Here is a 57,671-nt window from a genome sequence, read left to right on the forward strand (position 1 = left end):
CAGACTTCGTGAGCGAGATGGACGGCGGCCTCGACGCCCCCATCTCGCAGGGCGGCACCAATGTCTCAGGCGGTCAGCGACAGCGACTCGCGATCGCGAGGGCGCTCGTGAAGCGCGCCCCGATCTACATCTTCGACGACTCCTTCTCCGCGCTTGACCTGGCGACGGATGCGCGGCTGCGCTTGGCTCTCAAGACCAACGTCGCGGGAGCGACGATGATCATCGTCGCGCAGCGGGTGTCGAGCATCATCGATTCCGACCAGATTCTGGTTCTCGAAGACGGTCGGATCGTCGGACACGGCACGCACACCGAACTCCTCGAAACGTCGGAAACCTACCAAGAAATCGTGGCGTCACAGCTGACGGCGGAGGAAGCAGCATGAGCGAGTCAGCAGAAGAACGCACTCCGGCGCGCCCGCCGATTCGGCGGGGACCTGGCGGCGGTGGGCCATTCGGCGGTGCGATGATGCCGGCCGAAAAATCACTGAACTTCGGGCCAAGCGCGAAGAGGCTGCTCGGCACGCTCCGGCCGGAACAGATGTGGCTGTGGCTGGTGCTCGCCCTGGCGGTGGTCAGCGTCACGTTCTCGGTGCTCGGACCCAAACTTCTCGGCGAGGGAACCAACCTGATCTTCTCCGGCGTGATCTCGAAGTCGTTGCCTTCCGGTGCGACGCAGGCCGAGGTGATCGCCGGGCTGCAGGCAGAAGGCAAAACGACTGAAGCCGACATGCTGAGCGGCATGACGTTGACTCCCGGGCTGGGGATCGACTTCGCTGCGCTGTCGAATGTCTTGATGTGGGTTCTGATTCTCTACATCTTCGCCTCGGTCTTCAGCTGGCTCCAGGCGTATGTGCTCAACGGCGTTGTGCAGCGCACGATGTTTCGGTTGCGGGAAGACATTGAAGCGAAGCTCAATCGCCTCCCGCTGAGCTACTTCGACGGCAAGCAACGCGGTGAGCTGCTGAGCCGGGTCACCAACGACGTCGACAACATCTCACAGACCATGCAGCAGACGTTGAGTCAGGCCGTGACGTCACTTCTCACCGTCGTCGGGGTTCTGGTGATGATGCTGATCATCTCGCCGCTGCTCGCCACGATTGCGCTCGTGACGATTCCGCTCACCCTGATCGTGACGGCGCTGATCGCCAAACGCTCGCAGAAGCTGTTCGTCGCGCAGTGGAAGCACACCGGCACCTTGAATGGTCAGATCGAGGAGACATTCACCGGGCACGCGCTCGTGAAGGTGTTCGGGCGCCAGCACGAGGTGGAGGCGCGCTTCCACGAGAAGAACGATGAGCTCTTCAACGCAAGCTTCGGCGCCCAGTTCATCAGCGGCATGATCATGCCGGCGATGACCTTCATCGGAAACCTCGTCTACGTGGCGATTGCCGTGGTCGGCGGTCTGCAGGTTGCCTCCGGCGCGCTTCAGCTCGGAGACATTCAGGCCTTCATCCAGTACTCCCGCCAGTTCACGCAGCCGCTCGCGCAGCTCGGGTCGATGGCCAACCTGCTGCAGTCGGGTGTCGCATCCGCCGAGCGCGTGTTCGAGCTTCTCGACGCCGATGAGCAGAGCCCCGACCCCGAGGATCCAGAGACCCCCACGGAACTCGCGGGGCGCCTCGTCTTCGAAGACGTCTCGTTCAGCTATTCGGAGGACAAGCCGCTGATCGCAGACCTCAGCCTGGTCGCCGAGCCAGGGCAAACGGTGGCGATCGTCGGCCCGACCGGCGCGGGCAAGACCACGTTGGTCAACCTGATGATGCGGTTCTACGAGATCGATTCCGGACGGATCACCCTCGACGGGGTCGACGTCTCCCGGATGACACGTGACGATCTGCGCGGCCGCATGGGCATGGTCTTGCAAGACACCTGGCTCTTCGGCGGCACCATTCGCGACAACATCGCCTACGGTCGGCCCGATGCGACAGAAGAGCAGATTCTCGCGGCAGCCCGCGCCACCTACGTTGACCGGTTCGTGCACTCACTGCCGGACGGCTACGACACGGTGCTCGACGATGAAGGCGCAAACGTGAGCGCCGGCGAGAAGCAGCTGCTCACGATCGCCCGGGCATTTCTGGCCCGGCCGAGCGTGCTCATCCTCGATGAGGCAACGAGCTCGGTCGACACCCGCACCGAGGTGCTGGTGCAGAAGGCGATGAGTGCGCTGCGCGCCGACCGCACGAGCTTTGTGATCGCCCACCGTCTGTCGACGATTCGCGACGCCGACCTGATTCTGGTGATGGAGGCGGGCCGCATCGTTGAGCAGGGCAACCACGCGGCGCTGCTCGCGGCCGAAGGGGCATACTTCAACCTCTACAACGCGCAGTTCGCGGCGCCGGTCATCGATGAGGTGTGACGCAGAGGCATCGATGAGGTGTGGCTGAGGCTCACGTTATGCACAGCCGCTGAGAGTCGGAGTTCTCCACCGGCTGGGGCCTCTCCCGATCGGGGGCGGCCCCCGCTCGGCACAGTGGGGGCATGTCAGAAAACGCTGCTCACTCCACTGCCTCTTCCTCCTCCTCGACAACGATCGTGAAGGCGCACGAACCGCGTGATTTTCTCGCCATCGTGCCCCAGCTTCTCGGGTTCCTTCCCGAACGGAGCATGGTGCTCGTCGCCTTTCGCGGCACGCGCAGCTGCGGGGCGATGCGGTTCGACATGCCCAGGCCCGGCGAAACTCGGGCGGTGCAGAAACGCATCGCGACAACGGTCATCGGAATGCTCTGCAAGATCCCAGGCGCGGATGCCGTGGTGCTCGTCGTCTATACGGACCGAGGTATTGCGCGGCTCGATCGACTCCCCAACGATTCATTCGTCGGCGTCGTGCTCGAACGCGCGCGCACGTCAGGATTCGTGGTGCGCGACGCGCTCTGCGTCGGCGCCGACGCCTGGAGCTCGTATGTGGAACCCGCGGTCGGCGGACATCCGCTCGCGGAGATCGCCCAGTCTGGAGTTCACGCTGCGGTACCGGAGCGCGCGCGGCAGCTCGCCGTTCTCCAGAGCGGCGCCGAGTTGCCCATCGTCACCAAACCGGCGAAGGAGAAATGTGCCAGGCTGCTGCGGCGCTACCAACGAGCGCTCGACAGCGAGGAGGCCGCGCTTGAGCTGATGACGCTGTACGGCGACGTGCTCGACCCGGTCTCGCTCGTTGAAGAGGCACTGGGCTGGAACCCCGACGCGCTCGAGGCGCAGAACGCCGCGGCACTGCTGTTTCTCACACAGGGGCCGGCCCAGCGCGATCAGATGATGCTGCAGTGTGCCTTCGGGCGCGATGTCGGCGTCGTGCTTGGCGAGGCGAATCTGCGCTATCTGCTGCTGCAGCGAGCCACTGGGCTGAGCCTCGACGAGATTGTGCGTGCCGAAGAAGAGGCCAGGCGGGCCAGACGGGCGGCGACCCCGGCCGACGGCTCAGGTTCGGACTCGCTGGATGGATCGCCAGATGAGGCGTTGCTCGACAACGCGTACGCCGAATGTGGGAGCGACCTGATCCTCGGGTTGCGTTCCGAACGTCCGGATCCCGATCGGGTGCAACGCGCGATCGGGATTCTCAAGACGGCCGTCGCGCTGGCCCCGCGGGCGATGCGACCGGCCCCGCTCTGCATGCTCGCCTGGCTGTCGTGGTCGCTCGGGATGGGATCGGTCGCTGGAATGTTTCTCGACCAAGCGCTGACCATCGACAGAGAGTACGGCATGGCGCTGCTTCTCAACACACTCATCGGGTCGGGCCGGCTGCCTGAGTGGGCTTATGCCGTTCCGACCAGCTGACGGCAACAAAAACGCCGAGAATCGCCGTTGCTACCGAGAATCGCCGTTGGAACGGCGACGCTGGGAAGAAACGGCGATTCTCGGCGAGGAGGTGACGACTAGAGGTGGTTCGACGCCTCGGTGAGAACCTCGTTGAGGATCTGCCCGATCTCGCGAATCTCCGACGGACCGATGGTCAGCGGGGGAGCGAGCTGTACGACGGGGTCTCCCCGGTCGTCGGCACGGCAGTAGAGTCCCGCGTCGAAGAGCGCCTTCGACAAGAACCCGCGCAGCAGTCGTTCCGACTCTTCGTCGTTGAACGTCTCCTTGGTCGCCTTGTCCTTGACCAGCTCGATGCCGAAGAAGTAACCCTCACCACGCACGTCACCGACAATGGGCAGGTCGAGCAGCTTCTCGAGTTCGGCCCTGAAGATCGGCGAGTTCTCGCGCACGTTCTCGTTGAGCTTCTCTTCTTCGAAGATGTCGAGGTTGGCCAGTGCCACAGCCGACGACACCGGGTGACCGGCAAAGGTGTAGCCGTGGTAGAACGCCGTGTCGCCGTGCTTGAACGGTTCGTAGATCTTTTCACTGACGATGGTCGCGCCGATCGGCGAGTAGCCGCTCGTCATGCCCTTTGCGCAGGTGATCATGTCGGGCTCGATGCCGAATGTCGTCGACGCGAACATGTTTCCGATGCGGCCGAAGGCGGTGATGACCTCGTCGGCCACGAGCAGCACGTCGTACTTATCGCAAATCTCGCGCACGCGCTTGAAGTAACCGGGGGGAGGCGGGAAGCAGCCACCTGAGTTCTGCACCGGCTCAAGGAACACCGCCGCGACAGTCTCCGGGCCCTCGAACTGGATCATCTCTTCGATGCGGTTCGCTGCCCAGAGGCCGAACGTCTCGAGGTCGTCACCGAGGCCGAGGCCGGGGGCCATCTCGTCGGCGCGGTAGAAGTTCGTGTTCGGCACCCGGAAACCACCGGGGGTCACCGGCTCGAACATCTCCTTCATCGCGGGGATTCCCGTGATGGCCAGGGCGCCCTGCGGGGTGCCGTGGTAGGCGACGTTGCGAGAGATGACCTTGTGCTTGGTCGGGCGTCCCTGCAGCTTCCAGTAGTACTTCGCGAGCTTGAACGCGGTCTCGACAGCCTCGCCGCCACCGGTCGAGAAGAAGACACGGTTGAGGTCGCCGGGCGCGTAGTCGGCCAGACGGTCGGCCAGGTCGATCGCGTTCGGGTGTGCATATGACCAGATCGGGAAGAACGCGAGTTCTTCTGCCTGCTTCTTGGCTACCTCGGCGAGACGGGTGCGGCCGTGTCCGGCGTTGACGACGAAGAGGCCGCTGAGCCCGTCGATGTACTTCTTGCCGCGTGAGTCCCAGATGTGGTGACCCTCACCCTTGGTGATGATCGGAACGCCGCCACCGGTTTCCATCACCGACTGGCGTGCGAAATGCATCCAGAGGTGGTCTTTGGCCTTCTGCTGCATCGCTGCATTTTCGGCGTCGCTGTAGATTCTCGGTTCTGATTTAGTCATTTTTATCGTGTTCCCCAGTTGTAGAGCTGTTTGTGGAGTTTGAGATAGACAAAAGTTTCAGTGGAGGCAACTCCTTCAAGGTTGCGAATCTTCAAGTTGAGAAGCGTGAGCAGCTCGTCGTCGTCTTCGCAGACGACCTCGGCGAGGATGTCGAAGGACCCGGCCGTGAGAACCACGTAGTCGACGGCCGGAATCGCCGCCAGCTGGTCGGCGAGCACGCGGGTGTCGCCGGTGGCCCGGATGCCGATCATCGCCTGGCGGTAGAAACCCAGCTGCATCGGGTCGGTGACCGCGACGACCTGCATCACGCCGGCTTCCGTCAGCTTCTGCACCCGTTGCCGCACGGCGGCTTCGCTCAGCCCCACGGCCTTTCCAATTTCTGCGTAGGAACGACGACCGTCGGATTGCAGCTGCTCGATGATCTTCTTGGAGACATCGTCAAGCTGCACCGGCTTGCCTGCCGGAACACGGCCTTGTGAGTTCATGCATCGATTGTGTCAGCGAGAGTGCCCTTCGGCAAGTGATTCCGTGGTTCAAACGCAAAAATGCTGCGAATTCCACAGAAATTCACTCCTGTGAATCAGGATGCCCCCCTTAGAATGAACGGGACGGCGCGGTCAGTTCTGCGCCCATGTGGCCACCACGCAGCGGCCAAGACACAGGGAGCCTGGAATCATGAGCACGCGAGAACTGCGCAACTTCATCAACGGAGAGTACGTCGAGTCGAAATCTACGGCACGGCTTGACCTGATCGATCCGGCGACCGAAGCCGTGTACGCCACGAGTCCCGTATCCAGTGCCGCCGACGTCAACGACGCCTATGTCGCAGCGAGCAACGCCTTCGAAATCTGGGGTGAGTCGACCCCCAGTGAACGTCAGCTGGCACTGTTCCGCATTGCGGATGCCATGGAGGCACGTGCCGAGGAGTTCGCCGACGCTGAGTCGCAGGACACCGGCAAGCCACGTGGAACCCTTGTCGAAGATGAAATTCTGCTCTCGGTCGATCAGATCCGTTTCTTTGCGGGAGCCGCGCGCAACCTCGAGGGCAAGTCGGCCGGCGAGTACATGAAGGACCACACCTCGATCATCCGTCGCGAGCCGATCGGTGTCGTCGGCCAGGTTGCGCCGTGGAACTACCCGCTCAACATGGCGGTCTGGAAGTTCGCCCCGGCCATCGCCGCCGGAAACACGACGGTGTTGAAGCCCTCAGACACCACGCCGAGCGCCACCTTGCTGCTGGCGGAGGTCGCAGCGGAGTTCCTCCCCGCCGGCGTTCTCAACGTCGTCACCGGTGACCGCAACACCGGCGCTGCGATGATCGACCACAAGACGCCGCAGCTCGTCTCTATCACCGGATCGGTGCGTGCCGGCATGGAGGTCGCGAAGGCGGCATCCTTCGATCTCAAGCGGGTGCACCTTGAGCTCGGCGGCAAGGCCCCCGTCATCGTGTTCGATGACGCCGACATCCCCTCCGCCGTCGCCGGCATCGTCGCCGCCGGATTCTTCAATGCCGGCCAGGACTGCACCGCCGCGACGCGGGTTCTCGTGCAGAGCGGAATCCACGACGAATTCGTGGCGGCGCTCGCCGCCCATGCCAAGGAGAACGCGAAGACGGGAGCCCCGCATGAGTCAGGAAACCTCTTCGGCCCGGTGAACAACGTGAACCAGCTGGCCCAGGTCACCGGGTTCATCGATCGTCTTCCCGATCACGCTGTGGTCCAGCTCGGCGGGCACCGCCAGGGCAGCACCGGCTACTTTCACGAAGCCACGATCGTCAGCGGTCTCACCCAGGCCGATGAGGCCGTGCAGCAGGAGATCTTCGGACCGGTGATGACGGTGCAGCGGTTCACCGATGAGGCCGAAGCACTGCGCTGGGCCAACGATGTGCAGTACGGCCTGGCTTCCTCGGTCTGGACCGCCAACCACGGTCGCGCCATGCGCTTCGCCAAGCACCTCGACTTCGGTTGTGTCTGGATCAACACGCACATTCCGATCGTCGCCGAGATGCCTCACGGCGGATTCAAACACTCCGGCTACGGCAAAGACCTCTCGATGTATGGCTTCGAGGACTACACGCGGATCAAGCACGTCATGTCCTACATCGGTTCGTAAGGCGAGCCGCAGATTATGCAGGGAACCGTCAGGTGCATGCTCGCACCCGGTCATCGCGCACAGTGGACGTTCGTCGTTGGCCAGGGGTTTCTCGCGGCAGTCCCGGTTGATGCGCCGGCTGCTGTCATTGAGAAGCTGAGCGCTGAGGTGACCCTGCCGGTTGTGAAGCTGGAGTCGCTTGTCGCCCTGCTGCCGCTGGCCGGTGAGCACAAGATCGAGAGCTTCGTCGTCATCGTTGCGGGGGAACCGGTCGATGACGACGGAGTTCCCGTCTCGATCGTGGTCAGAGGCGATATCGCCGCCGAGGTCTATTCGGTGGGTGGTTCGCGCCGATTCAGCGACCGCGGCATCCGCCCCTGGCTTCTTGCAGAGTTTCAGGCTGTCGTCGGCATCGACATCGTTCCGGCAGACGCGGCAGAGAGCGCGGGCCCGACGGCCCGGCCGGCACGGGGCGTGCCCATCGGAATCGGAACCGTCTCTGGCTCCTCACTCGCCTGGTCTCTGAACGATGCCGCGGGCGAGGGAGCCGGTGTCGCCGCGCTCGATCACCGCACCGACACGTCCCGAGCGCAGCCGACAATGGACGGCGTCTGGTACGGCCTTCGTCTGCCTGCCGGCGATGAGCGTCGCATCGATTCGGTCTTTCTGCTCGGGCGGCGCCCGCGGCAACTGGATCAGAGCACCGGCGCGAAGACCGACAAGATCGCGCTCATCCCGCTCGCCTCAGCCACCTCCGCGGTCTCGGCGACGCACCTTGAAATCCGTCTCAACGGTGGCAGGGTTATGGTGACAGACCTCGATTCCACAAACGGTTCGACCCTCACCTACTCCGATGGTCGCAGCGAGCGGATGCGCCCCGGTGTGGCGACGGAAGCGGCGCCCGGTACGAGGGTAGACGTCGGGGACGGTAATATCGTCGAGATCCTCCCCGCGAGCGAACGGTAACCCGTTGATGTGGCGTATGAGGCGTAGTCGGAAGGCACCACCCGTGACCCAGATCGGTCAAGGCTCACTCAGCCACACGATTGTCTTGCCCTCGGTCGAGACAACACTCACCCTGGCCTGGGCATCGCGCACCGATACCGGGCACCGTCGCGAGGCCAACGAAGACAGCTTCGTCGCCCTCCCGCCCATCTTCTCGGTGGCCGACGGCATGGGTGGTCACTCGGCCGGCGACGTGGCCAGCGCGGCCGTCGTCACCCGGCTCGCCGAGCATGGTGGAGAGACCACCGTCACTGCCGAAGCCATCGCCGCCTCGCTGAGCCTGGCCGTCGAAGACATGGCCAAGGGCGTCGGTGTCACGGATCAGGGCACCGGCACCACTGCAACCGGTGTCGGACTCGGCATCGTGTCGGATGCCGCAGCCTGGATCGTTTTCAATATCGGCGATTCCCGTGTCTACCAGCTCGTCTCCGGAGTGCTCGAACAGGTCACCGTCGACCACTCGGTTGTGCAGGAGCTCGTCGATTCCGGACGCATCACCCGCGAAGAAGCGGATGTGCACCCACAAGGAAACGTCATCACCCGGGCTGTGGGGTTTCACGAGCCTCCGATCCCCGACTACCGCATCCTGCCGGTGCAGGCCGGCATGCGTCTCTTGGTCTGTTCAGACGGATTGACCAAAGAGCTCACTGCCTACGGCATCCGTCATTTTCTGATCAGCAATCCGAATGCGCAAGACGCCGTCGACGCGCTCGTCGCCGCAGCGCTCGAGAACGGTGGTCGCGACAACGTGACAGTCATCGTCGTCGACGTGCTCGAGGTCGCCTCGTCGGCTGCGCAGCCCGAGAGCTGAACGCGCGTCGACAGAACCTGACGCTCGAATGGTCGGTACGCTGAGAAGACAGTGATCGAACCGGAGAGGAACCGCGCGATGACCTGCCAGATCTGTGGGGCTTCTCTGCCCGATCGTGCCATGTTCTGCGGTGAGTGCGGTAGTTCAACCACTGCGACGCCGTTCAGCCGCAAGCGGTCAGAGACCTCGATGGGCGACACCAGCATCATTCAGCCGCTGCCGCCGCAGTCTGCAGTCTTCTCGATTCCCTATCGGATGCCCGACGACGCGTTGGCAGCAACGCCGGTCGTCGCACCCGCGCGTCAGGCGCCGCACGTTTCGCTCCCTGAGCGGTCGGTGGAGTCGGAGCCGACTCGCGCCGAGCCGGTTGCCGTCGTCCCCGTCACTGTCGAGCGGGTCGCCGCGGAGCCTGCCGGTGTCGAACCGGTAGCCGTTGCCCCGGCGGAACCCGAGCCGGTCGCTTGTGCGGCGGTCGCATCGGAGCCGGCCGAGACCGCGCCCGCAGCTCATTTCGTGCTGCAGTTCAGCACAGGGGAGCACGTCGTTGTGGCCGGAACCGGTCTGCTCGGCCGTCGCCCCAACGCGCAGCCCGACGAGACATTCGACCACTTCGTGCAGATTCACGACGTGAGCATGTCCGTGTCGAAATCGCATCTGGAGTTCGGTCAACACAACGGCGAATTCTGGATCAACGACCGGATGTCGGGCAACGGCACAGTGATCAGGCGACAGGACGACTCGGTGTTGCGGTGCGAACCCGGCCGACGCTACCTGGTAGCCAGAGGCTCCCGCGTGGAGATCGGCGACCAGTTCTTCATTCTGGGCTGAGTCGCGCTGGGCTAAACCTCGCCGGCCGTGGTTTCGGCTGTCGCTTCTGCTCCCTCCCCACCTTGTCCGCATCCGGATTCCTCCACCGAGATGCGAACACGAGAGCAACGCATCCGGGCAGCTGATGATGTGGTGGGGTGAGCCACCCTCTTTCTCCGCTTCGGCTGCCCGCCCTGCCTGCTGAGCCGGCACCTGCCGGATTTCCGCTGATCGCCAGCGTCGCGCCGCTCGCCGCTGCCGCGGTGATCTGGGGCCTCACGGGCTCGGTGTTCGCGCTGGTCTTTGCCGGACTCAGCCCGATAATGGCGGTCGCAGGTCTGCTTGACGGACGTCGCACGCGTCGGCGCGCCCGGCGCCAGGGTGCCGCTGCATACGATGCAGCCATTGCAGAGCTGCGTGTTCTCGCCGCTGAACAGCAGGCGCAGCTTCGCATCGAGAGTTGGGAGCGCACGCCGTCGGCAGCCAGCATCCTCGCTGCCCACGACCGAACGGCCTACTGGCCGTCGGACGGAATGACGGAGGTGAGCGTCGGTTGCGGATCGATTGATGGGGGACTGCGCGTTGACGGTGCTGACACGACTCCGGAGCACCGGGCACTCTCGCTCGAGATTGCCACACTGACTGAGGCTCCGATCGTCGTCGACGCGATGCACGGGATCGGAGTGGTTGGTTCAGTTCCACTTGCCCGGGCGCTGGCGCGCGCACTCGTCATCCAGCTGTGCACTGCGCTGCCCCCGACGCGATGCGGGTTCAATGCTGCCTCCAGCGGCTGGGAATGGGCAAGCCTGCTGCCGCATGCCGATTCGGCCACGGCGGACCGCGATCTGACGGTCTGGGAGCACGGCGAACCCTGCATCCGGGGTGCGGGTGAGCGGATGCTGATCGCGGTGGCCTCGCACGTCACTGCGCTTCCGCCGGGCTGTGACACTATCGTGCAGGTTCACGGGCCCGACCGCGCTGAGGTCGTGCGTTCGGCAGTGCTGCCGCGAGGATTGGTCTTTCGACCCGAACTCATCGCGACGGCGGAGGCGGGCCGATTCGCGGCGGTGCTCCGACAGCAGGCGCTGGTATCGGGTCTTCTGCCGGCGCAGAGCAGGCTGCCAGAGGCAGTGCCATTCAGCTCGCTCGATCAGCAAGCGCTTCAACTGCAGGGACTGGGGTGCACGATCGGCTACGGCGAGCACGGCGCGCTCTCCGTCGATCTCGTGCGCAACGGACCGCATGCTGTGATCGGCGGCACCACCGGAAGCGGCACGAGCGAACTGTTGGTGACCTGGATTCTGGCGATGGCCGCGACTCGATCCGTGCACCGCCTGAATTTTCTCCTCATTGATTTCAAGGGGGGTGCCGCATTCGCACCGCTCGTCGCGTTGCCGCACTGCGTCGGATTGGTCACTGATCTTGAAGCGGGGGAGGCGACACGGGCGCTGCACAGCCTGGCGGCAGAGCTGCGTCATCGGGAACGCGTCCTGCGTGACGCTGAGGCGCGCGACATCGATGATCTCCCGGCACCGGGGATGCCCCGGCTCGTGATCGTGGTCGACGAGTTCGCCACCATGCTCGACGCCTTTCCCGCTCTTCACACACTGTTCGTCGACATCGCTGCCCGGGGGAGATCTCTCGGCGTGCACCTGATTCTGTGCACGCAGCGGCCGGCCGGAGTCGTTCGCGATGCATTGCTGGCCAATTGCAGTCTGCCCATCTCGCTCAGGGTCAACAACCGGGCCGACAGCCTGGCCCTTCTCGGCACGGATGCCGCCGCCGGGCTACCAGCGACGTCTCCGGGGCGGGCGCTCGTCGACACGGCTGAGGGCGAGGCGACGCTCTGCCAGATCGCGACAACAGATCAGGATGACCTGGCAGGGATCGTCGCTGCTCACCGTGGTCGCCCGCCCGCCCGGCGACCCTGGCTGCAACCGCTTCCGACGGAGTTGACCGCCACACTGATGCGTCAGATCGTCGGAGCAGCTGAATACGACGCCTCCGAATCCAACACCACGGGTTCCGACGCCGCGGTTTTCGACTCCGCGGGTTCCGACGCTACCCTGACGTCGGGGGCGACCGCACTCACGCTTGGTCTGCTCGACGAGCCGGAGCACCAGCGCTACCGTGTCGCGCGCTACAGTCCCACCGTCGACGGGCACCTGCTGGTGCTCGGGTCAGCACGTTCCGGAAAATCCGCGGCCCTTGCTCTCATCGAGAGGGAGGCACTGGCCGCCGGCCTCGCCGTCGAGAGGGTCGGCGCCGACGTCGAACGGGCCTGGGATCTGCTCGAATTCGCCCACCGGAGGTCCGCTGGTCAGAACGGCGATGCCGCACGCAAGACGACGGGACCGGACGGAGCAGAACGGGGGATGGGCAGGGCACTGCTTCTACTCTTCGACGACTTCGACTCTGTGCTGGCGCGCTGGGAGCCCGAACACCGGCAGGCCGCTCTCGATCTGCTGGCCGCTGTGCTGCGCGATGGCGCCGCGGCCAGAATCACCTGCATCGTGTCCACACAACGGGTGGCCAACGGTCTGCAACTGCTGCCGACGCTCTGCCCGAGCAGTCTCCTTCTGCGGATGGCAAGTAGAGAGGACTACCTGGCTGCCGGAGGCCTCGCTGAGCGGTTCGATCCTGCTCTGCCGCCGGGTGGAGGGGTGTGGCGGGAGCGACGTATCCAACTGCTCACCTCGACCGATGGCGACCTGCGAGGCGAGGGAGCGACATCCGCAGCAGCAACAACCGCAGTTGCAAGGGCCGAGGCAGCACCACCCGTAACTGCGGCTCCCGCCGCGGAAGCATCCGAACCAGCGGCACCAGGCGCCGCACTCCCGCTCGCTCCCTTCGGAGCGCCGACGCACAACCTCATCGTCGTGGCGGGGGCACCCGCTCAGTGCGCCGAACGATTTCGCCGTTTTGCGCTCGCCGGTCAGGGGGTAGTCGTCGAACTCGCCGGAATCGGCGCAGGGGCGGGGAAACTCGAGGTCGGCCGAGCTGCAGGGTCCACCGTCTTCGTCGGCGATGTCGACGCCTGGCAAACGGAGTGGGCGCTGCTCCAGGCCCTCCGACCTCGGGCAACGATGGTGTTCGACGGCTGTAGCCTGGCCGACTTTCGACAGATCAATCGGCGTCGTCAGCTCCCGCCGCCGCTCGCACCCTCCCGCGGGCATCTCTGGCTGAGCGACCCCGATGGCACGGTTCGACGCGGGGTGATGCCGGGGTGAGCGAGGTGAGGCTTGAGGAATCATCCCCCCGTTGAGGGTATGGACAAACGATTTTATAAAGAAACCTCATTAAGTTTCTGAGTTCCGCGTAATTAATCGCGATGAACCGCGTCTCCTCGATGAAAGCAATCAGCAACCGCGTGAAATCTGCGCCGTCACCGCTGACGACTGAGCACAGTCACTTTCATGGCGAAGGGGATGAGAACGAATGTCTGAGCAGATCAAGACACGACGAGACGAACGTGCGCGTTCGCGCCGCCGTGTGCGCCGACGCTCGATGATTTCGTTTGCCACGGTGATCCCATTGCTCGCCGGCGCCCTTCTCGCTGTCGCCCCTCTGAGTGCTCCTGATGTCGCGGAGGCCGCCGTCACCGTGCCGACAGCCAACCAAGCGGTGATCACTGTGAAGGTCGGCGGCGATCGGCAGTCCGATGGTTCTGTGTCGGGGCTGGCCGGCGTTAAGCTCTCCCTCTTCGCGGGCACAGCCTCGACGGCGACTGTGGTCATTTCCGGCGGCGTCATCGTCACCGACACCGCGACACAGGGGTCGTTGGATGCCCGATACGACCCAACCTGGTCGTGGACCACCTGCCTTTCAGATGCTGCGGGGGACTGCAACTTCGTCATTCCCATCAGGAGCGGCCCAATCTCCGCCACCGGTGTTCCGGCCGACAGCCGATTCTGGGTCGCACAGGATGCCGGTGACGCCTCGCCGACCGGCTACTACTCGAACCCGCAACTGCGCGTGGGCTCGTTCGGTGCCGCACCCGAAGGTACCTGGGAGTACCGATTCCGCACCGACACCGAGCTCCGCGCCGGGATGACGTACACCTCGCAGACCCCACTGCCGAGCGGGCTCGTCACCGCACCGAACTATCAGACCTGGCGCGATCCCGATCGCGGGTTCATGCGCAACCGCGAGGGTGGAAACAACGAGGGCTACTACGGGTCAAACGTCACTCGCACGACCGGTATCTGGAGTCAATCGCGTACCAACCCGGATCTTCCCGAGACCTGTGGTCTTCGAGTCGCAATGGTTGTCGACACCTCTGGTTCGCTCGGAATCACCGGCATCGCCGAAGCCAAGCTGACGATCGGAAAATTCGTCGATGCTTTTCAAGGAACCCCGACAACGATGTCGCTGTTCTCATTCTCGACAGCGAGTCCCGGAGCTGCCGCAACAAACGCACCAACCCCGCTGCCCGTGACCACTGCCGCACAGGGCACAGCATTCAAAGCTCAATACGCAACCTGGGCGGCTGGTGGTGGAACCAACTGGGACCGCGGACTGTTCGAGGCCGCCAACTCCGGCTATGCCTATGACCTCGTCGTGATGCTCACCGACGGCAATCCCACCGTGATGGGGAATTCCCCGAGTGCCTATGCGAGCACATACAACAAACTGCAAGACGTCGATGCCGGCATCTTCTCCGCCAACCAGCTGAAAGCCAAGGGGACACGTATTGTGGCAGTCGGTGTCGGCACGGCGGTGACCCTCGCCAGCGACGTCAACCTCCGTGCAGTTTCGGGCACGACGAAGAGCTCCGATTACTACAACGTCCTGAGCTTCGCGGACGCCGCAACGGCGTTGGCCGGCATCGCCACGGCGAACTGCCAGGGCAGCATCCAGGTTCAGAAGAAGATCGTCCCGCTCGGTGGAACGATCGCCCAGGCAACCGATGCACCGGCGGGATGGCAATTCGACGCCACCTCGTTAGAGGCTGCCAAGGTCACGGTCAACGCACCGGCCACTGCGACGACAACCGCCGACTCCCACGGCATGGTCAACTTCGGCCTCGCCTACACGAGCCCGGCGACCACCGGGCTCGTGAAGGTGCAGGAGACGCAGCAGGCCGGCTACGCGCTGCTGCCAGACAGCCTCGGCAAGAATGCGGTCTGTGTCAATGCGGCGACCGGCGCTTCTGTCGCGGTCACCAACGTGACGGATGCGGCCAAACCCGGCTTTTCCATCGACACCGTCGCGAAGGCCCAGATCACCTGCACGATCTACAACACCCCGCTCAAGCTGACGGTGGAGAAGATCTCCAACCCGGCGACCGGCACGGCGGTCGCCCCCGGGTCAACCGTCACCTACACCCTGAAGTTCACGAATACCGGTTCGGCGCCGGTGCCCGTTGACTACACGGACTCCCTGAACAACGTGCTGGACGATGCCACCTGGCAGGGTGCGGCCGTCGTCACTCCCGCCGGTGGATTGACAGTTGTACGAGCGACGACCCCGATCAACAAGCTGACCATCACGGGGTCTGTCCTTGCCAAGTCCACTGTCACGGTGAGCTACACGGTTGTGGTGAAGTCGGGCACCACCGGCGACGCCGTGCTGAAGAATGTGCTCGCGCCGACCACGACTACTCCGCCAACCGACTGCGTGCCCACCGATCCGACGGTGCTGTGCACGACGCATCCGATCACGGGCTCGTACTCGATGAAGAAGGTCTCGGTTCCGGCAACGGGCGCGATCGTCTCGCCGGGCGACGTCATCACCTACACGGTGACGGCGACCGGAAAAGATGCCCCGGTCACCGGCGTGATCATCACTGACACGCTGACGGATGTCTTGGACGACGCGACGTTCGTGTCGGGTGCGGCGAAACTCACCGTCGGCACCGGCGCGGCAACGAACGTTGCCGACCCAACCGGCACACCAGTCATCTTGCACACTGCTCCGTTCACCTTGGCGCAGGGAACAACGGCGACGCTGACCTACCAAGTGAAGGTGAATGCAGATGCCTGGTCTCGCACGTTGAGAAATGTTGTCACCGGTACCAGTGACGGCAACGTCCCTCCCGCCACGTGCGATCCGTGCACCACGACGCAGACGACGCCGGGAAAGCTGCTGATCGAAAAGATCGGTGAGTCTTCCACCGCCGTGTGGGTTCCGATGGATGGATCCGCCTGGGCCGTCTTCAACGACAATGCCGGCCAGAAGGGCACACTGTACACAAGGACGGGCGTCACCGCCGTCGTTCCGAGCGCGACGGGCCAGTTCCAGCTGGTCGGCATCCCTTCCGGTACCTACTGGCTCGCCGAAACCAAAGCCCCCGCCGGGTTCAGCCTGTTGGCAGAGCCTGTGCAGTTCACTCTCGCCGCAAACGGCGTCGTGACGCTAGGCCCCGGTGCCGGGGGAGGCGTCGTGACGGTCGCAGACACTGACGGCGACAAGATCTTCCTGATCACTGTCCGCGACGTGCCCGCCTTGATGATGCCCGAATCCGGTGGCAGCGGAACCATCCCCTACCTGGCCGGCGGCATCCTGCTGCTCGGGTTGGCGGGAACCCTCTGGTATCTCAACCAACGCCGCCGGCGGCGCTCCTCTGGCGATGCCTCCTCCTAAGCCTCCGGCGGCGCCGTTGCGCCCCTGGTTTCACACCCCATCAGCTCCATTCATTCGCACCACAGAGAAAGAGACAACCGTGAACACCCACCCGAAGAAAAAGAACCTGTGGCGCGCTGCCGCAGCCGTGCTCGCTGGGGCGGTGCTGGCAATGACGTTCGCTGCTCCGGCATCCGCCGCACCCCTGGTCGACGCAACCCAGAAGGGTTCCATCGCGGTCCACAAGTTCGAACAGCCGAAGACGTCGACGGGGCTCGCCCACAACGGCACCCAGGTGGACACCACAGGCCTGACCGCCATTCCGGGCGTCACGTTTTTGGCCCAGCAGGTCAACACCATCGACCTCACCACCAATGCCGGTTGGAAGAAAGCCAACACCTTGAGCACGACGTTCAAGGCGGCGGACTCTGTCGGCACGATCAACGCGGCCGGTTTCACCCTGGCCGCCGGAGCGTCGCAGATCACCGATGCCAGCGGCACCGCGTTGTTTGGCAACTTGCCGGTCGGCCTGTACCTCGTCACCGAAACCGGTGTCCCTGCCGGCGTGACGGCGGCGGCCCCGTTCCTCGTCTCCGTTCCGTTGACGGACCCGACGAACAAGGACAACTGGCTCTACAACGTGCACGTATACCCGAAAAACTCGAAGGCGGGTGTGACAAAGACGGTGCAGGATGCCGCAGGGGTCAAACTCGGCGATGAGATCACGTTCACGATCCAAGGCGATATTCCCGACAACACCGTTGTCGCGGGCGTCGAAACCATCACCGGCTACAAGATCACTGACACGCTCGACCCGAAGCTCACCTACGCCAACAAGACTGTCGTCACGCTCGTCAAGAGCGATGGCACTGCCGGCCCAGCGCTCGCAGCGGGCACGGACTACACCGTCGTTCACGACGGCATCGTCGCCCCCGGCACCAACACGGTCAGCATCGAGTTCACCACCGCCGGCCGCGCGATTCTCGCTGCCAACAACACCAGCACCGTCAAGGTTGTGCTGTCGGCCACAGTGAACACGATCGGTGAGATCGAGAACACTGCCGCCCTCTACCCGAACCAGTCGAGCATCACGACCGGTATCCCGGTTGTCACTCCGCCAGTTGTCACCAAGTGGGGCGAGATCACGCTGAAGAAGGTCAACGGGGCAGGAACCGCGCTGACCGGTGCCGAGTTCTCCGTGTACACCAGCCTGGCGAACGCGAAGGCCGGCACGAACGCCGTCTCCCTCGGCGGGAAGACCGTCTTCCCGGTCACTGCTGCAAACGGTGAGCTGACAATTTCGGGGCTGCGCTACTCGGACTGGGCTGACGGCAAGACGCTGGCAACCAACGACCCGGCGTACCGCACCTACTACCTCGTCGAGACCAAAGCTCCCGTCGGCTACGAACTGCTCGCCGAGCCGATCAGCTTTCTCGTGACCGCTGCGACGACGGCTGTCGGCGTCGACCTCAACGTTGTGAACGTTCCGTCCAACTCCGGTTTCGAGCTGCCCTTCACCGGTGGCCCCGGAACGCTCGCGCTGTACATCGGCGGCGGCCTGCTCTTGGCCGGAGCAGTCGTGTTCTTCGTTCGCTCACGCCGTGCAACGAACTAGCTGAACCAGAACAACCCTGAGTAACGGTGGGGGAGAGAAAGTGGGATTCGTGTTCTCTCCCTCACCATGCATGTCCCATTCCACGACAAACGAGGAACCTGATGCAGAGTGACGAGATGAAGAGGCCGCGCCGACGTCGCGCTCGGCGTTGGCCGCTCTCCCGCGTGCTGACGGTGCTGACAGCGGTTGTGGGAGTTTCGGTGCTGTTGTATCCGACAGCCGCGGCGTGGTTCTCTGACCGCATCCATGCGACAGAGGTCAGTGGGTATGTGGCCCAGGTTGAAAACCTTCGACCGGCCGACCAACAGAAATTGCTCGATGACGCGCACGCGTTCAACGCGGCACTCCCGTCTGGCCCGATCCGTGACCCGTTCACACTCAACAGCGCTGGCGAACAATCGGATATCGGTTCAGGGGCGGATGCCTACGAGGCCGCACTCAACCTGGACTCCGACGGCGTGATGGGCCGGATCGACATCCCCACCATCGACGTTCACCTCCCCATTTTTCACGGAACCAGTGAAGAGACCCTCGCGAAGGGAGTCGGCAACCTCTTCGGGTCGGCCCTCCCCGTCGGAGGCGAAAGCACCCACAGTGTTCTGACCGCGCATTCCGGGTTTGTGACCGCGACCCTCTTCGACGACCTCAAGACGATGAAGACGGGCGACGTCTTCAGCATCACCGTCGTGAACGAAACCATCTACTACGAGGTCGACCAGATTCTCACGGTGCTGCCCGATGAAACCGAGGCGCTCCGCCGGGTTGACGGCAATGACTACGTCACCCTCATCACCTGCACCCCGACCGGCGTGAACACCCACCGACTCCTCGTGCGTGGCGAGCGCATCGAAGCGCCGGCCCAAACCGACGCCACAACAACGACGCAACCGAGCGACACCACCGACCCGGGCTTGCCGTGGTGGGCACTCGCGATTGTCGGTATGGCCATTGCGGCAGTGCTGTTGACCCGACGTCGCAAGGAAAAACCGCGACCAGTGCCTCCCGCTGCGAAGGGGCACGTGCCGGAGGACCAGTCGACCCAGCAGCACACCTCGACGTGATTTCTTCCGGCTAAGCGAGAACCAGTGCGAGATCTGTGTTGTCGATCCCGTTGGCCGCGGCGACCCCGGAATTGGTCACGACACCGCCGAAGGTGTTGAGTCCCAACGCCAACGCCGCATCGGCCCGCAGCGCATCTTTCCAGCCCCGATTGGCCAGCGCCCGCACATAGGGCAGCGTCGCGTTCGTCAACGCATAGGTCGACGTGTGAGGCACGGCCCCCGGCATGTTCGCGACGCAGTAGAACAGCGACTGGTGAACGGTGAAGGTGGGGTCGGCATGAGTGGTGGGATGCGAGTCGGCGAAGCATCCGCCCTGGTCGACGGCAATGTCGACAAGAACGCTGCCGGGCCTCATGCGCGAGACCAGCTCATTGCTGACCAACTTGGGCGCCTTGGCGCCGGGAATCAGCACGGAGCCGATGACCATATCGGAATCGACGACGGCTTTGTCGATCTCGAAGCTGTTCGACGCGATCGTCTTGACCCGGCCGAAATGCAGGGCATCGAGTTCACGCAGCCGAAACAGATTGGTATCGAGCACGGTCACCTCAGCGCCGAGTCCGAGAGCGACTTGCATTGCCGCGGTTCCGGCAACCCCACCACCGAGCACGGTGATTTTGGCCGGATGGGTGCCGGGAACCCCGGGAACGAGAAGACCGGGCCCGCCATTGGGCTTGAGCATGACATTGGCGCCGACAATCGGCGCGAGGCGCCCGGCAACCTCGCTCATCGGTGCGAGCAGGGGGAGCGCGCGCGAGGGGAGCTGCACCGTCTCGTAGGCAATCGCCGTGACACCGCTGGCGAGCAGCGCTGCGGTCAGCTCAGGCTCCGCCGCCAGGTGCAAGTAGGTGAAGAGCACGAGATCGGGGCGAAAGTAGCCGTACTCGGAGGCGACTGGCTCCTTGACCTTGAGCAGCACATCCGCTGCGGCCCAGGTGGATGCCGCGTCAGGAAGGATCGTGGCGCCGGCGGCCTGATAGCTCGCATCGGGGATGGAGGAGCCGAGACCGGCCCCGGTCTCGATGAGCACATCGTGTCCGTGCGAGACGAGTTCATGTACGCCCGCCGGGGTGATCGCGACGCGGAACTCGTTGTTCTTGACTTCGGAGGGGACTGCGATTTTCATATCAATCCTTCGGCTCTGAAACGACCCTGTTCAGCACGCTGCCTGGGCGTGGAGTCAGCCTACGCCCGGCCTCGCGTGATTTCGAATGAATATGTGCATCTGGATGCCGATATCGCGATTTCTGGTCTCGAAAGTTAACGATTTGGTCGTTTTTCTGTTGTCGAGAGCCCTGACTGTGCCAGGATCAATCCACTTGCACTGATGCGAGAAAACAGATCGTACCCGTCGTTACCCCGAGGAGACCTGTCCATGAGCCCGAAGCCGATGCCCGCCGATCCGATGATCGCTCAGCTTGTGCGCATGGCGCAGAGTTCCCGGATGGGCCGGCGCACTCTTCTCGCCGGTGCCGGAGCCGGTGCGGCGGCGCTCGCGCTCGCGGCCTGCTCAACCGGAACTCCCGCCGCGAAGCCCACCGCAGCGGTCGACAAATCCGCCTCTGACAAGACGCTCCGCTGGGACAACTGGGCCCTCTACATCGATATCGATGACGACGGCAACTACCCGACGCTGGAAGCCTTCACCCAGGAGACCGGCATCAAGGTCGCCTATACCGAGGCCGTCGATGACAACAACACGTACTACGGCAAGGTCAAGGATCAGCTGGCACTCGGCCAGGACATCGGTGCAGACACCGTGTGTCTGACCGACTGGATGGTCGCCCGCATGATCCGGATGGGGTACACGCAGGAGCTGGACCACGCAAACATCCCGAACCTGGCCAATCTCACGCCGTCGCTCGTCGACGTCGACTTCGACCCGGGCCGCAAGATGTCGGTGCCCTGGCAGGGCGGGTTTGCCGGGATCTGCTGGAACAAAGAGAAGCTTCCCGATGGCGTGCACTCGGTCGAAGAACTGTGGGCCCCCGATCTCAAGGGTCGGGTCGGAACCCTCTCCGAGATGCGCGACACCATGGGCGTTCTCATGCAGGCCAACGGCGTCGATATCTCGGGCAAATGGGGCGACGACGAATACAACGCCGCCATCGACATTCTGCAGAAGCAGGTCACCGATGGTCAGATCCGCAATATCAAGGGCAACTCCTACAAAGAAGACCTGGTCAACGGCGACACCTTGGCCGCCATCGTCTGGTCGGGGGACATCACCCAGTTGAACGCCGAGAACGGTGACAAGTGGGAGTTCATCATCCCTGAAACCGGCGGCACGCTCTGGAACGACAACTTTCTCGTTCCGATCGGATCCCCGCGCAAGGCCAACGCCGAGGCCCTGATCAACTACTACTACCAGCCAGAGGTCGCGGCCGAGGTGGCGGCGTACGTGAACTACATCACGCCGGTCGTCGGTGCCAAAGAAGCAGCAATGGCCATCGACCCTGAGCTGGCCAACAACCAGCTCATCTTCCCTGATACGAACACGCTGTCCAACGCTCACGTCTTTCGCAACCTCACCCCGGTCGAGGAGCAGAAGTACGACGCTGCGTTCCAGCAGATCCTGCTGGGGGCCTGACCGGTGGCGAGCGGTACATTTGCCGAGAGTGGGGCCGACCTCGAGCTGGTCGGAATCCAGAAACGGTTTCCCGGCTTCACCGCCATTGAACACCTCGATCTGACGATTCCGGCCGGGTCATTCTTCGCCCTCCTCGGCCCGTCTGGCTGCGGCAAGACGACGACGCTGCGCTTGGTCGCCGGTCTCGAAGACCCGAGCGCCGGACGCATCCTGATCGGTGGCAAGGATGTCACCGGTCAGAAGCCGTATCAGCGTCCGGTGAACACGGTGTTTCAGAGTTACGCGCTCTTTCCGCACATGACGGTTCTTGAGAACGTGGCGTTCGGACTGCGCCGCCGCAAGATCGGCGACCCTGTCGCTAAAGCTCACGAGGCGCTGCGTCTGGTCGAACTCGACCACCTCGCCAGCCGCAGACCGGTTCAGCTCTCGGGCGGACAGCAGCAGCGGGTTGCGCTCGCGCGGGCTCTCGTGAACCGGCCGGCCCTCTTGTTGCTCGACGAGCCGTTGGGCGCCCTCGACCTCAAGCTGCGTCGTCAGATGCAGCTTGAGCTGAAGACCATTCAGGAAGAAGTCGGCCTCACCTTCTTGCACGTGACCCACGACCAGGAGGAGGCCATGACTATGGCCGACACCGTCGCGGTCATGAACAAGGGCCAGATCGAACAGATGGGCGCACCAGAGCAGCTCTACGAGCTTCCGAAGACGACTTTTGTGGCGAACTTTCTCGGCCAGTCCAATTTGTTCGTTGGCCCGGTTGTCGGCAACACGAGCACCTCGATTGCCGTCGACGTCGCCGGAACCCGCATTGTGGTTCCGACGGCGCGGGCCCATCGTCACGCCGGAGAAATCACCGTCGGTGTGCGTCCGGAGAAACTCAGCCTGCACACGGAGGCCCCGGTCATCGATTCGGGTCGCAATCTGCTCGGGCCTGGACGCGTTGTCGACGTCTCATTCAGCGGAGTGAGCACCCAGTACCTCGTCGAGGTGGCCGGGGTTGGCTCCGTGATCGTCTTCGCGCAGAACATGGCGTTCGGCCCCGTCGCGCATGAGGGTGCTGAGGTCTGGGTCAGCTGGAACATCGATCACGGCTTCGGCCTCGATGACGATCCGGCCGAGACCCCGCGGTTCGAGCCTGATACCGACACCAAGAGCATCGCGGCGGACCGCCGTGAAGCGCTGCGCACGGAGTTGGAAGAGGTCTAGAAGTGGCCTTCGCGGCATTTACGACCAACGCGGCGCCCGTCGAACCGGCGCAGAGACGCAAGAGTCCGATTGCGCTCTTTCTGTTGCTTCCCGGCATCCTGTACCTGGTTCTGTTCTTTCTCACCCCGCTCGTGTCGTTGCTGCTGACCTCATTTCAGACCCCCATGGTCAATGGTGACGTCGGACAGTTCAGCTATGCGTTCCAATGGGAAAACTACGTTCAGGTCGTCACCGCCTATTGGCCACACATTCTGCGTTCGTTCGGCTACGCCCTCGCCGCAACGGTGTTCGCGCTTGCGTTCAGCTACCCGTTGGCCTACTTCATCGGGGTCAAGGCGCGACGGTGGCCGTTGCTGCAGAGCCTGATGCTCGTGATGGTCATCGCGCCGTTCTTCATCAGCTTTCTGCTGCGCACCCTGGCCTGGAAGCAGCTGCTCTCCGATGAGTCGTTCGTGATCACCTCGTTGAAAGCGCTGTCGTTGATGGCACCGGATGCTCACTTCACCGGCACCCCCGCCGCCGTGATCTTCGGTCTCACCTACAACTTCATCCCCTTCATGACGTTGCCGCTCTACTCAACCCTTGAACGGCTTGACGTGCGCTACCTTGAGGCGGGAAACGACCTCTACGCCAGCCCGTTCCAGGTCTTTCGCAAGGTCACGATCCCACTCTCCATGCCGGGCATCGTCGCCGGAACCCTGCTCACCTTCATCCCCGCCGCCGGCGACTACATCAACGCCAGCCGAGACTTCTTGGGCGGCCCAGACACTCAAATGGTCGGAAACGTGATTGAGGCGAACTTTCTGGTGTTGCTGAACTATCCGGCGGCCGCGGCGCTGTCGATCATCCTGATGAGCGTCATCCTCGTCATCGTCACCGTCTACGTGAAGCGGGCCGGCACGGAGGAACTCCTGTGAAATTTTCCCTGGGCAAATGGCTGCTGCCGCTCTACTCGGCGCTCGCCCTGATCTTCTTGATGGTGCCGATCGTCTACACCTTCATCTTCTCGTTCAACGATTCGCTGAAGTCGAACATCGCCTGGCGCGGATTTACGCTCGACAAGTGGCTGAACGTGTGTGCCGTTCAAAACGGCGCAGTCTGCCAGGCATTCGGAAACAGCCTGTTGATCGGCGCGATCGCCACCGTGTTCGCGACCGTGCTCGGCACGATGATCGCCATTGCGATTGTGCGATATCGGTTCAAGTTTCGGTCGCAGACGAGCCTGCTGCTGTTTCTGCCGATGGCCACGCCTGAGGTCGTACTCGGTGCCGGACTGGCCGCTCAGTTTCTGGCCATCGGCGTGCCGAAGTCGATGCTGACGATCATTCTCGCCCACACGATGTTCTGCATCAGCTTTGTCGTGGTCACGGTCAAGGCGCGTGTCTCCAGCCTGGACCCGGCCCTCGAGGAAGCCGGCCGAGACCTCTACGGCTCACCGACACAGGTGTTCATGCGGGTCACCTTCCCGTTGCTACTGCCGGGCATTCTCGCGGCGGCACTGCTGTCGTTCGCCTTGAGTTTCGACGACTTCATCATCACCAACTTCAACTCGGGCTCGGTGACGACGTTTCCGAAGTACATCTACATCTCGGCGGCTCGAGGCATTCCGGCTGAGGCCAACGTGATCGCATCCGCGGTCTTCATCTTCGCGCTGGTGATCGTGGTGACGACACAGGTCTCGAAGGCTGCCCGCGAGAAACGGTTGGCCAGACAGAGCTGAGAACCGGTGCTCGTGACCGGTCACCGCCGAGGCTGATCTCTCAGCGGCCCGGTGGGGCGTCGAGCCGGCTGCAGGGCAGGTCGACCTTCCACTCGGATGCGGGGGCGCCGGCGAGGGCGACGACATGCGTCGGCGGCTCGCTCGCGCAGACTGTGCGTGCGGCAACCACCTGGGGCTGCCAGAGCGGCCCGTCGTCGCGCCGAGTCGAGCGGGGGCTGAACTGAACGAGCATCAGCACGAGCAATGCGAGGAGCACAACGCTGGAGACGATGACGCGTCGTCGTCGTCGTGTTGGTGTTGGTGTTGGTGTCGGTGTCTGAGCCGTGGCCGGAGTTGGAGTCGAGCCCACAGCCGCACCAGGAACAGCTCTGAATGCCACGCCACTGCGATGACGTCGGCGGCTCGCCCCGACGGCGAGCGGAACGAGGGCGAGCAGAAACATCGACGGCACAACGCCGTAACGAGCCAACCAAGGGTCTGCGCGGTCGCTCAGCGGCAGAGACGCATAGTCGTAGAACGTTCCGGGACTGACTTCGACCGCTGTTGCGTAGAGCACGGCGCTGCCGAGAAGCAGCGTGAGGATGGTCACACGTTGCACGGGTGAGCCCCGCCACCAGCCCCAGGCGGCCGCGGCGAAAAATGGCAGAAGCAGAACGACGCCGCTGAGCGAGCCGAAGGTCGTGAGCAGATGTCCGATGGCCGGCGCGCTCGAAAACCACACGGTCATCACCGCGTTGATCAGATAGCCGTCGACAAGGGAGACAAACCCGATGGGCGCGCCCTGCGACGCACCGCGGGGTGCGATCAGCGTGGTTGCGATCTGGATCCCGATGCCCACGAGGTACAGGATGCGCACCGGCAGCCGTCGGCGATCACGCCACTTCCAGAGCAGCAACGGAAGAAAGAGCACCATTTGAATTTCTGTGAGTGCCGCCAGAAGTGTGACGCAGCCGAGTAGCCACGCGCCGACGCGACTGCGTGGGCGGTAGAGAAGCAGCCAGGGCATCAGCCACAGAAAGTACCAATGAAGGTTCGCGGTGTTGCCGAGCACCTCGTGCGGTGCGTGCGGAATCAACACCGTGATACTGGCCAGGATGACTCGGGCCGGACCCCAGGGAACGCTGTCTCTGGCACAAATGAAGACCAGGGCGGCGACACCGCCGACCACGACACATGACGCACCGGCCATGGCCATCGCCCAGGCATCGACGGGAGCGACCTGTTCGGTCACGCCGGCGATGATTCGAGGGACCGTGTGCAGATAGCCGGCGTATGGGGTGAACAGTGCCGCAATCGGGCCGTCTCGCACGGCGTCCCCGAGAAAATCGCGGGCGTCTTCGGCCCAGAGGGTGTCGCGGGCGGCAACGGAAAGTCGGAGCCAAGAGGCCAGCGAACCGACGATCAGGATCGTGACGGCGGTGAAACCTGACCAGCGGCGCATCCGCAACCTCGCCGGCACGTCAACTGTTTCGTGTCATCTCGCCGGTGGCGAGGCTGGTGGCCCGCAGAAACCCGGCCAGTGCAGCGGCGTTGTAGCCAGTGGTGTCGAGGGTGCCAGCTGGGACAGAGCCGGTCATGAATTCAAGCATTCCCTGGGCCAGTGCGTCGTCATCCTGGGCGACGATGTGCAGGGCGTGGTTCGGCAGCGCGTCGTGGACCGAGCGGAAGTCGACGGTGACGATCGGCAGTCCGAGTGTTGCCGCCTCAAGGATCACCATCGGCTGCCCTTCGTAGTCGCTCGACAGTACGAAACAATCGCTCGCGGCAAGAATCGGAAACGGATTCGCGAATGGGCCGACGATAAAGGCGGCACCCCGCACTCCGAGGGTATCGACGAGCTGCTCAAGGTCGGCGCGCAGCGGGCCGTAGCCGACGATTGTCAACCGGGCCTGGGGCATCCGTGCGTGCACCTGTGCGAAGGCGCGCAGGAGTCGGGCCTGATTCTTCTCTGGCGAGAACCTCCCGACCGTGACAAACCAGACCGTGTCGTTGTCGGCGAGCAGCTGCGTCACCCATTCGGGTTCGCCGGTCGCCGTGTTGTCAACCGTGCTGTCAATGGTGCCGTCGGCGGTGCTGTCGATCTCCGTCCGGTACTCGTTCAGCGAACGAAGACTGACGGCCGCCGACGCGGCGACGCGGCGCGCGTCAATCAGATTCGGGGCCGTGACGAACTGCTCCGGTCGCGCCGTGCAGTACGAGGAGAGTTCCCGGCGGTTGAGCTCAGTGAGTCCCGGCGAGACTGAGACGATCCGGTCGAACTCCGGGTAGAGCGCGAAGACCTCTGGCAGCGTGAGCTTCATGCTCTCTCGGCCGTTGACGCGCCGGTGCACCTCGGCGGCCATGTCATTGTGCAGCCAGATCGAGCGCACCGCCGGCGGGGAGTGCAGCAGCAAAGTCGACCAGAACGGGCCATAGCCGCTGAAATCGATGACGGCGTCGAAGCGCACGTCACCGAAACAGCGAGTCCACTCGTCATCCCAGAGTGCAGACTGTGCACGATTGGTGCGATGGATGTCGGCATCCCCCCGTCGCGCGGCGAGCTTGCGCCGCAGATGGGTGAGCTTGCTGCCGTTCATTCCGCCGACACGCATGAACTGGCGCACAGCAGGATTGATGAGTGCCTGATTCGCCAGTTGGGCGGCCCCGCGCGGATAGGCGAACTGCACCGAAACATCGAGCGCGGTGTGATCGATCGAGTTCAGCAGGTTGACCGCCGACGCAGTGATGCCGTTCGGTAGCATCCCACCGATGAAGAGCAGAACCGACGGTCGCGCGTCGGGGGAGCTGGGTCGTACCCGATAGCCGCTTCGCTGCCCGCGAAAGACGACGTCGATGACGCGGCGGGCGCTTGATCCTGTTTCGTGAGCGGCGAGACGATCACGCCAGGTGCTAGCCCGTGCGGTGACGGCGACCGACTCGGGCATATCCAGCGGGGCGAGAATCGCGGCGGTCACCTCGGCAGGAGTCGTGCACACCGCACCCGGCCACTCTTCTGGCTCAAAGTAGAGGCCGCGTGTGCGCGTGTAGTCGTCAAGGTCGGGGGCGAGAAACACGATCGGGCGGCTGAGAGGGAGGTAGTCGATAAAGATCGACGAATAGTCGGTGATCAGCACTGCGCTAAGCCCGAGCACGACATTGCTCGGTATCTCATTCGACACCAGGATGCGCCGCAGCTCGGCATTGTGCGCGGCAAAGCGATGCACAATCTGATGCGTTTTCAGGAGCACAACGTACCGTTCGCCGAGCAGTGACTGCATCTCGCTCACTGCTTCGACGAGCTGAAGAACGTCGTCGTCGGGGGTAGAGAAGGAATCGCCCTTCCACGTCGGGGCGTAGAGCACGATTTCGCGCCCGCCGGTGTCGAGGTCGCCGAGTTCAATGCCACTCGCCGCTAGTTGCTCGCGACCGCGCCTCTGTTGATCCTCGGTCAGAAACTGGCGGTCGATCCGGGGGTAGCCTTCCTCGACGATCAGCCCCCGATAGGCACCGCGCAATCTGTACGCCTTCTCATACATCTGTTCAGCCATGAACGCGTTTGCGGCGAGAAGAAAGTCGGCTGCAACGAAGTTGCGCAGGGTGTTGGCGGCCTCGATGGCGCCGCCTGGCATGTCGTAGCCCATCTGTTTCAAGGGGGTTCCGTGCCAGGTGTTCAGGTAAGTCTGGCCAGGGCGTTTGCTGAACTCGGCAGGGAAAGTCGCATTGTTGATCAGGTATCCACTGGTGGCGAGTGCCCGAAAGTAGGCGGACGAGCGATAGCGCACGAACCGAACCCGGGGGTGTGTAGCGAATTCCGCCGTGATTGCCGGGTGTCGGCGGGGGGAGTCGAGAACCCAAATGTGCAGGAGATCGGCCTGATCCGGCGCGGAGAGCAGCGCGCGGAACAGCGCTTCCGGGTTGCACAGCATTCCGTTGCCCGCGAATGACTCGTAGAGCACGGTGCGGGCCCGCACCGGACGGCGGCGCCAGAACGCGTATTTCTCGGCCGGAACGGCACGGAGCAGTTGGCGAACTCGCCGGCGCAGCTGCTTCAGGATCCGTATCATTCTGACCTCTCTCAGACTCAGTCGCCGTGTGCCGTCGGCTCACAACCCCCGGCCACGCAGCTGGTCACGGTGACCAGGTTTCATGTGCGCGCCAACCTACACCCAGCGCTTTTGGCGAAGCCTGCGGATTTCCTGGTTGGACGCGAGGCTGCCATGGTTTGATGAGCGAATGGATGCCGCATCCACCTCCCGTCGCACGGCGCGCAATCGCCGTCTTGAACTTGTCTATCGGATCGGGCTCGTTCTCAAAGGTGTCGACGGCCTCCTTGAAGTTGTCGCCGGATTGCTGCTCTGGTTCGCGCCCGGGATGCTGCGTTCGCTGCTGGCTCCACTGGAGCAGGTCGACGCCGACGATCGCTCGGTGCGTGTTTTCGTGGCTCACGTTGCCGGACGGTTCGACAGCGATCTGGCTCAGGGGCCGCCGGTCTTTGTCATCTTTTTTCTGCTGTCGCATGGGGTCGTCAAACTTGTGCTCGTTTACTGTCTGCTCAAGGAGTATCGCTGGGTCTACCCGTATGCGTTGGGCGTATTGGGGCTGTTCGCGCTCTATCAGCTCTTCGCACTGGTGCGCTCGCCGAGTGTCGGTCTCGCGCTACTCATGGTGCTTGATCTGTTGATCATCTGGTTGATCTGGCGCGAGTGGGGTGCATTGCGTCGGGCGTCAACCGAGAGGCCGCTAGCTGATACTCCTGAGGCGAGGTGACACGGTCTCGGCGGGGCCGGCGGTCCAGCCTGTCGAGACCGTGTGGCGCGATCTCCATTCCGGTGGTCGGGCTTGTCGAGACCGGGTGGGGCGATCTCCATTCCGGTGGTCGGGCTTGTCGAGACCGGGTGGGCCGATCTCCACACCGATGGTTGTGTCCGAAAGCCGGTCGGCGGGGGTCTCGACGGGTTCGACCACCGAAGGTTCAGCCGGTCAGTTTCGTCGGGTGCTCCGTCGGGTGTTGCGGCGGGAACCGTTCGAGCATCAGCGGGCTCTTGCTCGGCATCGGGATCGGTGTCTGGTCGGCGTCGACCGCCAGGGGTGGGAGGAGCCAGTAGTCGGCGCCGGTGCGGAACACATGCCAGTGGTTGTCGTGCAGCAGCAAGTGGTGGGCTTTGCAGAGCAGGATCCCGTCGGCGATATCGGTGTTGCCGTGGTCGGCTTTCCAATGTTCGATGTGGTGTGCTTCGCACCAGGACGCGGGCCGGTCGCAGCCGGGCCAGCGGCAGCCCCCGTCCCGGGCGGCGAGACCGGTGCGTTGCCGGGCGGTGAAGAGGCGTTGGTCGCGTCCGACGTTGATGCATTGGCCGTCGTCGTCGAACTCGATGCCGGTGTAGCCGGAGCAGAGCAGTCGTTTCACGGTGTCCATCGAGACCGGGTCGGGGTGTCCCTCGATCTGACCGTGCCCGGGCGGGGCCGCGCAGGTCGGGGTCGGCTCAGTCGGTGTCGATTTGGTCGGTAGTGAACCCGCCAGCGACGATCTGGGTGGTGACGAGGGGATCAGCGGTGATCCAGTGAGAGGCACTCCGGTCAGTCCGGCCGGTAGTGATCCGGTCGGTGGTGATCCGGCCAGTGGTTCGGCCGGTGTCGATCCGTTCGCTGGTGATCCAGTGGGTGACGACTCGGCCGTTGACGATTCGGGCTGCGGCAACCCTGGAAGCGTGGCCAGGGCCGTTGATCCGGTCGGTGACGCTCCGGGATGTGAAGACTCGGCCAGCGATGACCCGGTCAATTCGACTCGTGCAGGGCCGGGTGGGGATGTGCCGCTCAGCGGCGACCCGGCCGATGACGGGCTGACCGCGTTGGGAACAGTCGGGTTCGGGATGGTGTGCGCGAGGTCGTGTTCGGTGACGAGGATCCGCACGGTGGGCCGGCGGCCGAAGAACACCGTGTTCGGGTCCGCCTCCGCACCGAGTTGCAAGAGCGCCAGGATCGCATCGGCGGCGATCTGCTCGGTGCTGCGTTCGTCATCGCGCAACGCGTCGGCGCGGGCCTGCGTCGCCGGGTCCACGAACCGGGGGCCGCCGCGCCGCGGCGAGGTCGCCCCATCGACGATCAACTCGACGAGGCGGCCGTCCTCCGGCGGCAGCAGCGCCGACACCCGGTACATCCCGTCGTCCTGACGCCAGATCCGGAAGCTGCGGGCGTCGCGCTGGGTCTTCTCCCGCCGGGCGATGCCGTCCGCGTCGAGCTCGTCGCGCAGCCGGCGGGCCCGGCGGTGCAACTGGTCCGCATTCATCGTGGCGGCCTCTTCGAGCAGGAACTGTGCGGCGGCGGCGAGCTTCTCGGCCGGGACGCCCGGGTCGATGTCACCCAGGCCCTTGCGGATCGCCTCCGCCGCATCGATCGACAGGGTGCCGGCACGGACCGCGCCGGCGACGACGGCGAGCCAGGGCACCGTGGCGAACGGGGAACCCGGGTCGGCTTGCTGTAGTTCTTCGGCAGCCTCGGTGTCGGTCATCAGAGTGCCGACCGCGACGAGTTTCGCCGCCTCCGCCCGGGTGCCCCCGGTCTCCGATTGAATCAACGCTTCCGGGGTGAGGAAGCCGTGGCGTTGGGCAAGACCGGCAAAGCCCAGCTCCCGGGAGGAACGCCGGGCGATCTCCCCGGCCACCCACGCCGCATGGGTGTCGTAGTTGCGTCGGATCCGTGCGATTTGTTTCTGGGAGTCGAGCAAGTCCGGCTCGTTGAGGGCCGCATAGCCGGCCGCGCCGTCACCGATGTCGGCGGACGCGAGGGCGGCCTGCCGGAGCTGATCGGTGAGGGTGTGCATACTTCAAGACTAGAAAACGGGGAAGACGCAAACCCGAGATTGCACGCATCCGTGAGCAACTTCTCGAACGGACGACTGTGGAGGACGGTGCTGGGAACCTGACGGGGTGAACACCGGTGTCGAGATCGGCGCACGAGGTCTCTGTAATGGTCGACCAACGGGATGGACGAGATGGACAGGACTAGAAGACGGCTTGCGAGGTCTCGACACGCTCGATCAACGAACCGGACAAGCCCCGCAGACTCGGTCGCCCGGTCTCGACACGCTCGACCAACGAGGATGAGCCGGCCAGTGCAAGGCAAGGCGCGGCGAGGGTCAGCCGGACGGCAGCACATACAGGGTGATTACGCTGCGATGAGTGCGAAAGTGGTCTGTCGCGGTGAGGCCGAGCGCGGTAAGCGCGCTGACCGCGTAGACGTCGGTGTGGCCAGGGTCGGAGTAGTTGATCAGCCAGACCCGATCCATCCCCTCGAGCCTGCCGAGCCCAATCGCCGTCTCGATCGGATAGGCCCGGTCATACCAGGTGTTGTTGTCGACAGCGGGTATGTCGAGCGCGACATCACGCAATCCAACGAACCCGGCGGGGTAGGCGTGCATAGCCAGTCGAGGGCGCCGGGAAGGACGAACAGTCTCGTCGAAAACCACGGCATCACCGGTCATCGCGTGCGTCTCAACGACGGCACTGACGGCGGCCCAATCGCTGTCGTTCTTCGCATGCGGACCCCGCTGCTCCCAATAGATCGGCACCGCCAGCGCAATAATCAGCAGCGTTCCGACCAGGATGCGCCAGCGCCGGTTGCGCCCGAGCCAGACAAGACCCGAGGCCATCAGCAGGGCGGCGGCCGGCGCGCTGTAGGAGCTGTAACGCCCGGTGAACCCGGCGAAGACCAGGTTCATCAGCACGAGGAATGCAGTCGGAACAAAAAGCCAACTGGCGGCGACGAACTCCAGGCTGGGTAGCTGGGGGTTCTCGAGCGAGTCGGTGCCCTCGTCGGCTTGGCGTCGAGGTGGCCCACCGCCTCCCGTCGGCCGGCTCCGCGTGCTCAGCCGGCTGTGCCTCAGCAGCCAGCCCTGACGCATCCGCACCCCGAGTGCCACCCCGATGAGAAGCCAAGCGACAACGGCAAACCAGGCTTCGCCGAACCAGAGGCCGACGGTGAGGGTGGTGAAGCCGACCTCCGAGTCGGTGCTCAGATAGGAGATCTGCGCTCGCTCAAAGAATGCGAGCACGAAGAGGGGGCCGGCGAGAAGCAACGCGCCGGCGCTCGTCGCCAACCAGGCCCAGACCATCGGGCGCGGGGGATGCGCCCGAGCGAGAATGAGCGCGTGCACAAGCACAAAGAGGGCCAGGTACAGAAAGACGTAGATGCCGAGCACGAGAAGCAGGCCATACGCGATCCAGAGAGCAAGGGGCGGGCGCTGCCGGCGGAGCAACTCAATCAGGATCAGGGTGAGCCACGCGGCGATGGCGGCACTGAACGCGAAGGAACGTGCCTCCTCACCCATGTAGGTCACCCGGGGGAGCACACAGCAGACGACGCCGGCGACGACGGCGACGGTGGGGGTACTCAACCGGTCGGCGATCAGCACCACCGCGCAGACCGTCGCCCCGACAGCAAGAGCGCTCGGAAGCCGAATCGAAAACGGCGACGTTCCGAACATATCGATCCAGACATGCAAGCCGAGGTAGTAGGTGCCGTGCACGGCATCCACGTGTCCAAGCATGGTGAACAGGCTGGGGAGCGGGCGCGTGGACGCCATCAGGCTCGCTGCCTCGTCGCCCCAGAGCGAGGGGATCCAGGACCCGGTCAGCGCGATGAGGGTGGCGGCGAGGCCGAGCGCGAGAGCGAGGAGGCCGATGCGAGGGCGCACGGCGAGTGCGGAGGGCGCCGACCCGACTGCCGGAATTGGCGTGCGGGACTCAGAGCCTGCGTCTGACGCTGGCGAGGTGTCTGGCGCAGATGCGGTGCGGTCGGATGCCATTGTGCCCCGTTTCCGAGGAGGTCGAAACTGACGCGGGAGGTTCAGTACACCGCGTCAACGCCACAATAGGCTGAGAATCCTTACTCCGGCACGCCCGTGCGCGGCGATTGAGTTTGTCGAAATCATGTCGCCCGGTCTCGAGGTCGGCTCACCTGATCGAGGAGGTGTGTGGCCATTTTCGTTGGTCGAGGAGGCCGCCCGCGATCGGGTCGAGACCCGGCGGGCCGATCTTGCGGACTTGGGTTGCGTCTGAAGATTGGCCGCCGGAGGTCTCGAGACGGCCGCGGGCGGCCTGGCCAACGGGATGCGCCCGTGAGCGCCAACCCGAGCGAGCCAGGCCTAAACGTAGCTCGCGCGGATCTCTCCGACCGGATGACCGGCCGCCAGCACATCGAGGTGCAACTCGGCTCGCACCGCGTCGACGGCAGCGGCGTCGAGTGCACCGGCATCCACCAGCAGACTGAGCGCGACGATCGGACCGACCCGCAAGCTGCCGTCAAGTGTCTTGAGCGCGACGGTCGTACCATCGGGGGCCGAGACGACCATGATGCCCTCCGCGCCGAACTTCGCGAACAGGCCGAGGCGTTCGATCAACACGGTGTCCGCCTGGCCGGGGCCAGCGACGACCCAGCCGTTCTCGCGCACTGCCTCGGCAAGAAAGCCGGCCTCGCGGTAGATGGCGAACGGTGAGTTCGACCGGGAGGTGGCGATGCGGGCGATGCCACGGGCCAGACCGGTCAGCGTGAGGGCGTGAACCGGGGCGCCGCATCCGTCGATGCCCGACGTGGCGGGGCGTTCGCCGGTGAAGCGTTCGACCACATCGAGAATGCGCTTCTGCAGCGGATGCGTGGGGGCGAGATAGCCCTCAAGCGGCCAGTCGTTCTGCACGCAGGCCACGAGCATCGCCGCATGCTTGCCGGAGCAGGTCATGTAAACGGGAGCCTTGGTGGCGCCGAGTCGCACGAGAGCGTCGCGCGCCGCCTGGTCTTCCGGCCAGGCGGACGGGCAGCCGAGTGCTGACTCGTCGATGCCGGCCCTGGCAAGCAGCCCCTTCACCAGGTCGACATGCTTGGTGGTTCCGCTGTGGCTGGCGGTGGCGACGGCGGCATCGGTGCCGCGCAATGCGACGCCGCTGGCCATCACAGCCACTGCCTGGAACGGCTTCATGGCCGAACGCGGGAACACCAGCGCCGTGGCATCGCCGAGCGAGCGCAGCACTTCGCCGTCGCCGTTCAAGACGACAGCGGAGCCCGCATGCCGTGATTCAATGAAGCCGTTGCGCTCGACGACGGCGAGTTCGACAGCGTCGGTGACTGAGAAGGTCTGCACCTGGTGTTCCCCCACGCCGCTTAGAGTGCAGCGATGGCGTGGTCGATGACCGTGAGAGCGTCTGCAATCAAGGCATCGGTGACGGCCAGGCTCGGCAGGAATCGCAGAACGTTTCCGTAGGTACCGGCGGTGAGCAGCAGCACGCCGTGCTGTGCGGCGAAGGCGGCGATCGACGAGACGGCTGCGGCGTACGGCAGCTTGGTGGTGTCGCCGGTGCCCGGCTGCACGAGTTCGATGGCGATCATCGCGCCACGGCCACGGATGTCGCCGATGATGTCGTACTTGCTCTTCAACTTCTCGAGACCGGCAAGCAGCGCCTTCTCGATACGGGCGCCCTCGGCCAGCAGGTCGTTGCGCTCGATCGATTCGAAGACGGCAATTGCTGCGGCGCAGGCGACGGGGTTGCCGCCGAAGGTTCCGCCGAGTCCGCCGGGCTGCGAGGCATCCATGATTTCGGCGCGACCGGTGACAGCGGCCAGCGGCAGCCCGCCGGCGATGCCCTTAGCGGTCAGAACGAGGTCGGGAACCCAGCCGAAGTGCTCGCTGGCGTAGTAGGCGCCGGTGCGGGCCATGCCGCTCTGGATTTCATCGGCGATCATCACGACGCCGTTGGCGGTGCACCATTCCTGCAGCAGAGGGAGGTAGCCGTCGGCGGGGACCATGAAGCCGCCCTCGCCCTGGATGGGCTCGACAACGAGGCAGGCCAGGTCGCTGGCGCCGATGACCTTCTCGAGGTAGGTGATGGTGCGTACCGCGGCATCCGCCCCGTTCAAACCATCGTGGTAGGGGTAAGAGCTCGGTGCGTGGTAGACATCGCTGGCGAGTGGGCCGAAGCCTGTCGCGTAGGGCATTGCCTTGTAATTCATGGCCATCGTCAGCACGGTGCGGCCGTGGTAAGCGTGGTCGAGCACTGCGACGGCGCGGCGGCCGGTGTACTTGCGGGCGATCTTGACGCCGTTCTCCACAGCCTCTGCACCCGAGTTGATCAGCACCGACTTCTTCTTGAAATCACCGGGGGTGTGCGCGGCGAGCAGCTCGGCGACGCGGATGTACTCCTCGTAGGGAGTGATGGTGAAGAGGGTGTGGATGAACTCCTGCACCTGGTTCGTGGCTGCCTCGACAACGTTGGCCTCGGTGTGGCCGACGGTGGTCACACCGATGCCGGCGCCCAGGTCGATGAAGTGGTTGTCGTCGAGGTCGACGAGGATCGCGCCGTTGGCCTTCTTGATGTAGACGGGGAGCGTCGACGAGACGCCGGTCGAGACGCTTTCCAGACGGCGCTTGTGCATCTCGACTGACTTCGGGCCGGGGATGGCGGTGACGACCCTTCGTTCCTGCGGCACCGTATACGCGGCGGACGGGCTGGCGGAGGCGGCGGAGGCGAAGGTGTCAGTCATGATGGTCGAGTTTACCAACTTGAACCAGGAAGGCCGGGGTGATCCTGCGACAATTGGCTGCACGATGTGAGCGGGTTGCGCTGAACGTTGCGCTGAGGGTTGGCGCTGTGCGTTGCACTGAGCAAGGAGAGACCATGGCTGGAGTTCTGAATGGAGTGCACAGCTATGCCGTGCAGGTGGTCTGGGAGGGAAACCGCGGAACCGGAACGAGCAGCTACCGCGACTACGGCCGTGAGCACACGGTCTCTGCCGCCGGCAAGCCGGACATCGCGGCATCCGCCGACCGCACCTTTCACGGCAACGCCGACCGGTGGAACCCCGAAGAGTTCTTGCTCACTGCGCTGAGCGAGTGCCACATGCTGTCCTACCTGCATGCGGCCGTGCGGGCCGGCGTGACGGTTGTTGCCTACACGGATGCCGCCACCGGCACCATGGTGCAGACCAGCGACGGCGGAGGACATTTCACCGAGGCCCGGCTGCGGCCGCAGGTCACGGTGGCCGACCCGGCCCAGGTGGAGCTGGCCCAGTCGTTGCATGCCGAGGCTGCTCGGCAGTGCTTCATCGCATCATCCGTCAATTTTCCGGTGCTGCACGAACCACACACCAGTGTCGCGAACACCAGCGCAGTGAACGTCGAATGAGCGGCGTCGTTTCGAACTAGTTGGCCACGGAGCAGGTCTGCTGACTGCCGAGCTGCCCCTTTAAGCCGTTGATGATTTCAGGACCGGGCGTCGGCGCGGTCGTGGCGGCAGCATCCGTCGTGGGGTCTGTCGTTGCTGCATCGGTGGAGCCATCCTCTGGCGCGGTCGGCGTCGTCACCGGAACGGCGGGATCGAGTGTGACAGCGGTGCTCAGCGAATCGACGCTCAGGGTGAATGGCTCGTCAGCGGCAATCTTTGCCATGAGCAGCGCGGAGAGTTCTTCGTCAGGAACCACCTTGTTGTGATTGTCGGGATCTTCGACGACGGGGAACTGAGCGAAAACGAGCTTGTCCAGATCGAGGTCTTTCAGGGTGAGCGCCATGCTGGCCATGGTGTTGAGGTGGGCTAGTGACTCAGAAAGACTCACGTTTTCGGCCGCGGCCGTGGCCAGGTTCAGCAACTTGGGCACGTTGGTGAGAGTCTCGCTACTCTTCATCACCCGCATGAGTGACGACATATAGGCCTGCTGGGACGAGATTCGTGAGAGATCGCTGCCATCGCCGACGTTCTTGCGTGCGCGCAGATAGGAGAGCGCCTGCTGCCCGGACACCACGCTCGTTCCCGCAGGAAGGTCGAGTCCTGATTCCGGATCGGTGATTGCCTCGTCGAGACAAATCGGAACGCCCCCGACCGCGTCACTCATCGCGATAGTTCCGGCAAAAGTGAAGACCGCGGCGTACGGAATCGACAGACCCGTGAGCTCTTCGATGGTGCTCTTGACGCAGCCGAGGCCGCCTCTTCCGTATGCCTCGTTCAGTGGCTGTGCCGACACTGCCCCGAACTCTTCGCCGGTGACCGGATCGACGCAGTCGGGCTGAGGGATGACCAGATCCCGGGGCAGGCTGAGGGCGACTGCGCTCTGATGGTCGGCTGACACATGAAAGAGGATGTTGACGTCGTTGAGGGTGCCGCCGTGACGTTCGTCGGCATCGAACTGCCCCTCCGCATTGTCGGCGCCGACGGCGAGGATGGCGAAGCCGCCCTCGAAGGCACCGAGGGTCGCCGCCGGCGGCACGGGTTCTTCAGTGCCGTTTGAGATGTCGACTGCATTATTCGAGACGGCGGTGCTGAGCTTGGCGAATGCGATCGATGCGACAGAGGCGCCGCTGACGAGCAACACAGCCAGGGTTATCGCCGTCGCCTGAATCAGGGGGCGAACACGTGAGCGCCACACGGAGAGGCGCTTCTGGTGACGGGCAATCGGAACTGCCGTCTTCGAAGCGTCGTCAGTCATTCCCCGAGACTACCGGGCCTCGTGATGCTGCCTGACCCGTTGCTGGCCCTACTTCGGGGGCCCTTCTCGTGCGATGGCGAGGTTCGGGTGGCGATGGGGGAGGTCAGCGCCGTTCGCGCGGAAAGACCTTGTCTGCGATCTTGTGCAGAGTGCCGGCCGGCGGAGATTCGTTGTAGACACCGGCGAGTTCTTGGCCGGACAGCTCGTGGATCGCGGCCATGATCTCGTCGGTGGCGAGGCGCCTTGCCTTGCCGGACTCCGCCGAGCCGTGCGTGCTTACGTCAATCGGAGTGCCGAACTTGACCGTGACTTTGCGAATACGGATGCCCTTGGTTCCGACGGGCTGGATCTCCTGCGTTCCGATCAACCCGACGGGTACGACGACGGCGCCGGTGGTCAAGGCCAGCCAGGCAACGCCCGTGCGACCCTTATAGAGGCGACCGTCGAGTGATCGGGTGCCTTCTGGATAGATCGCGAACGCGCTGTCGGATTCGAGGATGCGACGACCGGCATCCAGAGCGTCTTGGGCGGCCTGGCCGGCACCTCGTTCAACGCCGACAGCGCCGATCGAGGTGAAGAATGTGCGCGAGATCCAGCCCTTCAGGCCAGTGCCGGTGAAGTAGGTGCTCTTGGCGAGAAACTGCACGCGTCGGGGTGCGGTGAGCGGAATGACCAAACTGTCGATGAACGAGAGGTGGTTGCTCGCGAGAATTACGCGTCCGGTTTTCGGAATGTTCTCGCGACCTGTGATCGTCGGGCGAAAGACGAATCGGGCGATCGGAGCCATGATTCCGTAGCCGAGAAAATAGACGAGTCCCGGCCGTTTGGCTTCGCCGGCTTCTTCGGGCGTCTCGGCTGCTTCGGCGTCATTTGTCACGCATCGACACTACCCCGCGTTGTATGCACTCGTTGGCATGAGTCGATCTCGAGGTTGCATCGCGGGATTTCGACAGGCTCAATGAACGGTTCGTCGCCACGGCCTACCATTGTGAAGATGCAGAGAGTAATCATCCTCGGATCGACCGGCTCCATCGGCACCCAAGCCCTCGACGTGATCAAAGCGAATCCGACCCGCTTCGACGTGGTCGGACTCTCGGCGGGGCGCAACCGCGATCTGCTCGATGAGCAGGCAGCAGAGTTTCAGGTTGAGAACACCGCACTCGGCGCCGACGAAGCCGAGCAGCTGGTTCGGGATGTCGACGCCGACGTCGTTCTGAACGGCATCACGGGATCGGTGGGGCTCGGCCCCACTCTCGCTGCGCTCAAGGCCGGGCGCACGCTCGCGTTGGCGAACAAGGAATCCCTCATTGTCGGCGGCGACCTGGTGAAGTCGCTCGCGGCACCCGGACAGATTGTGCCCGTTGACTCCGAGCACTCGGCCATCGCGCAAGCCCTACGCTCCGGAACGCAAGCCGAGGTGCGTCGCCTCGTGCTGACGGCATCCGGTGGCCCCTTTCGCGGGCGGAGTCGCGACCAGCTCACCCAGGTGACGCCGGCCGAGGCGCTCGCGCACCCGACCTGGGCCATGGGCATGGTCGTCACGACGAACTCGGCGACTCTCGTCAACAAGGGACTCGAAGTGATCGAGGCGCACCTGCTGTTCGACGTCGAGTATGACCGGATCGATGTGGTGGTTCACCCGCAGTCGATCGTGCACTCGATGGTTGAGTTCATCGACGGATCGACGATCGCGCAGGCATCGCCGCCCGACATGCGGCTTCCAATCTCGCTCGGTCTCGATTGGCCGCACCGGGTCGGTGCCGTCGGAAAGCCGCTTGACTGGACCACCGCGCAGTCCTGGACGTTCGAGCCGCTCGACGAAGGAGCCTTTCCGGCCGTGCAGCTCGCGAAGCTCGTCGGGCGTGCGGGCGGCACCTACCCTGCGGTGTTCAACGCCGCAAACGAGCAGGCGGTTGCTGCGTTCCATGCCGGCCGGATCGGTTTCTTGGACATCGTCGACACCGTGCAGCGAGTGGTTGAATCTCACGAGCTCGACGGCCAGCTGAGTTTGGAATCGCTCGCTGCGGCGGAGACGTGGGCGCGGGCGGCTGCCGACAGGCTGATTGCGGGCTGAGGCCCGACGGCGCTCCCGCGCTCAGTTCACGCGTTCAGCGCTCAGGCCGAGCTGTTGCGCCGATAGCTTGACGCCGTCGTGAAGAGGGCCTCGTCCCAATCGGTCGCACTCACGCCGAGCTCGCGTTCGGTCTCGGTCGAATCGATGATGTAGGGCACGACAAACTGGTAGCTCGACGCCGAGACTTCTTTCATCATCGGGTTGAGAGCGCCGAGGCTCTTCAACATCCACTGCGGGTAGCCGGAGACCTTGCCCCCTGTTCCGTACTGCACGTTGAGCTGCCGGGCAATCTCGTCACGGTTGTAAGACCCGCTGGGAACATGCCAGATGCGGCCCCAGTCGCCCGCGTAGTCGGCCGCCGCAATCAGGGTCGTTGCGATGTCCGGCAGATAGCTCCAGCTGTGGTTCACCGACGGGATACCGACGATGTGCGCCGTCTTCGAGCGGAGGATCGCGGTGAAGAACGCTTCGCCCAGGTGCGCTGTGCCCCCTGAACCCGGCCCGAAGTAGTCGCTCGCCCGCACCTCGACGGCACGGATGTCGCCGCGCTCGTGGGCGGCACGCACCTTCGCCCAGCCGGCTTGACGAATGAGACCCTTCTTCTCGGTCGTCAGAGGGAGCGAATGCTCGGTCATCGGTGCGGTCGGTGAGCCATAGGGATACAGATTTCCCATGACGACGAGGTTGGCGCCTGAAGCGGATGCCGCGGCGATGGCGGCGTCAAAAATCGGCGGCCAGTCGGTGGCCCAGGTGGTGTACTTCGGGTTGGTGCACAGGAAGATCGTCGACATCCCGGCGGCGGCGTGACTGAACGCATCCGGATCGCTGGCGTCGAGTGCACGCGCCGTCACGCCGGCGGCGGGCGACCCCGAGCGGGTCGCAATCGTCACGGCGTCTCCGCGGGCGGCGAGACGTTCGGCAACCGGGCGGCCGATCAGACCGGCTCCGACAACGAGGTGATGGCTCACGACGGGTCCTCTCCAACATTCAGATAGACGTGCACATGCACGCGCGGGTTCAGCGAGCACTCTAAGTGCAGACGGGTCGTTCACGACAGCCCCGAGGCCGTTATTCGGTCAGTATCCCTGCCAAGGTGGCACAGAGCCAATAACCAGGCGACATGCAGCTTAGGGCCGCTAATCTGAGCCTGTGGATACCGTATTGCTGTTTATCTTGGGCGTTGCCGTCATCGTCGTCGGCTTGGCCGTCTCAATCGGCCTCCACGAAATCGGGCATCTGTTGCCCGCCAAACTCTTCGGGGTCAAGGTCACGCAGTACATGATCGGCTTCGGTCCGACGCTCTGGTCGAAGCGCAAGGGTGAGACCGAGTACGGCATCAAAGCCATTCCGCTCGGCGGATACATCTCAATGATCGGCATGTTCCCACCGAACAAAAACGGGGGAGCCGCGCGCAACGCGACGACCGGCATCTTCAACACGCTCATTCAAGAGGGCGAGCCCAAGAAGAATGCCATCGTGACGATGGTCGACGACGCTCGTCAGGCCAGCGCCGACACAATCGGTGAGGGCGAAGACCACCGCGCGTTCTACCAGCTGCCGGTCTGGAAGCGCATTGTCATCATGTTCGGCGGCCCGTTCATGAACCTGGTGATTGCCGTCGTTCTGTTCGCCGTGCTGTTGATGGGGTTCGGCACCGCTCAGGCCAGCACCACGGTCGGCAGCGTTTCTGCCTGCGTGCTGCCCGCCACGAGCACATCACAGACCTGCGCAGCCGACGCTGAAAAGGCACCGGGAGCCGCCGCCGGACTGAAGCCAGGCGACACACTGATCAGCATCGATGGCACCCCGATCACGAGCTGGAACCAGTCCACCGAGATCATTCGCGACTCTCCAGGCACCCCCCTCGCCGTGGTGGTCGAGCGTGACGGAAAGCAGCGGACGCTGACCATCACCCCCAAACTGACCGAGCGCTACACGCTCGATGAGTCAGGCGCCGCCGTGGTTGGCGCCGACGGAAAGCCCGTGCTGACGGATGTCGGCTTCGTCGGAATCGGCGCCGCGAGCGAACTGGTGCAGCAACCCGCTTCCGCCGTGCTTCCGCAGGTCGGCAGCAACATCGGGGCCGTCGTGCACATGATTGCGAACCTGCCCGACCGCATGGTGCAGGTTGCCACTGCGGCATTCGGGCCAGGCGAGCGCGACCCGAACGGCCCGATCAGCGTGGTCGGCGTTGGCCGGGTCGCCGGTGAGATCGCCAGCATCGACACCATTCCGGTGGCCAGCAAAATCGCGAGCATGCTCGGCTTGCTCGCTTCGCTGAACATCGCGCTGTTCGTGTTCAACCTGATTCCGCTGATGCCCCTCGACGGCGGTCACATCGCCGGAGCACTCTGGGATGGGATCCGCCGCACCTTCGCGAAGCTCTTCGGCCGTGCGAAGCCCGCCCCCGTCGACATGGCCAAGCTGATGCCGCTCACCTTCGCTGTCGTGATCGTGCTCGGCGGTATGAGCCTGCTGCTCATCTACGCGGACATCGTCAAACCGATCAACCTGTTCGGCTAGCGCCTCCCTCGCAACCCGCTTCCCTCACTACCCGCTTCCCTCACTATCCGGGCATACCTCCCCTGGAGTAGTCGGGCGACGCCCAGGGGTGGATGTCGAACCCGGCCCCGAGACGTACCATCGGTACATGCCACCGCCCTGGGCTCCCGACGCTGCCTGGCAGCAGCGCGCCCCCGGAGGGCGCGACGGCGCCGGTGGACCGGGCAACTGGCCCGGCGGCGGGATGCCGGCTGCGGTGCGCCTCTGGCTCCCCGTCGTCGTCTCGTTTCTGATCCAAGTTCCGGCCGTCATCTTCTTGACTGTGAATTTCTCCGGCCCAGGCAACGTCATTGCGGCCATCGCCTGCGCTCTGCTCGGACCCCTCGCCCTGATCGGTGCGCGTCGCTTTCCCGGCCCGGTGGCCCTGGTCGCCGCGCTCGCTGCCGCCGGGCTGGTGCTTCTGCGCCCCGACATCGGCACCCCGAACATCGCGCTCGCGTTTGCGATCGTGCTCGGCATCGTGAGGGGCGCCCGCATCTGGGTGTACACATCCGTCGCCCTCGTCTGGGTATCGACCATCGCTGTGGCCACCCTGATCGGGTCGAACCTGCATCCTTTGCGGATCGCCTTCACGACGCTCGCGCTCGCCCTCGCGATGGGAATCGGCGAAATCATCAGGATGCGGCGTGAACATTTTCAGTCGATGCGCCGCTCGGCGCAGAACCGACGCATCGACGCCGAACAGCGTGAACGAGTGAGGATCGCCCGTGAACTTCACGATGTGCTCGGCCACTCGCTCTCTCAGATCAACGTGCAGGCCAGCGTCGGCTTGCACCTGATCGACTCGCAGCCGGAGAAAGCGGCCGAGGCGCTGGCCAGCATTAAGGCGACGAGCAAGAACGCTCTCGACGAGGTGCGCATGGTGCTCGGAATCCTGCGCTCCGACGCCGCGGGCGAGAGCGCCGCGCCGCTGTCGCCCGAGCCGGACCTCGCCGGACTTCCTGCCCTGTTCGACACGTTCCGCGATCAAGGGATGGACGTGACCTATGTGAACGCCCTCGATGCGGAGTCGGCCGCGCCTGCTGCCACGCAGCTGGCGCTCTACCGGATCTGCCAGGAGGCTCTCACCAACGTGTTGCGTCACGCCGAGTCGAGCGCGGCATCCGTGTTCATCGGCGTTGATCAGAGCGGATACCTCGTCAGTGTCACCGACGACGGGCCAGCTTTGCACGGTGCGATCATTCCGGGCGGCGGGCTGCTGGGCATGCGTGAGCGGGCCGAGCTGCTCGGCGGCAGCCTGCGCTACGGAGCAGGGTCCAACGGCGGATTTCAGATCGAGGCGCGCATCCCGCTGCGAGGCAGCCGGTGAGCGCGGACAGCAGAGACGTGCCTCAGACGGAGTCCGGTTCAAGCGGCGGAGCGCCAGTCGGCGCCGGATCCGACGGCTCCGACGGCATGAAAAACGCGCAGATCCGTGTCGTGATCGCCGACGACCAGCAGCTGATCAGGGCAGGGTTTCGGGCACTTCTGGAATCCGTTGCGGACATCGAGGTCGTCGCCGAGGCCGCGACCGGAAGGCAGGCCGTGGCGCAGGTCAGCCAGCATCGTCCCGACGTCGTGCTCATGGACATCCGGATGCCAGACGGCGACGGTCTCTGGGCCACCGAGCAGATCGTGAAGGATGCCGCGCTGTCGGCCACGCACATCGTTATCGTGACGACGTTTGAGCTCGACGAGTACGTCGCTCACGCGATCCGGGCCGGGGCCAGCGGTTTTCTGGTCAAAGACACCGAGCCGACCGAGCTGATCCGGGCGGTGCACGTGGTGGCCGCCGGCGACGGGCTGCTCTCGCCGGGCGTCACGCGGCGTCTGCTGGAGCGGATGGCGGCGAACCTGGTCGACAGCCGTGACGCCGCGTCGCTCGAGGTGCTCACTGAACGGGAGCGCGAGGTGCTCGGCCTCGTCGGTCGCGGGCTGACCAATGCGGAAATCGGAGTGCGACTCGTTCTCAGTCCGTTGACTGCGAAGACGCATGTGTCGCGGATCATGACGAAGCTCGGTGCACGCGACAGGGTGCAGCTGGTCATCATCGCATTCGAAGCCGGACTGGTCAGCCCGGGGCTCTGACTCGCGCGCTGCATTCTGGGCGGCCGTGTTCCGGTGCGCGCTGCATCCTGAGCGATCGTGTCCGGTTTCGGCTGCTCCCGGAGGAGTAGTCGAAGTGACGCCGAGCGGCAGATTCGCGCCGGTCGTCGAGCGACGATTCTGAAGGTATCGGCTCGACGAGGCCGCTCCCACGATTGGACACATCATGTCGACCGCACTTCTGACAACAGTTCCCGCGTTGCTCGCCCATCCGGGCTTCGGTTGCGGCTGGGGATGGGGACCCGGCTGGTTCTTTCTGCTCTTTCCCCTATTCTGGATCATCGTTCTCATCGTCATCTTCTCGGTTTTCGGGCGTCGCTGGCGTCGCGGTATGCGGCAAATGGGGCCGGGCGCCGGTTACGACGGTGGCTATGGGCATCCGTACTGGGGCCAGGCATCTGACTCCTCAAGCGCAGAGAAGACCCTCGCTGAGCGGTTCGCGCAGGGGGACATCGACGAGGTGGAGTATCGGGCCCGACTCGAGGTGCTGCGCGCCAACCGGCCCGCTGGCCCCGGCCCGGTGCCGCCGCAGCAGTAAGACCTTCTCGCTCGCCCGCCCGCCCGCCCGCGTTCGCGTCGAGCGCCGAGTTTGACACTTGCGGTCGAGTTTCCCCGGCACACCAGGGAAACTCGACCGCAACGGTCAAAGTCGGTGTGGAGGGCGAGAGAGCAGTAGCTACCGCGAGAGCAACAACGCCTCACCCTGACCGCCGCCGCCGCAGAGCGAGACCGCGGCCTTGCCCGATCCGCGCCGTGCGAGTTCGAGGGCGGCGTGCAACGCGAGGCGGGCACCGGATGCCCCGATCGGGTGGCCGATCGCAATCGCACCACCGTGGATGTTCACCCGGTCGCTCGAGAGCCCCAGATCCTTCGTCGACTGCACCGACACGGCGGCGAAGGCCTCATTGATCTCAACTAGATCCAGCTCGCCGGCGACCCAGCCGGCCTTGCCGAGTGCCTGGGCGATCGCGTTCGAGGGCTGCGAGTGCAGCGAGTTGTCTGGCCCGGCCACCTGACCTGATGCGCCGACGACAGCCAGCCAGGTCAGGCCGTGTTCTTCGGCCCAGGCTCGGCTCGTGAGCACCACTGCTGACGCGCCATCCGAGAGCGGAGACGAGTTGCCGGCGGTGATGGTGCCGTCTGGGGAGAACGCCGGGCGCAATCCGCCGAGCGTCAGGGCGGTGCTGTCGCCGCGCACTCCTTCATCTGCGGTGAGCAGCAGTGGCTCCCCGCGACGTTGAGGCACGCTGATCGGCGTGATCTCGTCGGCGAAGAGACCCGCAGCAGCCGCGGCTGCCGCACGCTGATGGGAGGCCGCGGCGACGGCATCCTGTTCGGGCCGCTGGATGCCCAGTGACCCGTTGATCTGCTCGGTCGACAGCCCCATCGACAACCCGTCGAAGGCATCCGTCAAACCGTCGTGCGCGGCGTGATCGAGCGCAGCGACGGTGCCGTACGCCCAACCCTGGCGGGATCCGGGGAGCAGGTGCGGAGCACGCGTCATCGACTCCTGGCCACCGGCGACGACGACATTTGCCTCGCCCAAACGGATGAGCCTGGCCGCGTCGATGATCGCCGCGAGCCCCGAGAGGCACACCTTGTTCAGCGTCATCGACGGAACGCTCCAGGGGATGCCGGCCGCGATCGCGCTCTGCCTGGCCGGGTTCTGGCCACATCCCGCCTGCAACACCTGCCCCATCAGTACCGCGTCGACCTGCTCCGGCGCGACGCCGGTGCGCGCAAGGGCTCCGGTGATCGCCGCGGCACCGAGCTGCACGGCGGTGAACGAGGCGAGCTGGCCGTTGATGCGCCCCTGCGGGGTGCGTGAACCGCCGAGGATGACGACGTCGGTGGCGTTCATGATGACTCCTTTGTCGGTGACCGCCCTTGACGGCCCGGTTTCTTCCATCATAGGTTTCACGCAGCACACAATGAGGGGCGGGCGGATGACTGATCTGCGCGGGCGACATGCCGTCGTCACCGGGGGAGCGAACGGGATCGGAGAAGCCTGTGCTCGGGCGTTCGCCGCCGCGGGCGCCGAGGTGACGATCGCCGATCTGAACGCCGACGCCGCTGCCCGGCTCGCCGCCGAGCTCGGCGGAACCGCCTGGCCCGTCGACCTGGCCGACACGAAAGCACTCGCCGGGGTGACACTCGACTGCGACATCCTGGTCAACAACGCCGGCATTCAACACGTCAGCCCGATCGAGACCTTCGATCCAGACAGATTCGCGTTGATGCTTCGCCTCATGCTCGAAGCGCCGTTCCTGCTCATTCGGGCGGCACTGCCCGCAATGTACGAGCGCGAGTTCGGGCGCATCATCAACATTTCAAGCGTTCATGGTCTGCGCGCCTCGCCATTCAAATCGGCCTACGTCGCAGCGAAGCACGGGCTCGAGGGGCTCTCCAAAGTCACCGCTCTCGAAGGCGGCGAACACGGGGTGACCAGCAATTGCATCAACCCCACCTATGTGCGCACCGCCCTGGTCGAGGCCCAACTGCCCGACCAGGCGCGGCTTCACGGCATCAGCGAAACGGATGTTGTGCGTGACGTCATGCTGGCAGAGAGTGTGATCAAACGGCTGGTTGAACCCGAAGAAGTTGCGGCGATGGCGCTGTGGCTGGCTGGCCCCAGCGCAGGAATGATCACCGGCGCCAGCCATGTGATCGACGGAGGATGGACAGCGAGATGAGCAACCAGGCTTTTTCGGTTCCGGTGGTCGGCGGGATGCTCAGCGGAGGCAGCTGGGACCGCGCCGGCACCCCGACACTCGTCGCCATCCACGGCATAACCGCATCGCATCGGAGCTGGCCCGTCGTCGCCCGCCAACTCGACGGCATCCGTGTCGTAGCCCCCGACCTGCGTGGCCGCGGTCGCAGCAACTCGCTCCCCGGCCCCTGGGGGCTCCGCCGTCTCGCCGACGATGTGGCGGCGATGATGGATGCCCTCGAAATCGAACGGGCGCCGCTTCTCGGCCATTCGATGGGAGCCTTTGTCGCCGTCTGCCTGGCCCACCAGCATCCCGACCGGGTCGAATCTGTGGTGATGGTCGACGGCGGCCTGCCGATCGAGCGGCCCGCCGGCGTGGAACCGGAGGCGATGCTCGGCCCGGCCGCCGAACGGCTCTCTCGCACCTTTGCCTCACGCGCCGGGTATCAGGAATTCTGGCGGGCGCATCCGGCATTCACCGACGCCTGGACGATCGATGTGGCCGAGTATGTCGACTACGACCTCGAGGGAGAGGAACCGCTCCTGCGCGCATCGACCCGGTTCGAGGCGATGGCTGAAAACGTGAGGGAGCTCGACGGGTCAGGCGGTTATGCGGAGGCGTTGACCGGCTTGACGCTCCCGATCGACTTCGTGCGGGCGCCGCGCGGTCTGCTGAACGAGCCGATCGCGCTCTACGGACAGGCCGTGGTCTCGGAGTACGCCTCGCGCATGCCGAATCTCACCGTGCATCAGGTCGACAACGTCAACCACTACACCATCATCATGTCTGAGCGCGGAGCGGCCGAGGTCGCCGCCATCGTGCGCCACCGCCTGAGAGAGGACCACGCATGACCCAGCTCATTCTGGACGGCATCGTTGCCGGCACCATCGACAGTCACCGCCTGCGCACCGGGGTGCTTGAACGCCCGAGCACCGGACACGGTCACCGCAGCGGCGACGATGACGGTGCCGGGCCGACAGCGGTTTTCGTGCACGGCAACGTGTCGTCGGCACTTTTCTGGCAGCCGACGATGCGCAGCCTTCCCGACAGCGTGCGGGCGCTCGCCCTCGACCTGCGCGGCTTCGGCAACTCCGACACGCTGCCCGTGGATGCCACCAGAGGCCTCCGCGACTATTCAGACGATGTGGCGGCAGCACTCGAGCAACTCGGAGTGACCCGCGCTCACCTCGTCGGCTGGAGCATGGGCGCCGGAGTCGTTCTGCAGTTGCTGCTCGATCACCCGGATCTCGTCGCGAGCGTCACACTCGTGTCGCCGGTTTCGCCCTATGGCTTCGGCGGCACGGCGGGTGCCGAAGGCCGCCGCCTCACCCACGACGATGCCGGTACGGGGGCGGGCGGCGCGAACCCCGACTTCGTGGCGCGCTTGGCCGACGGCGATGAGACTGCCGATGAGCAAACCTCGCCGCGCAGCGTCTATCAGACCGCCTATGTGAAGCCGCCGTTCTCCTCCGACCTTGACGATGTCTGGGTGGCGTCGATGCTCACCACCGCGACAGGCGACGGAAACTATCCGGGTACGGCGCTGGCATCCGACAACTGGCCGGGATTCGCCCCGGGGGAGCTCGGCGTGCTGAACACCATGGCGCCACGCTACTTCAACGTCAGTGGAATCGTCGATCTCGACACCAAGCCACCGATCCTCTGGGTGCACGGTGCCGATGACGCGATCGTGTCAGACACCTCGTTCTTCGATATCAACTTTCTCGGCCAGCTCGGCGTGATTCCCGGCTGGCCCGGTGCCGAGGTGGCGCCGCCACAGCCGATGATCGCCCAGACCCGTGCCGTCCTGGACGCCTATCGGCAGGCGGGGGGAGTCGCGACGGAGGTCACGTTTGAGGAGTGCGGGCACTCGCCGCACCTCGAACACCCGACGCAGTTCGCGGCGGCGCTCGCCGGTCATCTGCGCAGTGCCTCCTGAATCGGCTCGTCCTCCGGGCTCCTGAACAGGGGGCTTCCTGAATCGGGGCGGGTGCGGCACCGGCGTTCAGGATGCGCCGACCGCACACGCGTAAGCTGTGTTTGTGGCTGCAATCAACTTGGGGATGCCTAAAGTACCTGAGGTACTCGCTCCCAGACGTAAGACTCGTCAGATCAAAGTCGGCAAGGTACTCGTCGGCGGTGGCGCTCAAATCAGCGTGCAATCGATGACGACGACTCCAACACCGAACATCAACGCGACTCTGCAGCAGATCGCAGAGCTCACGGCATCCGGATGCGACATCGTGCGCGTCGCCGTGCCGAGCCGCGACGATGCCGAGGCGCTACCGATCATCGCCAAGAAGAGTCAGATCCCGGTGATCGCCGACATTCACTTCCAGCCGAACTACGTCTACGCGGCCATCGACGCCGGCTGCGCCGCTGTGCGCGTCAATCCCGGCAACATCCGCAAGTTCGACGATCAGGTCGCCAAGATTGCTGCCGCTGCGAAGGCTGCAGACGTGTCGATCCGCATCGGTGTCAACGCCGGATCGCTCGAGCCGAGCATCCTGCAGAAGTACGGCAAAGCCACCGCAGAGGCTCTCGTCGAGAGCGCGGTCTGGGAGGCGAGCCTGTTCGAGGAGCACGACTTTCACGACTTCAAGATTTCGGTCAAGCACAACGACCCCATCGTCATGGTCAAGGCCTACCGGCTTCTCGCCGAACGCGGCGACTGGCCGCTGCACCTCGGTGTGACCGAGGCCGGCCCGTCGTTCCAGGGCACGATCAAGAGCGCCACGGCGTTCGGCATTCTGCTCTCTGAGGGCATCGGCGACACCATCCGCGTCTCGTTGTCGGCCCCGCCGGTCGAGGAGATCAAGGTCGGCCTGCAGATCCTGCAGTCGCTGAACCTGCGTGAGCGCAAGCTCGAAATCGTCTCTTGCCCGAGCTGTGGGCGGGCCCAGGTGGATGTTTACAAGCTCGCCAACGACGTCACCGACGGCCTCGAGGGCATGAGTGTTCCGCTGCGCGTTGCCGTGATGGGTTGCGTGGTGAACGGCCCGGGTGAGGCCCGCGAGGCAGACCTGGGCGTGGCATCCGGCAACGGCAAGGGGCAGATCTTCGTCAAGGGCGAGGTCATCAAGACGGTTCCTGAATCGGAAATCGTGGCGACCTTGATCGAAGAAGCAAACCGTTTGGCTGCCGAAATGCCGGCCAGCGACACGAGCGTGGGGTCACCGGTCGTGACGGTCGGCGCGAAGTAGTCCGCCTTCCGGCTGCGCCTTCCGGTCCGTCGAGACCCCGCCTGTTCCGATAACGATCGAGTAACGACTCCCACCAAGTCTGACTTGTCAGGGCACCCTCCTCAGTGACGGGCGCCCCAACCGGGGTGTCGTATGAGACGAGGCCCCCACCAGGGGCTGATCGGAGCACATCGTGCGAGGTAGAAGAACCCTGCTCACCGGACTGGTTGTCGCGGCCATCCTTGTGCCGGCAACGACGGCGTTGGCCGTCGATGCGGTCGACACCACGAAGATTCGCAAAGCGGTAAGCGTCAACGGCATCCTGCAACACGAACGGGCGCTGCAACGCATCGCAAACGCCAATGGGGGCACACGGGCGTCCGGTACTCCAGGGTTCGCCGCCTCCGCGGCGTACGTCAAGAAGGAACTGTCTAAGGCCGGCTACAAGGTCACCGAGCAGACTTTCGAGTTCCCGTTCTACCAAGAGGTCACTCCCGCCACGGTGAGCCAGCTGTCGCCGACGCCGACGAGCTACGAAACCTCAACGCTGCAATACTCCGGAAGCGGTGACGTGATCGGCGATCTCGTGCCCACAACCAACGTCGTGATTCCCGCAACAGAAACACCCAGCTCGGCGTCAGGATGTCTGGTCACCGACTATGCGCCCGCATCGACAACCTCTCCGCAAGTGGCGCTCATCCAGCGCGGAACGTGCACGTTTGCAGAAAAGATCGCCGCAGCGACTGAGGCCGGATACGACGCCGCTCTGGTCTTCAACGAAGGAAACCCGGGCCGGACTGAGCTCCTCACCGGGGTGACGCTCGGAGCACCGGTTGCCATCCCGGTCGCCGGACTCAGCTATGCGGATGGCGTCGCCCTCTACGACGCCACACAGGCGGGGCCGGTCAGCGTCGAAGTCACCGCGGAGGTCATCGCGGAAACACGTACCACGACCAACATCCTGGCCGACTCCCCGAAGGGCAACCGCGACAAGGTCGTCGTCGTCGGTGCCCACCTGGATTCGGTTCTCGAGGGCCCGGGAATCAACGACAACGGCAGCGGCACCAGCGTGATCTTGGAAACCGCCATCCAACAGTCAAAACTGAAGATCAAGCCGCAGCAGCAGGTGCGGTACGCCTTCTGGGGAGCTGAGGAATCGGGTCTGCTCGGCTCAACGCACTACGTGGAAAGCCTGAGCGATGACGGATTGGCTGCCATCTATGCGAACCTGAATTTCGACATGCTGGGATCGCCCAATTATGTGCGCTTCGTCTACGACGGCGATGGTTCAGCGGATCCCGACGGACTCTCCGGTCCTCCCGGATCGGCGCAGATCGAATCGATCTTCACTGACTACTTCGCCGCAGCCGGACTCGCGACAGCCCCGACCGCGTTCGATGGCCGTTCCGACTACGGGCCGTTCATCGCTGCCGGTATTCCGGCAGGTGGACTCTTCAGCGGAGCAGAAGAACTCAAGACGGCCGAGGAAGCAGCAGTGTACGGCGGAACCGCCGACGCACCGTATGACGCGTGCTATCACCAGGCCTGCGACAGCATGAACAACCTGAGCACCGCGGCGTTGAACGAGCTCGGCGATGCGGCGGCTCATGCCGTGATGACGCTGGCGCTCACCCGGACAGGATTCTTCGAAGACGGCAGCCGGATGGCTCCGACTCCGCAGATTTCGGTTGACGACCTGAACTACTGGGGGAGCAACCTGGTTCGCTGAGTGAACACGGGTCAGGTCGGTTCACCAGTGGTCGGCCTGACCCGTATTGCTTGTCCCCATTAGTAGTGCTTGTCCCCATTCGACGGAGATTTCGCCCGAGAACCTCGAGATCGGCCTGAAATCGGGCAGATCCGCGAAAATCTCCGTCGAATGGGTTGCGTGACGAATCAGATCTCCTGAAAACTCGCCCACCGGACGCACCGCTGACCCGGGGCTAAAGTAGAACCCGTGCCTACACGCCTGTCTAACTATTTCCTCCGTACTCTTCGAGAAGACCCCTCCGACGCCGAGGTGACCAGCCACCGCCTGCTCGTGCGCGCCGGCTACATCCGTCGCCAGGCCCCTGGCATCTTCGCCTGGCTGCCGCTCGGCCTGCGCGTGAAGGGCAAGATCGAAGCGATCGTGCGCGAGGAGATGGCGAACGCCGGCGCTCACGAAGTGCACTTCCCTGCACTGCTGCCGCGTGAACCTTACGAGGTCACCGGTCGCTGGGACGAGTACGGCGACGGGCTGTTCCGTCTGCAGGACCGCAAGGGTTCCGACCTGCTGCTCGCTCCGACGCACGAAGAAGTCTTCACCTTGCTGGTGAAGGACCTCTACAACAGCTACAAGGACCTTCCCCTGTCGATCTACCAGATCCAGGACAAGTACCGCGACGAGGCGCGTCCCCGTGCCGGCCTGCTGCGCGGCCGCGAGTTCACGATGAAAGACGCGTACTCGTTCGACTACACCGATGCCGGTCTCGACGTCAGCTACCAGGCGCAGCGCGACGCGTACGAGCGCATCTTCACCCGTCTCGGCCTCGAATACGTGATCGTGAAGGCGGATGCCGGTGCGATGGGCGGCTCGAAGAGCGAAGAATTCCTGCACCCGACTCCGGTCGGCGAAGACACATTCGTGCGTTCGGCCGGTGGCTATACGGCCAACGTCGAGGCGTTCACCACTGTTGTTCCGCCGTCGCGCAGCTGGGAGAAGCTGACTCCGGCCGAGGTGCTCGACACCCCGGACACCCCCACCATCGACGCGCTCGTCGAACGTGCCAACAGCGCCCACCCGCGCCCGGACGGTCGCGCATGGACCGCAGCCGACACCCTGAAGAACGTCGTGCTCGCCCTGACGCAGCCCGATGGCACCCGTGAGCTCGTTGTCGTCGGCATCCCCGGCGACCGTGAAGTCGACCTCAAGCGCGTCGAGGTTGCCTTCGCTCCAGCCGAGGTCGAGCCCGCCAACGAGGCTGACTTCGCCAAGAACCCGGGCCTGGTCAAGGGCTACATCGGCCCGTGGACTGCAGAAGGCGCCGTGCTGGGCGAGAAGTCGACCACCGGCATCCGTTTTCTCGTTGACCCGCGCGTGGTCGACGGCACCGGTTGGATCACCGGCGCCAATGTGCACGGCAAGCACGTCTTCGGCCTCGTTGCCGGGCGTGACTTTCAGGCGGATGGCACTGTTGAAGCCGCCGAGGTGCGTGCCGGTGACCCTGCTCCCGACGGCTCAGGTCCGGTCGAGTTGGCCCGCGGCATGGAGATCGGTCACGTCTTCCAGCTCGGACGCAAGTATGCAGAAGCGCTCGGCCTCAAGGTGCTCGACGAAAACGGCAAGCTCGTCACCGTCACGATGGGCTCCTACGGCATCGGCGTGACCCGCATCCTCGCGATCATCGCCGAGCTGAATAACGACGCGAAGGGCCTGATCTGGCCCGAGTCGGTGTCACCGTTCGATGTGCAGGTCATCGCGACCGGCCGTGACGAGATCGTCTTCGAGACCTCGGAAACCGTCGTCGCAGCAATCGAGGCCACCGGCCGCGACGTGCTCTACGACGACCGTCGCAAGGTCTCGCCTGGTGTGAAATTCGGCGACGCCGAGCTCATCGGCATCCCGAACCTGGTGATCGTCGGACGCGGTGCTGCAGACGGCATCGTCGAGTTCTGGGACCGCAAGACGGGCGAGCGCGAGCAGGTCGCCATCGCCGACGTCGCGGCGCGTCTCGGCTAGCGTCAGGCCCCACCGCACCACCGAAACCGCAGTGGTTGTCGTTCTTCGAGAGAGGGGCGACAACGACTGCGGTTTTTGCGTTCCATCACAGAATTCGATCTCCGCGGCGCTGCGCGGTATCCAGGATCTCCTGGGTAAGCCGCATGCCATCCGGTTCGTTCTCGGTGGCTAGAGCCGCACGAGCCTGGCGCGCAGGATGAAGAAGACGCCGTATGCGACCAGGCCGGCGCCGATGACGGTGAGAGTCACGTCTCCGTATGGCAGTTCCATCAGGCCTTTGAGTGCGCCATCCATGCCACTCAAGCGATCCCGATCGACGGTGAACGGCGCGAAGACGAAGACCAGACCAACGAGGCAGAGCGCGAGGCCCTTGGTCGTATAGCCGAGAATACCGAGCACGATGGTCGCGACTCCTCCGGCGCCGTTCGGCACTCGAATCGCCGAGCTGAATCGTGCGGTGAGCCCGCTGAACGCGAACGAGATGCCGACAGCGAGCACAACGAGACCGACAATGACGATGATGATTCCGCCACCGGGAAGCTCGAGCAATCGCACGGTCGCTCGTCTGGTGATTTCGGCGGTACTCGTCGATGATCCTCGCGCGAACGTGAAGGCCGTCGCGGCAATGACCACATAGCCGACGCCCTTTCCAAGCTCGACGACGCGAAAAGACCACCGGCGGAGGGGCGCGGGATTGTTGGCCAGCAGAGCGGTGATAATTTGCCAGCCGCAGAGTGCCAGCATGCCGATCAGCACAATCCAGAGCAGTACGGTGCCCCCGGGAATGGCCGAAATCTGATGGAGCGCCCCCGACTGATCGGCCTCTCCGCTGCTCGTGCCCGTCGCAATGCCGAGCGCGATTGCACCGATCATGATGTGCAGGATGCCGATGGCCGCGATGCCAGACCGCGTCAGGATTCTCATGGGCCGTCGTTGTTCGACCCGACGGGCAGCGGCCTTCGTTGCCGCTTTGGCCGATCCACGCCCCGATTTCACTTGCCAAGGCTATCCCGGCCGAGCGGTGGTTCTGTGCCGTAGCAACGTTCGGACGAGCCTGGCACCCGAGTGAGCGCATCCGTCGACAATCTCAGCGCATCGCTCGACGGACTCAATCATCGAGCGGGACCGAAATGAGGACCGGAGGTGTGTCGCTGCGGCTGAGCTCAGACTGCTCCGTGGTCGAACCTCGGCCGACACACCTCCACTCCTCGTTTCGGTACCCCGCCGGAGCCGGATTGTGACGTGCGTTCAAGGATCGGCCGACGGGGGCTCGACAGGCTGGACCAACGGTGCGGCCCCAGAGGGCGGTCAGTCCGACTGAGCCTCAGACGGCTCCTTCTTCGGACGACCCCGCGGGTTCGGCGGGCTGAGGTTGGCGGGCGCACGGCCCGCCTTCACGACCGCCTGCCGCAAGATCATTTCGATCTGCGCGTTGACGCTGTGGAGGTCGTCGGCTGCCCATCGGGCCAGCGCGTCGTGGAGTGCCGGGTCGATGCGTAGCAGTACTTGCTTACGCTCGCGGGTCACGAGTACAAGGTGCCGGTGTTCACGATGGGGGAGGCCGGCTGGTCGCTGCAGAGCACGACCATGAGATTGCTCACCATCGCGGCCTTTCGTTCGTCGTCGAGTTCGACGATGTTTCCCTCGCTCAGCTTGGTGAGTGCCAGTTCGACCATGCCGACGGCGCCCTCCACGATGCGGGTGCGCGCAGCAACGACGGCGTTCGCCTGCTGCCGGCGCAGCATCGCCTGGGCGACTTCGGCAGCGTACGCGAGGTGGCTGATGCGCACCTCGACGATCTCGACGCCGGCGAGGGAGATCCGCTCTGCGACCTCATGGGCAAGTTCATTGGCGACCTGGTCAGTCGAACCGCGGAGCGAGGTGCCGCCGCTTTCTGACCCGTCGTACGGGTGCGTGGTCGCGGTGTGTCGCAGGGCGGACTCGGCCTGCACCGAAACGAAGTCAACGTAGTTGTCGACGGCGTAGGTGGCTTTCGACGTGTCGGCCACCTGCCAGACCACGATCGCCGCGATCTCGACGGGGCTGCCGTCGGCATCGTTGACCTTGAGACGATTCGTCTCGAAGTTGCGCACCCGAACGCTGACACTGTGGCGGGTTGAGAACGGCATCACCAGCGACATCCCTGGCCGGCGCACGGTTCCGACGTAGCGCCCGAAGAACTGAACAACCTTGGTCTGCCCCGGTTGCACAATGACCAGAGACGACAGCAGCACCACGAACACCGCGATGAAAACGAGCCCCAACACCACGAGGAGGGGTATCGCAGAGCCGACAACGATGATTCCGATCCCGAGAGCGAGTGCGACGACAGCGGTGAGTAGGCCGAGTCCGCCTGGCATCGACGCAGCGGTCCGTTCCTCGATCTCCACTCGAACTCCGTCGTGGCCGACAGGGACTGCTTCGACCGTGGGGGTGTTGCTCTGAATGCTCATCGTGCTCCGCTCATCGTCAAGTAAAGTGATATCACTTTATTGGTTCGGGATGATCTGACGCAACACGCCGCCGGGGTGATGTCGCAGGGCGGCGAACGTGTGACGAGAGCCCGCAGAGTCAGGTACCGTTAGAGGTGAGCCCGCTGCGCAGTTTCGCGGCGGCACAATTTGAATAGAGGAGGCCGGCCATGGATATCGACCTCAGTCTGCTGCGTCAGCTGGAGCGCGAGAAAGAGATTCCCTTCGAGGAACTCGTGCACATTATTGAACAAGCCATTATGACTGCCTACCTCAAGCACATCCACCCGGATGAGCACACGAAGCAGGCGGCAGAAGAAGAGTCCGGAGCGCGCGTCGTACTCGACCGCAAGACCGGCCATGTGGACATTTTCGTGCCAGAGCACGATGAAGAAGGAAACGTCATCGGCGAGGCCGTCGACAACCCGAGCGACTTCGGGCGGATCGCTGCATTCGCGGCCAAGCAGGTCATCAACCAGCGTCTGCGCGACCTGGCCGATGACGCTGTGCTCGGCGAGTTCAAGGGTCGCGAAGGCGACATCATCGCCGGCGTCATCCAGCAGGGCCCGAACCCGCGGATGATTCACGTCGACCTCGGCACCATTGAGGCCATCCTTCCCCCCGAAGAGCAGGTTCCCGGCGAGAGCTACGAGCATGGCAAGCGCATCCGCGT

45 protein-coding genes (2 of these 45 only partly in view) are annotated in these 57,671 nt (G+C 64.5%); 29 read left to right on the forward strand and 16 right to left on the reverse strand.

Annotation, left to right across the window (positions count from 1 at the left end):
* The 3 genes from ABD791_RS19620 to ABD791_RS19630 form a co-directional block, all read left to right on the forward strand.
* A protein-coding gene (locus ABD791_RS19620; protein WP_345069571.1) for an ABC transporter ATP-binding protein crosses the window boundary here: on the forward strand, positions 1 to 383 show its 3' portion. It extends 1,351 nt beyond the left edge of the window; only the last 383 of its 1,734 coding nucleotides appear in the window; its start codon lies off the left edge, out of view; it ends in the stop codon at positions 381 to 383.
* Positions 380 to 2,356, forward strand: a complete 1,977-nt coding sequence (locus ABD791_RS19625; RefSeq protein ID WP_345069572.1) for an ABC transporter ATP-binding protein — start codon at positions 380 to 382, stop codon at positions 2,354 to 2,356. The genes ABD791_RS19620 and ABD791_RS19625 overlap by 4 nt, the downstream gene beginning before the upstream one ends.
* A gap of 122 nt (positions 2,357 to 2,478) precedes the next feature.
* Complete coding sequence (locus tag ABD791_RS19630) at positions 2,479 to 3,765, forward strand: DUF4192 family protein (protein ID WP_345069573.1); 1,287 nt, start codon at positions 2,479 to 2,481, stop codon at positions 3,763 to 3,765.
* A 98-nt stretch (positions 3,766 to 3,863) separates the two neighbouring features.
* Here ABD791_RS19630 and ABD791_RS19635 read toward each other — a convergent pair whose 3' ends face one another.
* Positions 3,864 to 5,282 carry an aspartate aminotransferase family protein gene (locus ABD791_RS19635; RefSeq protein ID WP_345069574.1) on the reverse strand — a complete coding sequence of 473 codons (1,419 nt, stop codon included), beginning with the start codon at positions 5,280 to 5,282 and terminating at the stop codon, positions 3,864 to 3,866.
* Positions 5,283 to 5,284: 2 nt separating this feature from the next.
* Positions 5,285 to 5,767, reverse strand: a complete 483-nt coding sequence (locus tag ABD791_RS19640) for an Lrp/AsnC family transcriptional regulator (protein ID WP_345069575.1) — start codon at positions 5,765 to 5,767, stop codon at positions 5,285 to 5,287.
* 190 nt (positions 5,768 to 5,957) lie between these two features.
* Between ABD791_RS19640 and ABD791_RS19645 the strand changes: the two genes are divergently transcribed.
* The 8 genes from ABD791_RS19645 to ABD791_RS19680 all read left to right on the forward strand — a co-directional run bounded on the left by ABD791_RS19645 (position 5,958) and on the right by ABD791_RS19680 (position 19,236).
* Entirely contained in the window at positions 5,958 to 7,394 is a 1,437-nt protein-coding gene (locus tag ABD791_RS19645) for a gamma-aminobutyraldehyde dehydrogenase (protein WP_345069576.1), read from the forward strand.
* 36 nt (positions 7,395 to 7,430) lie between these two features.
* Complete coding sequence (locus ABD791_RS19650; RefSeq protein ID WP_345069577.1) at positions 7,431 to 8,339, forward strand: FHA domain-containing protein; 909 nt, start codon at positions 7,431 to 7,433, stop codon at positions 8,337 to 8,339.
* Positions 8,340 to 8,382: 43 nt separating this feature from the next.
* Positions 8,383 to 9,189 (forward strand): PP2C family protein-serine/threonine phosphatase, encoded by an 807-nt coding sequence (locus ABD791_RS19655; protein WP_345069578.1) that lies wholly within the window; start codon positions 8,383 to 8,385, stop codon positions 9,187 to 9,189.
* A 78-nt stretch (positions 9,190 to 9,267) separates the two neighbouring features.
* Complete coding sequence (locus tag ABD791_RS19660) at positions 9,268 to 10,017, forward strand: FHA domain-containing protein (RefSeq protein ID WP_345069579.1); 750 nt, start codon at positions 9,268 to 9,270, stop codon at positions 10,015 to 10,017.
* 137 nt (positions 10,018 to 10,154) lie between these two features.
* Entirely contained in the window at positions 10,155 to 13,226 is a 3,072-nt protein-coding gene (locus ABD791_RS19665; protein ID WP_345069580.1) for an FtsK/SpoIIIE domain-containing protein, read from the forward strand.
* A 208-nt stretch (positions 13,227 to 13,434) separates the two neighbouring features.
* Positions 13,435 to 16,581: a DUF7927 domain-containing protein gene (locus ABD791_RS19670; RefSeq protein WP_345069581.1), complete on the forward strand. Its 3,147-nt coding sequence runs from the start codon at positions 13,435 to 13,437 to the stop codon at positions 16,579 to 16,581.
* Between the two features lie 79 nt (positions 16,582 to 16,660).
* Positions 16,661 to 18,175 carry a SpaH/EbpB family LPXTG-anchored major pilin gene (locus ABD791_RS19675; protein ID WP_345069582.1) on the forward strand — a complete coding sequence of 505 codons (1,515 nt, stop codon included), beginning with the start codon at positions 16,661 to 16,663 and terminating at the stop codon, positions 18,173 to 18,175.
* 116 nt (positions 18,176 to 18,291) lie between these two features.
* On the forward strand, positions 18,292 to 19,236 hold the full coding sequence (locus ABD791_RS19680) for a class C sortase (protein ID WP_345069583.1): 945 nt from the start codon (positions 18,292 to 18,294) through the stop codon (positions 19,234 to 19,236).
* 10 nt (positions 19,237 to 19,246) lie between these two features.
* Here the strand turns inward: ABD791_RS19680 and ald are convergent, their stop codons facing one another.
* On the reverse strand, positions 19,247 to 20,362 hold the full coding sequence (ald, locus tag ABD791_RS19685) for an alanine dehydrogenase (protein ID WP_345069584.1): 1,116 nt from the start codon (positions 20,360 to 20,362) through the stop codon (positions 19,247 to 19,249).
* A gap of 249 nt (positions 20,363 to 20,611) precedes the next feature.
* Between ald and ABD791_RS19690 the strand changes: the two genes are divergently transcribed.
* The 4 genes from ABD791_RS19690 to ABD791_RS19705 are packed head-to-tail and all read left to right on the forward strand — an operon-like array spanning position 20,612 to position 24,749.
* Positions 20,612 to 21,826 carry an ABC transporter substrate-binding protein gene (locus ABD791_RS19690; protein ID WP_345069585.1) on the forward strand — a complete coding sequence of 405 codons (1,215 nt, stop codon included), beginning with the start codon at positions 20,612 to 20,614 and terminating at the stop codon, positions 21,824 to 21,826.
* Positions 21,827 to 21,829: 3 nt separating this feature from the next.
* A complete protein-coding gene (locus tag ABD791_RS19695; RefSeq protein WP_345069586.1) occupies positions 21,830 to 23,029 on the forward strand; it encodes an ABC transporter ATP-binding protein in 1,200 nt (399 codons plus the stop codon).
* Positions 23,030 to 23,031: 2 nt separating this feature from the next.
* Positions 23,032 to 23,946 carry an ABC transporter permease gene (locus ABD791_RS19700; RefSeq protein ID WP_345069587.1) on the forward strand — a complete coding sequence of 305 codons (915 nt, stop codon included), beginning with the start codon at positions 23,032 to 23,034 and terminating at the stop codon, positions 23,944 to 23,946.
* Entirely contained in the window at positions 23,943 to 24,749 is an 807-nt protein-coding gene (locus ABD791_RS19705; protein WP_345069589.1) for an ABC transporter permease, read from the forward strand. The genes ABD791_RS19700 and ABD791_RS19705 overlap by 4 nt, the downstream gene beginning before the upstream one ends.
* 40 nt (positions 24,750 to 24,789) lie before the next feature.
* On the opposite strand, the gene ABD791_RS19710 is transcribed toward ABD791_RS19705, so the two are convergent.
* Together ABD791_RS19710 and ABD791_RS19715 are read right to left on the reverse strand one after the other, a co-directional pair.
* Positions 24,790 to 26,190 carry a hypothetical protein gene (locus tag ABD791_RS19710; protein ID WP_345069590.1) on the reverse strand — a complete coding sequence of 467 codons (1,401 nt, stop codon included), beginning with the start codon at positions 26,188 to 26,190 and terminating at the stop codon, positions 24,790 to 24,792.
* A gap of 19 nt (positions 26,191 to 26,209) precedes the next feature.
* Positions 26,210 to 28,792: a CDP-glycerol glycerophosphotransferase family protein gene (locus ABD791_RS19715; protein WP_345069591.1), complete on the reverse strand. Its 2,583-nt coding sequence runs from the start codon at positions 28,790 to 28,792 to the stop codon at positions 26,210 to 26,212.
* A 169-nt stretch (positions 28,793 to 28,961) separates the two neighbouring features.
* Here ABD791_RS19715 and ABD791_RS19720 point away from each other — a divergent pair, with 169 nt between their 5' ends.
* A complete protein-coding gene (locus tag ABD791_RS19720; protein ID WP_345069592.1) occupies positions 28,962 to 29,495 on the forward strand; it encodes a DUF2127 domain-containing protein in 534 nt (177 codons plus the stop codon).
* A gap of 205 nt (positions 29,496 to 29,700) precedes the next feature.
* Here the strand turns inward: ABD791_RS19720 and ABD791_RS19725 are convergent, their stop codons facing one another.
* The 4 genes from ABD791_RS19725 to gabT all read right to left on the reverse strand — a co-directional run bounded on the left by ABD791_RS19725 (position 29,701) and on the right by gabT (position 36,257).
* The gene (locus ABD791_RS19725; RefSeq protein ID WP_345069593.1) at positions 29,701 to 31,548 is read right to left on the reverse strand and encodes a DUF222 domain-containing protein; all 1,848 of its coding nucleotides are present in this window, start codon (positions 31,546 to 31,548) and stop codon (positions 29,701 to 29,703) included.
* 315 nt (positions 31,549 to 31,863) lie between these two features.
* Entirely contained in the window at positions 31,864 to 33,531 is a 1,668-nt protein-coding gene (locus ABD791_RS19730) for a glycosyltransferase family 39 protein (protein ID WP_345069594.1), read from the reverse strand.
* Positions 33,532 to 33,870: 339 nt separating this feature from the next.
* Positions 33,871 to 34,860 (reverse strand): asparaginase, encoded by a 990-nt coding sequence (locus ABD791_RS19735; protein WP_345069595.1) that lies wholly within the window; start codon positions 34,858 to 34,860, stop codon positions 33,871 to 33,873.
* A 20-nt stretch (positions 34,861 to 34,880) separates the two neighbouring features.
* Positions 34,881 to 36,257 (reverse strand): 4-aminobutyrate--2-oxoglutarate transaminase, encoded by a 1,377-nt coding sequence (gene gabT / locus ABD791_RS19740; protein ID WP_345069596.1) that lies wholly within the window; start codon positions 36,255 to 36,257, stop codon positions 34,881 to 34,883.
* A gap of 134 nt (positions 36,258 to 36,391) precedes the next feature.
* Between gabT and ABD791_RS19745 the strand changes: the two genes are divergently transcribed.
* The gene (locus ABD791_RS19745) at positions 36,392 to 36,898 is read left to right on the forward strand and encodes an OsmC family protein (RefSeq protein ID WP_425562275.1); all 507 of its coding nucleotides are present in this window, start codon (positions 36,392 to 36,394) and stop codon (positions 36,896 to 36,898) included.
* A 16-nt stretch (positions 36,899 to 36,914) separates the two neighbouring features.
* Here the strand turns inward: ABD791_RS19745 and ABD791_RS19750 are convergent, their stop codons facing one another.
* A complete protein-coding gene (locus ABD791_RS19750; protein WP_345069597.1) occupies positions 36,915 to 38,192 on the reverse strand; it encodes an LCP family protein in 1,278 nt (425 codons plus the stop codon).
* 103 nt (positions 38,193 to 38,295) lie between these two features.
* Positions 38,296 to 39,069, reverse strand: a complete 774-nt coding sequence (locus tag ABD791_RS19755) for a lysophospholipid acyltransferase family protein (protein ID WP_425562276.1) — start codon at positions 39,067 to 39,069, stop codon at positions 38,296 to 38,298.
* A gap of 117 nt (positions 39,070 to 39,186) precedes the next feature.
* Between ABD791_RS19755 and dxr the strand changes: the two genes are divergently transcribed.
* Positions 39,187 to 40,266: a 1-deoxy-D-xylulose-5-phosphate reductoisomerase gene (dxr, locus tag ABD791_RS19760; RefSeq protein WP_345069598.1), complete on the forward strand. Its 1,080-nt coding sequence runs from the start codon at positions 39,187 to 39,189 to the stop codon at positions 40,264 to 40,266.
* Between the two features lie 41 nt (positions 40,267 to 40,307).
* Here the strand turns inward: dxr and ABD791_RS19765 are convergent, their stop codons facing one another.
* Complete coding sequence (locus ABD791_RS19765; protein ID WP_345069599.1) at positions 40,308 to 41,234, reverse strand: NAD-dependent epimerase/dehydratase family protein; 927 nt, start codon at positions 41,232 to 41,234, stop codon at positions 40,308 to 40,310.
* 181 nt (positions 41,235 to 41,415) lie between these two features.
* On the opposite strand from ABD791_RS19765, the gene ABD791_RS19770 reads away from it, so the two are divergent.
* The 4 genes from ABD791_RS19770 to ABD791_RS19785 all read left to right on the forward strand — a co-directional run bounded on the left by ABD791_RS19770 (position 41,416) and on the right by ABD791_RS19785 (position 45,451).
* On the forward strand, positions 41,416 to 42,789 hold the full coding sequence (locus ABD791_RS19770; protein ID WP_345069600.1) for a M50 family metallopeptidase: 1,374 nt from the start codon (positions 41,416 to 41,418) through the stop codon (positions 42,787 to 42,789).
* 127 nt (positions 42,790 to 42,916) lie between these two features.
* Complete coding sequence (locus tag ABD791_RS19775) at positions 42,917 to 44,137, forward strand: sensor histidine kinase (RefSeq protein ID WP_345069601.1); 1,221 nt, start codon at positions 42,917 to 42,919, stop codon at positions 44,135 to 44,137.
* A gap of 86 nt (positions 44,138 to 44,223) precedes the next feature.
* Entirely contained in the window at positions 44,224 to 44,895 is a 672-nt protein-coding gene (locus tag ABD791_RS19780) for a response regulator (RefSeq protein ID WP_345069602.1), read from the forward strand.
* 184 nt (positions 44,896 to 45,079) lie between these two features.
* Positions 45,080 to 45,451, forward strand: a complete 372-nt coding sequence (locus tag ABD791_RS19785; protein ID WP_345069603.1) for an SHOCT domain-containing protein — start codon at positions 45,080 to 45,082, stop codon at positions 45,449 to 45,451.
* 138 nt (positions 45,452 to 45,589) lie between these two features.
* Here ABD791_RS19785 and ABD791_RS19790 read toward each other — a convergent pair whose 3' ends face one another.
* A complete protein-coding gene (locus ABD791_RS19790) occupies positions 45,590 to 46,774 on the reverse strand; it encodes an acetyl-CoA C-acetyltransferase (protein WP_345069604.1) in 1,185 nt (394 codons plus the stop codon).
* A gap of 85 nt (positions 46,775 to 46,859) precedes the next feature.
* On the opposite strand from ABD791_RS19790, the gene ABD791_RS19795 reads away from it, so the two are divergent.
* The 6 genes from ABD791_RS19795 (at position 46,860) to ABD791_RS19820 (ending at position 54,527) form a co-directional block, all read left to right on the forward strand.
* The gene (locus ABD791_RS19795) at positions 46,860 to 47,606 is read left to right on the forward strand and encodes a 3-hydroxybutyrate dehydrogenase (RefSeq protein WP_345069605.1); all 747 of its coding nucleotides are present in this window, start codon (positions 46,860 to 46,862) and stop codon (positions 47,604 to 47,606) included.
* Positions 47,603 to 48,475, forward strand: coding sequence for an alpha/beta hydrolase (locus tag ABD791_RS19800; RefSeq protein WP_345069606.1), 873 nt, complete (start codon positions 47,603 to 47,605; stop codon positions 48,473 to 48,475). The genes ABD791_RS19795 and ABD791_RS19800 overlap by 4 nt, the downstream gene beginning before the upstream one ends.
* Complete coding sequence (locus tag ABD791_RS19805; RefSeq protein WP_345069607.1) at positions 48,472 to 49,563, forward strand: alpha/beta hydrolase; 1,092 nt, start codon at positions 48,472 to 48,474, stop codon at positions 49,561 to 49,563. Before ABD791_RS19800 ends, ABD791_RS19805 begins: the two co-directional genes overlap by 4 nt.
* A 103-nt stretch (positions 49,564 to 49,666) precedes the next feature.
* Positions 49,667 to 50,827 (forward strand): flavodoxin-dependent (E)-4-hydroxy-3-methylbut-2-enyl-diphosphate synthase, encoded by a 1,161-nt coding sequence (gene ispG / locus ABD791_RS19810; RefSeq protein ID WP_345069608.1) that lies wholly within the window; start codon positions 49,667 to 49,669, stop codon positions 50,825 to 50,827.
* A 172-nt stretch (positions 50,828 to 50,999) separates the two neighbouring features.
* Positions 51,000 to 52,535 carry a M28 family peptidase gene (locus ABD791_RS19815; protein WP_345069609.1) on the forward strand — a complete coding sequence of 512 codons (1,536 nt, stop codon included), beginning with the start codon at positions 51,000 to 51,002 and terminating at the stop codon, positions 52,533 to 52,535.
* Between the two features lie 228 nt (positions 52,536 to 52,763).
* Positions 52,764 to 54,527 (forward strand): proline--tRNA ligase, encoded by a 1,764-nt coding sequence (locus ABD791_RS19820; protein WP_345069610.1) that lies wholly within the window; start codon positions 52,764 to 52,766, stop codon positions 54,525 to 54,527.
* Between the two features lie 168 nt (positions 54,528 to 54,695).
* Here ABD791_RS19820 and ABD791_RS19825 read toward each other — a convergent pair whose 3' ends face one another.
* The 3 genes from ABD791_RS19825 to ABD791_RS19835 form a co-directional block, all read right to left on the reverse strand.
* A complete protein-coding gene (locus tag ABD791_RS19825; RefSeq protein WP_345069611.1) occupies positions 54,696 to 55,451 on the reverse strand; it encodes a DUF1206 domain-containing protein in 756 nt (251 codons plus the stop codon).
* A 384-nt stretch (positions 55,452 to 55,835) separates the two neighbouring features.
* Positions 55,836 to 56,054, reverse strand: a complete 219-nt coding sequence (locus tag ABD791_RS19830) for a type II toxin-antitoxin system antitoxin (protein ID WP_345069612.1) — start codon at positions 56,052 to 56,054, stop codon at positions 55,836 to 55,838.
* The gene (locus ABD791_RS19835; RefSeq protein ID WP_345069613.1) at positions 56,051 to 56,980 is read right to left on the reverse strand and encodes an SPFH domain-containing protein; all 930 of its coding nucleotides are present in this window, start codon (positions 56,978 to 56,980) and stop codon (positions 56,051 to 56,053) included. Before ABD791_RS19835 ends, ABD791_RS19830 begins: the two co-directional genes overlap by 4 nt.
* A 188-nt stretch (positions 56,981 to 57,168) precedes the next feature.
* Between ABD791_RS19835 and nusA the strand changes: the two genes are divergently transcribed.
* Positions 57,169 to 57,671, forward strand: partial view of a transcription termination factor NusA gene (nusA, locus tag ABD791_RS19840; protein WP_345069614.1) — the beginning only. 508 nt of this gene lie beyond the right edge of the window; only the first 503 of its 1,011 coding nucleotides appear in the window; its start codon is at positions 57,169 to 57,171; its stop codon lies off the right edge, out of view.

It is taken from the genome of Glaciibacter kafniensis, assembly GCF_039538945.1.
Lineage (GTDB): Bacteria > Actinomycetota > Actinomycetes > Actinomycetales > Microbacteriaceae > Cryobacterium > Cryobacterium kafniensis.

Excerpts from the sequence above, each read along its gene's own strand:
- ABD791_RS19660 (WP_345069579.1), top strand. The coding sequence starts at position 9,268 with ATGACCTGCCAGATCTGTGGGGCTTCTCTGCCCGATCGTGCCATGTTC.
- ABD791_RS19640 (WP_345069575.1), bottom strand. The coding sequence starts at position 5,767 with ATGAACTCACAAGGCCGTGTTCCGGCAGGCAAGCCGGTGCAGCTTGAC.
- ABD791_RS19650 (WP_345069577.1), top strand. The coding sequence starts at position 7,431 with ATGCTCGCACCCGGTCATCGCGCACAGTGGACGTTCGTCGTTGGCCAG.
- ABD791_RS19690 (WP_345069585.1), top strand. The coding sequence starts at position 20,612 with ATGAGCCCGAAGCCGATGCCCGCCGATCCGATGATCGCTCAGCTTGTG.
- ABD791_RS19825 (WP_345069611.1), bottom strand. The coding sequence starts at position 55,451 with ATGAGAATCCTGACGCGGTCTGGCATCGCGGCCATCGGCATCCTGCAC.
- ABD791_RS19750 (WP_345069597.1), bottom strand. The coding sequence starts at position 38,192 with ATGACTGACGACGCTTCGAAGACGGCAGTTCCGATTGCCCGTCACCAG.
- ABD791_RS19715 (WP_345069591.1), bottom strand. The coding sequence starts at position 28,792 with ATGATACGGATCCTGAAGCAGCTGCGCCGGCGAGTTCGCCAACTGCTC.
- gabT (WP_345069596.1), bottom strand. The coding sequence starts at position 36,257 with ATGACTGACACCTTCGCCTCCGCCGCCTCCGCCAGCCCGTCCGCCGCG.
- ABD791_RS19805 (WP_345069607.1), top strand. The coding sequence starts at position 48,472 with ATGACCCAGCTCATTCTGGACGGCATCGTTGCCGGCACCATCGACAGT.
- ABD791_RS19785 (WP_345069603.1), top strand. The coding sequence starts at position 45,080 with ATGTCGACCGCACTTCTGACAACAGTTCCCGCGTTGCTCGCCCATCCG.
- ABD791_RS19800 (WP_345069606.1), top strand. The coding sequence starts at position 47,603 with ATGAGCAACCAGGCTTTTTCGGTTCCGGTGGTCGGCGGGATGCTCAGC.
- ABD791_RS19835 (WP_345069613.1), bottom strand. The coding sequence starts at position 56,980 with ATGAGCATTCAGAGCAACACCCCCACGGTCGAAGCAGTCCCTGTCGGC.
- ABD791_RS19745 (WP_425562275.1), top strand. The coding sequence starts at position 36,392 with ATGGCTGGAGTTCTGAATGGAGTGCACAGCTATGCCGTGCAGGTGGTC.
- ABD791_RS19720 (WP_345069592.1), top strand. The coding sequence starts at position 28,962 with ATGGATGCCGCATCCACCTCCCGTCGCACGGCGCGCAATCGCCGTCTT.
- ABD791_RS19630 (WP_345069573.1), top strand. The coding sequence starts at position 2,479 with ATGTCAGAAAACGCTGCTCACTCCACTGCCTCTTCCTCCTCCTCGACA.
- ABD791_RS19775 (WP_345069601.1), top strand. The coding sequence starts at position 42,917 with ATGCCACCGCCCTGGGCTCCCGACGCTGCCTGGCAGCAGCGCGCCCCC.
- dxr (WP_345069598.1), top strand. The coding sequence starts at position 39,187 with ATGCAGAGAGTAATCATCCTCGGATCGACCGGCTCCATCGGCACCCAA.
- ABD791_RS19725 (WP_345069593.1), bottom strand. The coding sequence starts at position 31,548 with ATGCACACCCTCACCGATCAGCTCCGGCAGGCCGCCCTCGCGTCCGCC.
- ald (WP_345069584.1), bottom strand. The coding sequence starts at position 20,362 with ATGAAAATCGCAGTCCCCTCCGAAGTCAAGAACAACGAGTTCCGCGTC.
- ABD791_RS19645 (WP_345069576.1), top strand. The coding sequence starts at position 5,958 with ATGAGCACGCGAGAACTGCGCAACTTCATCAACGGAGAGTACGTCGAG.
- ABD791_RS19790 (WP_345069604.1), bottom strand. The coding sequence starts at position 46,774 with ATGAACGCCACCGACGTCGTCATCCTCGGCGGTTCACGCACCCCGCAG.
- ABD791_RS19670 (WP_345069581.1), top strand. The coding sequence starts at position 13,435 with ATGTCTGAGCAGATCAAGACACGACGAGACGAACGTGCGCGTTCGCGC.
- ABD791_RS19795 (WP_345069605.1), top strand. The coding sequence starts at position 46,860 with ATGACTGATCTGCGCGGGCGACATGCCGTCGTCACCGGGGGAGCGAAC.
- ABD791_RS19635 (WP_345069574.1), bottom strand. The coding sequence starts at position 5,282 with ATGACTAAATCAGAACCGAGAATCTACAGCGACGCCGAAAATGCAGCG.
- ABD791_RS19625 (WP_345069572.1), top strand. The coding sequence starts at position 380 with ATGAGCGAGTCAGCAGAAGAACGCACTCCGGCGCGCCCGCCGATTCGG.
- ABD791_RS19730 (WP_345069594.1), bottom strand. The coding sequence starts at position 33,531 with ATGGCATCCGACCGCACCGCATCTGCGCCAGACACCTCGCCAGCGTCA.
- ABD791_RS19710 (WP_345069590.1), bottom strand. The coding sequence starts at position 26,190 with ATGCGCCGCTGGTCAGGTTTCACCGCCGTCACGATCCTGATCGTCGGT.
- ABD791_RS19680 (WP_345069583.1), top strand. The coding sequence starts at position 18,292 with ATGAAGAGGCCGCGCCGACGTCGCGCTCGGCGTTGGCCGCTCTCCCGC.
- ABD791_RS19780 (WP_345069602.1), top strand. The coding sequence starts at position 44,224 with ATGAAAAACGCGCAGATCCGTGTCGTGATCGCCGACGACCAGCAGCTG.